At 40.7% G+C, this 57,671-nt stretch carries 62 protein-coding genes and 1 riboswitch (2 of these 63 running past the window's edge); of the genes, 11 read left to right on the plus strand and 51 right to left on the minus strand.

All coding sequences use genetic code 11. The annotated features are described in order from the left end of the window. The 3 genes in view from B1K71_RS10675 to B1K71_RS10685 are tightly spaced (at most 35 nt apart) and all read left to right on the plus strand, a layout consistent with a single transcriptional unit that may run on beyond the window. Nucleotides 1-219, plus strand: partial view of a spore coat associated protein CotJA gene (locus B1K71_RS10675; protein ID WP_077326731.1) — the 3' portion only. It extends 6 nt beyond the left edge of the window; the window shows 219 of its 225 coding nt (coding positions 7-225); the start codon falls outside the window, past its left edge; the stop codon is at nt 217-219. A 25-nt stretch (nt 220-244) separates the two neighbouring features. Next, a complete protein-coding gene (locus B1K71_RS10680; RefSeq protein ID WP_281250369.1) occupies nt 245-475 on the plus strand; it encodes a spore coat protein CotJB in 231 nt (76 codons plus the stop codon). 35 nt (nt 476-510) lie between these two features. Beyond that, nucleotides 511-1,080 carry a manganese catalase family protein gene (locus B1K71_RS10685; RefSeq protein WP_077326736.1) on the plus strand — a complete coding sequence of 190 codons (570 nt, stop codon included), beginning with the start codon at nt 511-513 and terminating at the stop codon, nt 1,078-1,080. A 17-nt stretch (nt 1,081-1,097) separates the two neighbouring features. On the opposite strand, the gene B1K71_RS10690 is transcribed toward B1K71_RS10685, so the two are convergent. Genes B1K71_RS10690 through B1K71_RS10705 form a run of 4 tightly spaced genes read right to left on the minus strand, consistent with a single transcriptional unit; the run spans nt 1,098 to nt 4,614 of the window. Then, entirely contained in the window at nt 1,098-1,445 is a 348-nt protein-coding gene (locus B1K71_RS10690) for a hypothetical protein (RefSeq protein ID WP_077326738.1), read from the minus strand. Continuing rightward, a complete protein-coding gene (locus B1K71_RS10695; protein ID WP_077326740.1) occupies nt 1,438-2,025 on the minus strand; it encodes a CPBP family intramembrane glutamic endopeptidase in 588 nt (195 codons plus the stop codon). Before B1K71_RS10695 ends, B1K71_RS10690 begins: the two co-directional genes overlap by 8 nt. Then, nucleotides 2,009-3,565, minus strand: a complete 1,557-nt coding sequence (locus B1K71_RS10700; RefSeq protein ID WP_077326742.1) for a RecQ family ATP-dependent DNA helicase — start codon at nt 3,563-3,565, stop codon at nt 2,009-2,011. Before B1K71_RS10700 ends, B1K71_RS10695 begins: the two co-directional genes overlap by 17 nt. Further along, entirely contained in the window at nt 3,565-4,614 is a 1,050-nt protein-coding gene (locus tag B1K71_RS10705) for a helix-turn-helix domain-containing protein (RefSeq protein WP_077326744.1), read from the minus strand. Before B1K71_RS10705 ends, B1K71_RS10700 begins: the two co-directional genes overlap by 1 nt. Nucleotides 4,615-4,757: 143 nt before the next feature. Here B1K71_RS10705 and B1K71_RS10710 point away from each other — a divergent pair, with 143 nt between their 5' ends. Continuing rightward, a complete protein-coding gene (locus tag B1K71_RS10710) occupies nt 4,758-5,012 on the plus strand; it encodes a ferredoxin (RefSeq protein WP_077326746.1) in 255 nt (84 codons plus the stop codon). Between the two features lie 67 nt (nt 5,013-5,079). On the opposite strand, the gene B1K71_RS10715 is transcribed toward B1K71_RS10710, so the two are convergent. The 15 genes from B1K71_RS10715 to B1K71_RS10785 form a co-directional block, all read right to left on the minus strand. Next, entirely contained in the window at nt 5,080-6,261 is a 1,182-nt protein-coding gene (locus B1K71_RS10715; protein ID WP_077326748.1) for a hypothetical protein, read from the minus strand. Next, nucleotides 6,258-6,794, minus strand: a complete 537-nt coding sequence (locus B1K71_RS10720; RefSeq protein ID WP_077326750.1) for an RNA polymerase sigma factor SigX — start codon at nt 6,792-6,794, stop codon at nt 6,258-6,260. Before B1K71_RS10720 ends, B1K71_RS10715 begins: the two co-directional genes overlap by 4 nt. A 159-nt stretch (nt 6,795-6,953) precedes the next feature. Further along, nucleotides 6,954-7,469 carry an ECF transporter S component gene (locus B1K71_RS10725; protein WP_077326752.1) on the minus strand — a complete coding sequence of 172 codons (516 nt, stop codon included), beginning with the start codon at nt 7,467-7,469 and terminating at the stop codon, nt 6,954-6,956. Next, on the minus strand, nt 7,466-7,897 hold the full coding sequence (locus B1K71_RS10730; RefSeq protein WP_077326754.1) for a DUF4430 domain-containing protein: 432 nt from the start codon (nt 7,895-7,897) through the stop codon (nt 7,466-7,468). The genes B1K71_RS10725 and B1K71_RS10730 overlap by 4 nt, the downstream gene beginning before the upstream one ends. 174 nt (nt 7,898-8,071) lie before the next feature. Then, nucleotides 8,072-8,253, minus strand: a riboswitch (cobalamin riboswitch). A gap of 41 nt (nt 8,254-8,294) precedes the next feature. Then, complete coding sequence (locus B1K71_RS10735) at nt 8,295-10,052, minus strand: ATP-binding protein (RefSeq protein ID WP_077326756.1); 1,758 nt, start codon at nt 10,050-10,052, stop codon at nt 8,295-8,297. Further along, nucleotides 10,052-10,765: a response regulator transcription factor gene (locus tag B1K71_RS10740; protein WP_077326758.1), complete on the minus strand. Its 714-nt coding sequence runs from the start codon at nt 10,763-10,765 to the stop codon at nt 10,052-10,054. The genes B1K71_RS10735 and B1K71_RS10740 overlap by 1 nt, the downstream gene beginning before the upstream one ends. Nucleotides 10,766-10,811: 46 nt before the next feature. After that, a complete protein-coding gene (ccsB, locus tag B1K71_RS10745) occupies nt 10,812-12,008 on the minus strand; it encodes a c-type cytochrome biogenesis protein CcsB (RefSeq protein WP_077326760.1) in 1,197 nt (398 codons plus the stop codon). A gap of 24 nt (nt 12,009-12,032) precedes the next feature. Further along, the gene (gene resB / locus B1K71_RS10750; protein ID WP_077326762.1) at nt 12,033-13,676 is read right to left on the minus strand and encodes a cytochrome c biogenesis protein ResB; all 1,644 of its coding nucleotides are present in this window, start codon (nt 13,674-13,676) and stop codon (nt 12,033-12,035) included. A gap of 23 nt (nt 13,677-13,699) precedes the next feature. Then, nucleotides 13,700-14,272, minus strand: a complete 573-nt coding sequence (gene resA, locus B1K71_RS10755) for a thiol-disulfide oxidoreductase ResA (RefSeq protein ID WP_077326764.1) — start codon at nt 14,270-14,272, stop codon at nt 13,700-13,702. Between the two features lie 66 nt (nt 14,273-14,338). Then, nucleotides 14,339-15,055: a pseudouridine synthase gene (locus B1K71_RS10760; protein ID WP_077330188.1), complete on the minus strand. Its 717-nt coding sequence runs from the start codon at nt 15,053-15,055 to the stop codon at nt 14,339-14,341. A 102-nt stretch (nt 15,056-15,157) separates the two neighbouring features. Continuing rightward, the gene (locus B1K71_RS10765; protein ID WP_077326766.1) at nt 15,158-15,688 is read right to left on the minus strand and encodes a spore maturation protein; all 531 of its coding nucleotides are present in this window, start codon (nt 15,686-15,688) and stop codon (nt 15,158-15,160) included. A 1-nt stretch (nt 15,689) separates the two neighbouring features. Continuing rightward, the gene (locus B1K71_RS10770; protein ID WP_077326768.1) at nt 15,690-16,274 is read right to left on the minus strand and encodes a nucleoside recognition domain-containing protein; all 585 of its coding nucleotides are present in this window, start codon (nt 16,272-16,274) and stop codon (nt 15,690-15,692) included. 1 nt (nt 16,275) lies between these two features. Further along, nucleotides 16,276-17,370 (minus strand): D-alanyl-D-alanine carboxypeptidase family protein, encoded by a 1,095-nt coding sequence (locus tag B1K71_RS10775; protein ID WP_077326770.1) that lies wholly within the window; start codon nt 17,368-17,370, stop codon nt 16,276-16,278. Between the two features lie 111 nt (nt 17,371-17,481). Continuing rightward, nucleotides 17,482-18,060, minus strand: coding sequence for an SMC-Scp complex subunit ScpB (gene scpB / locus B1K71_RS10780; protein WP_077326772.1), 579 nt, complete (start codon nt 18,058-18,060; stop codon nt 17,482-17,484). A 2-nt stretch (nt 18,061-18,062) separates the two neighbouring features. Next, a complete protein-coding gene (locus B1K71_RS10785; protein WP_077326774.1) occupies nt 18,063-18,797 on the minus strand; it encodes a segregation/condensation protein A in 735 nt (244 codons plus the stop codon). Between the two features lie 168 nt (nt 18,798-18,965). On the opposite strand from B1K71_RS10785, the gene B1K71_RS10790 reads away from it, so the two are divergent. After that, complete coding sequence (locus tag B1K71_RS10790; protein ID WP_077326775.1) at nt 18,966-19,049, plus strand: YjcZ family sporulation protein; 84 nt, start codon at nt 18,966-18,968, stop codon at nt 19,047-19,049. Between the two features lie 84 nt (nt 19,050-19,133). Here B1K71_RS10790 and B1K71_RS10795 read toward each other — a convergent pair whose 3' ends face one another. The 20 genes from B1K71_RS10795 to B1K71_RS10890 form a co-directional block, all read right to left on the minus strand. Beyond that, nucleotides 19,134-19,496, minus strand: a complete 363-nt coding sequence (locus B1K71_RS10795; protein WP_077326777.1) for a GNAT family N-acetyltransferase — start codon at nt 19,494-19,496, stop codon at nt 19,134-19,136. A 277-nt stretch (nt 19,497-19,773) separates the two neighbouring features. Then, complete coding sequence (locus tag B1K71_RS10800) at nt 19,774-20,223, minus strand: site-2 protease family protein (RefSeq protein WP_077326779.1); 450 nt, start codon at nt 20,221-20,223, stop codon at nt 19,774-19,776. 8 nt (nt 20,224-20,231) lie between these two features. Further along, nucleotides 20,232-20,669 carry a peptidylprolyl isomerase gene (locus tag B1K71_RS10805; protein WP_077326781.1) on the minus strand — a complete coding sequence of 146 codons (438 nt, stop codon included), beginning with the start codon at nt 20,667-20,669 and terminating at the stop codon, nt 20,232-20,234. Between the two features lie 70 nt (nt 20,670-20,739). Then, a complete protein-coding gene (lysA, locus tag B1K71_RS10810) occupies nt 20,740-22,050 on the minus strand; it encodes a diaminopimelate decarboxylase (RefSeq protein ID WP_077326783.1) in 1,311 nt (436 codons plus the stop codon). 80 nt (nt 22,051-22,130) lie between these two features. Beyond that, a complete protein-coding gene (locus B1K71_RS10815) occupies nt 22,131-23,609 on the minus strand; it encodes a spore germination protein (protein ID WP_077326785.1) in 1,479 nt (492 codons plus the stop codon). 31 nt (nt 23,610-23,640) lie between these two features. Then, complete coding sequence (locus B1K71_RS10820) at nt 23,641-24,069, minus strand: stage V sporulation protein AB (RefSeq protein ID WP_077326787.1); 429 nt, start codon at nt 24,067-24,069, stop codon at nt 23,641-23,643. Beyond that, complete coding sequence (locus tag B1K71_RS10825) at nt 24,047-24,664, minus strand: stage V sporulation protein AA (protein ID WP_077326788.1); 618 nt, start codon at nt 24,662-24,664, stop codon at nt 24,047-24,049. Before B1K71_RS10825 ends, B1K71_RS10820 begins: the two co-directional genes overlap by 23 nt. Nucleotides 24,665-24,843: 179 nt before the next feature. Further along, on the minus strand, nt 24,844-25,608 hold the full coding sequence (gene sigF, locus B1K71_RS10830; RefSeq protein ID WP_077326790.1) for an RNA polymerase sporulation sigma factor SigF: 765 nt from the start codon (nt 25,606-25,608) through the stop codon (nt 24,844-24,846). 8 nt (nt 25,609-25,616) lie between these two features. After that, entirely contained in the window at nt 25,617-26,057 is a 441-nt protein-coding gene (gene spoIIAB, locus B1K71_RS10835; protein WP_077326792.1) for an anti-sigma F factor, read from the minus strand. Further along, a complete protein-coding gene (gene spoIIAA / locus B1K71_RS10840; RefSeq protein WP_077326794.1) occupies nt 26,054-26,407 on the minus strand; it encodes an anti-sigma F factor antagonist in 354 nt (117 codons plus the stop codon). Before spoIIAA ends, spoIIAB begins: the two co-directional genes overlap by 4 nt. Nucleotides 26,408-26,512: 105 nt before the next feature. Further along, nucleotides 26,513-27,700 carry a D-alanyl-D-alanine carboxypeptidase family protein gene (locus B1K71_RS10845; RefSeq protein WP_077326796.1) on the minus strand — a complete coding sequence of 396 codons (1,188 nt, stop codon included), beginning with the start codon at nt 27,698-27,700 and terminating at the stop codon, nt 26,513-26,515. A 119-nt stretch (nt 27,701-27,819) separates the two neighbouring features. After that, nucleotides 27,820-29,124 carry a pyrimidine-nucleoside phosphorylase gene (locus tag B1K71_RS10850; protein WP_077326798.1) on the minus strand — a complete coding sequence of 435 codons (1,305 nt, stop codon included), beginning with the start codon at nt 29,122-29,124 and terminating at the stop codon, nt 27,820-27,822. 6 nt (nt 29,125-29,130) lie between these two features. Next, entirely contained in the window at nt 29,131-29,964 is an 834-nt protein-coding gene (locus tag B1K71_RS10855) for a purine-nucleoside phosphorylase (RefSeq protein WP_077326800.1), read from the minus strand. A 15-nt stretch (nt 29,965-29,979) separates the two neighbouring features. After that, nucleotides 29,980-31,158, minus strand: coding sequence for a phosphopentomutase (deoB, locus tag B1K71_RS10860; protein ID WP_077326802.1), 1,179 nt, complete (start codon nt 31,156-31,158; stop codon nt 29,980-29,982). Between the two features lie 88 nt (nt 31,159-31,246). Then, a complete protein-coding gene (gene xerD / locus B1K71_RS10865) occupies nt 31,247-32,140 on the minus strand; it encodes a site-specific tyrosine recombinase XerD (RefSeq protein ID WP_077326804.1) in 894 nt (297 codons plus the stop codon). Between the two features lie 5 nt (nt 32,141-32,145). Then, entirely contained in the window at nt 32,146-32,343 is a 198-nt protein-coding gene (locus tag B1K71_RS10870) for a DUF4227 family protein (protein WP_245799387.1), read from the minus strand. A gap of 221 nt (nt 32,344-32,564) precedes the next feature. Further along, nucleotides 32,565-33,026 (minus strand): ferric iron uptake transcriptional regulator, encoded by a 462-nt coding sequence (locus B1K71_RS10875; RefSeq protein WP_077326808.1) that lies wholly within the window; start codon nt 33,024-33,026, stop codon nt 32,565-32,567. Between the two features lie 113 nt (nt 33,027-33,139). Further along, nucleotides 33,140-33,778 carry a stage II sporulation protein M gene (gene spoIIM / locus B1K71_RS10880; RefSeq protein WP_077326810.1) on the minus strand — a complete coding sequence of 213 codons (639 nt, stop codon included), beginning with the start codon at nt 33,776-33,778 and terminating at the stop codon, nt 33,140-33,142. 86 nt (nt 33,779-33,864) lie between these two features. Continuing rightward, a complete protein-coding gene (locus tag B1K71_RS10885; protein WP_077326812.1) occupies nt 33,865-35,031 on the minus strand; it encodes an endonuclease Q family protein in 1,167 nt (388 codons plus the stop codon). A gap of 3 nt (nt 35,032-35,034) precedes the next feature. Further along, nucleotides 35,035-35,580, minus strand: coding sequence for an NUDIX hydrolase (locus B1K71_RS10890; RefSeq protein WP_077326814.1), 546 nt, complete (start codon nt 35,578-35,580; stop codon nt 35,035-35,037). Between the two features lie 117 nt (nt 35,581-35,697). On the opposite strand from B1K71_RS10890, the gene B1K71_RS10895 reads away from it, so the two are divergent. Both B1K71_RS10895 and B1K71_RS10905 read left to right on the plus strand, forming a co-directional pair. Further along, a complete protein-coding gene (locus B1K71_RS10895; protein WP_077326816.1) occupies nt 35,698-36,618 on the plus strand; it encodes an aldo/keto reductase in 921 nt (306 codons plus the stop codon). Between the two features lie 355 nt (nt 36,619-36,973). Continuing rightward, on the plus strand, nt 36,974-38,224 hold the full coding sequence (locus B1K71_RS10905; RefSeq protein ID WP_077326820.1) for a Y-family DNA polymerase: 1,251 nt from the start codon (nt 36,974-36,976) through the stop codon (nt 38,222-38,224). A 4-nt stretch (nt 38,225-38,228) separates the two neighbouring features. On the opposite strand, the gene B1K71_RS10910 is transcribed toward B1K71_RS10905, so the two are convergent. The 3 genes from B1K71_RS10910 to B1K71_RS10920 all read right to left on the minus strand — a co-directional run bounded on the left by B1K71_RS10910 (nt 38,229) and on the right by B1K71_RS10920 (nt 41,670). Next, nucleotides 38,229-39,023, minus strand: coding sequence for an SDR family NAD(P)-dependent oxidoreductase (locus B1K71_RS10910; protein WP_077330190.1), 795 nt, complete (start codon nt 39,021-39,023; stop codon nt 38,229-38,231). Further along, the gene (locus B1K71_RS10915; RefSeq protein ID WP_077326822.1) at nt 39,013-39,972 is read right to left on the minus strand and encodes an MBL fold metallo-hydrolase; all 960 of its coding nucleotides are present in this window, start codon (nt 39,970-39,972) and stop codon (nt 39,013-39,015) included. The genes B1K71_RS10910 and B1K71_RS10915 overlap by 11 nt, the downstream gene beginning before the upstream one ends. 78 nt (nt 39,973-40,050) lie before the next feature. Then, a complete protein-coding gene (locus B1K71_RS10920) occupies nt 40,051-41,670 on the minus strand; it encodes a M20/M25/M40 family metallo-hydrolase (RefSeq protein WP_077326824.1) in 1,620 nt (539 codons plus the stop codon). 65 nt (nt 41,671-41,735) lie between these two features. Between B1K71_RS10920 and B1K71_RS10925 the strand changes: the two genes are divergently transcribed. The 4 genes from B1K71_RS10925 to B1K71_RS10940 are packed head-to-tail and all read left to right on the plus strand — an operon-like array spanning nt 41,736 to nt 45,824. Further along, nucleotides 41,736-42,479, plus strand: a complete 744-nt coding sequence (locus B1K71_RS10925; protein ID WP_077326826.1) for a glycerophosphodiester phosphodiesterase — start codon at nt 41,736-41,738, stop codon at nt 42,477-42,479. An 18-nt stretch (nt 42,480-42,497) separates the two neighbouring features. After that, nucleotides 42,498-43,514: an NADPH dehydrogenase NamA gene (gene namA, locus B1K71_RS10930; protein ID WP_077326828.1), complete on the plus strand. Its 1,017-nt coding sequence runs from the start codon at nt 42,498-42,500 to the stop codon at nt 43,512-43,514. A gap of 2 nt (nt 43,515-43,516) precedes the next feature. Then, a complete protein-coding gene (rnz, locus tag B1K71_RS10935) occupies nt 43,517-44,440 on the plus strand; it encodes a ribonuclease Z (protein WP_077326830.1) in 924 nt (307 codons plus the stop codon). 13 nt (nt 44,441-44,453) lie between these two features. Then, the gene (locus B1K71_RS10940; RefSeq protein WP_077326832.1) at nt 44,454-45,824 is read left to right on the plus strand and encodes an aldehyde dehydrogenase; all 1,371 of its coding nucleotides are present in this window, start codon (nt 44,454-44,456) and stop codon (nt 45,822-45,824) included. An 80-nt stretch (nt 45,825-45,904) separates the two neighbouring features. Here B1K71_RS10940 and carB read toward each other — a convergent pair whose 3' ends face one another. The 9 genes from carB to B1K71_RS10985 all read right to left on the minus strand — a co-directional run. Continuing rightward, nucleotides 45,905-49,108 (minus strand): carbamoyl-phosphate synthase (glutamine-hydrolyzing) large subunit, encoded by a 3,204-nt coding sequence (carB, locus tag B1K71_RS10945; protein ID WP_077326835.1) that lies wholly within the window; start codon nt 49,106-49,108, stop codon nt 45,905-45,907. Nucleotides 49,109-49,132: 24 nt separating this feature from the next. Beyond that, the gene (locus B1K71_RS10950) at nt 49,133-50,290 is read right to left on the minus strand and encodes an aspartate aminotransferase family protein (RefSeq protein ID WP_077330192.1); all 1,158 of its coding nucleotides are present in this window, start codon (nt 50,288-50,290) and stop codon (nt 49,133-49,135) included. Nucleotides 50,291-50,329: 39 nt separating this feature from the next. Beyond that, the gene (gene argB, locus B1K71_RS10955) at nt 50,330-51,130 is read right to left on the minus strand and encodes an acetylglutamate kinase (RefSeq protein WP_175631897.1); all 801 of its coding nucleotides are present in this window, start codon (nt 51,128-51,130) and stop codon (nt 50,330-50,332) included. 13 nt (nt 51,131-51,143) lie between these two features. Further along, on the minus strand, nt 51,144-52,379 hold the full coding sequence (gene argJ / locus B1K71_RS10960) for a bifunctional glutamate N-acetyltransferase/amino-acid acetyltransferase ArgJ (protein ID WP_077326840.1): 1,236 nt from the start codon (nt 52,377-52,379) through the stop codon (nt 51,144-51,146). Nucleotides 52,380-52,394: 15 nt separating this feature from the next. Further along, nucleotides 52,395-53,435 (minus strand): N-acetyl-gamma-glutamyl-phosphate reductase, encoded by a 1,041-nt coding sequence (argC, locus tag B1K71_RS10965; RefSeq protein WP_077326842.1) that lies wholly within the window; start codon nt 53,433-53,435, stop codon nt 52,395-52,397. Between the two features lie 425 nt (nt 53,436-53,860). After that, entirely contained in the window at nt 53,861-54,370 is a 510-nt protein-coding gene (locus B1K71_RS10970; RefSeq protein WP_077326844.1) for a YfiT family bacillithiol transferase, read from the minus strand. Nucleotides 54,371-54,481: 111 nt separating this feature from the next. Then, nucleotides 54,482-55,732 carry a DNA polymerase IV gene (locus tag B1K71_RS10975; RefSeq protein ID WP_077326845.1) on the minus strand — a complete coding sequence of 417 codons (1,251 nt, stop codon included), beginning with the start codon at nt 55,730-55,732 and terminating at the stop codon, nt 54,482-54,484. 113 nt (nt 55,733-55,845) lie between these two features. Beyond that, nucleotides 55,846-56,970 carry a M20/M25/M40 family metallo-hydrolase gene (locus B1K71_RS10980; RefSeq protein WP_077326847.1) on the minus strand — a complete coding sequence of 375 codons (1,125 nt, stop codon included), beginning with the start codon at nt 56,968-56,970 and terminating at the stop codon, nt 55,846-55,848. Nucleotides 56,971-56,990: 20 nt separating this feature from the next. After that, nucleotides 56,991-57,671: the 3' end of an acyl-CoA carboxylase subunit beta gene (locus B1K71_RS10985; protein ID WP_077326849.1), read on the minus strand. The gene runs 867 nt beyond the window's last position; the window shows 681 of its 1,548 coding nt (coding positions 868-1,548); its start codon lies beyond the right edge, outside the window; it ends in the stop codon at nt 56,991-56,993.

Consider the following 57,671-nt stretch of genomic DNA (forward strand, 5'->3'; position numbering starts at 1 on the left):
ACCCAATATAAATACTGGGAGCCTTTTGTAAGCCCAACTGATCCATGTCCGCCTAAGCGCATTAAAACCTATGCCACTCCCCCTGAAGTATATATTCCTTTTCAGCCTCCCGGATTTCCACAATATGAACCAAAAGACGCGTTGTACCATGGAACTTTATGGAAGCCATTGTTCAGCCCTTATCCACCACCGACAAGAAGAGGTGAACAAATTGAGTAAAACACTTTCCCCTGAATATTATCAGATGCTCGAGGAACTTCAGGCTGTTGATTTCGTTCTGGTCGAATTAACGCTTTATTTGGATACGCACCCTTATGACTATGATGCAATTGAACAATTTAATTTATACGTCCGAAAAAGCAAAGAACTGACCAACAATTTTGAGGCGAAATTCGGTCCGCTCATGGAATTTGGGAAAAGCTATTCAGACTATCCATGGAACTGGAACGATACTCCATGGCCATGGCAGGTATGAAGTGAAAGAAGAACCGGTATTTAGGAGGAGATAGTTTGTGGTATTATGAGAAAAAACTTCAATACCCTGTTAAAGTCAGAGAATGTAACCCGCATCTGGCGAAGTTTCTTACTGAACAATACGGCGGAGCAGACGGTGAGTTGTCCGCAGCATTGCGATACCTCAATCAACGGTATACAATTCCGGACAAAGTAGTTGGTTTGTTGAATGATATAGGTACAGAAGAATTTGCCCATTTGGAAATGATTGCCGCCATGATTTACAAATTAACCAAAGACGCAACAGCAGAAGAAATGGATGCTGCAGGACTAGGCGGACACTATTCCAGTCACAGCCTTGCCTTATTCCCGGAAAACACAGACAGAACACCATGGACGGCTTCATATATCCAGGCAAAGGGAGACCCAATAGCGGATTTATATGAAGACATTGCCGCTGAGGAAAAAGCAAGAGCTACTTATCAGTGGATTATCAACCTTTCAGATGATCCTGAATTAAATGACAGCCTTAAGTTTCTCCGTGAAAGAGAAGTTGTCCATTCAATGCGATTCAGAGAGGCTGTTGAAATCTTAAAAGAAGAACGGGATAAGAAAATATTTTTTTAATATACGAAAAGGTGCCTTCATGGTTTGGCACCTTTTATAGTTGCCTCATAATGATTAAAAATTTCCAGTACATCATTACCCCACATATAATACATTCCGGCTATAACCAATATTAACAGTAGTATGACAATAATCAGCCGCAGCAATGCTCCGTTGATTTTAAAGGTTGTACGGTGTTTTGTGTTGCTATGTACTTCTTTACGAGGCGGCAAATTTAATATGTCAATTTCCCGTACCTCCCCCGTTTCACGAACAGGACGAACTTCATCGGTTTTTTCTGCCTTACTCTCTCCGTTTTGCACCTCGTTGAATAATCTTTTCAATTCTTTCGCCTGTTCATCTTCTTTTTCATGTTCGTCATTCACTTTCGGCACCCCACTTTTGAAAACGGATTACAATCCCCAATGTAAAATCAACTATAAAATGCGACGTTATCGTGACATACAAATTGTTGGTAAGCAAAAAAATGTTACCAATATAAAAACTGACAGCCAGTACTGATAGAAGCAGAACCGGTTTTTTTAAGTACCTGATATGGACTAAGGCGAATAAAATACTGGCAAACCAATAACCGAATGTTGTCTGAATTACCCCTCTAAACAGAATCTCTTCAGAAATTGCCACCAGCAATGTCAGCATAAAAATTCCCTTTATTGACCGGTTGCTGAAGATTCTTTCGTTAATACCGTCATCATCATAATAGCGTCTTGGGACAATTTTGATAAGAACCAAATCAAAGAGAACAATTAATAATCCTGAAAACACCCCATAGTAGATGATTTCATCGATATCAATAGTAAACAGGAAAAGCCAATTAACAAGTTGATCAAAAAGAAATACACTTAACAGAAACCCCGCAAACAGCATCAGTAATTGTGATAATACAAGCTGCTTATTCAGTTTTCTGTCTGTTAACTGCGTTATAATTTCACTTTGCTTTGTCATGATGTTCTCCATTTAAAAGTATTTCACTTAATTTCTTTTGCCAGGTTGGAGTACTTTCTGCAGGAGCGGTCTGCTTCGGTTCCCAACCGCGTAATGAAAATCCGCAATTACTGCAGCACATACTTTCGACCTTTTCATATGTATCCTGAAAGTTTTTGTATAAATGCCTGCGCAAACATTCTTGCTGATTAATCCAGCCCATGATTTCACGTAATTTCCGTTCCTTTACATGCTTTCTTTCTGTAATCAGCTTGTCAATCCGTTGTTTCGCTTCATTCCATTGTTCGCTGTCCACAATTAATTTATTTTTCTTTATCATATCATGATTTTCAAACTGATAGTGCAAAAAACGCCATTGAATTTCATTCAGTTCAAATTCCATTGTCAACTGTTCTTCAATTTTAGCCAGGTCTGTTGTGACACTGCACAATTCAGTTAATCTCCGAAAGATTGCAGACAGAGCATTAGATGAAGGGAGTTCACTTTCAATGATGGATTCCGGAATTTGTTCATCACCATTGGAATATAAAAGGAAAGCGATACTTTGTTCACCGTCCCGCCCTGCCCTGCCAACTTCCTGAATGTAGGATTCAAGCTGAACCGGTAAATGATAGTGAATAACCAGCCGGATGTTATGTTTGTTGATTCCCATTCCAAATGCACTGGTACAGCATATGATATCCAGTTGATCATTCATAAATTGCTGCTGAATCGTTACCCGGTCCGATTGATCCATCCCGCCATGGTAAAATGCAATCCGATGGGAAGGTAACACTTCGGTCAGATATTGTGCTGTTTCTTCTGTCATCCTTCTGCTCGTGAAATAGATTAAGGTTGGAACACGATACCGCTTAAACAGATCGGCCAAAAATTGTTTTTTTTCGATATTCCCGTTCACGTGTTCAATTGAAAATGTAATATTGTTTTTGTCAATGGGATGGATATGTTTTGTAATAGCCCCCCTATTTAATGCTGCAATTATATCACGCTGAATTTCCTCCGTTGCCGTTGCACTTAATGCAAGTACCGGGGGGTTCTTTAGTTGTTCCAGGATTCTGCCAAGTCTTAAATAATCCGGTCTGAAATCGTGACCCCACTGAGAAATGCAATGTGCCTCGTCAATCACGAATAAACTGATCTCCACTTGTCGTAACAGATCTATTACCTTTCGCTGCTGCAACAATTCAGGTGAAATATATATTAAATGAAATGCATCGATATTCCGAAACACATGTTTTCGTTCTTGAGGTTCCATGAAACTGTTTAATGCTGCTGTTCGCTTGAAACCTTTTGACCTAAGTTGTTTTACCTGATCCTGCATTAACGAAATCAGTGGTGATACAACAATTGTCAACCCGCCCATTACCGCCGCGGGAAGCTGATAGCATAATGATTTTCCGGATCCGGTTGGTAAGATTCCCAGTACATCTTTACCCTGAAGCACGTCTTCAATGATCTCTTTTTGCCCCGGGCGAAATGAATTGATTCGGAATTGCGTTTTCAGTTTATCATCCAAAGTTGCCTGACTGGTCAAATTCATCACCTTATTCCTTGTTTGTTTGCCGCTAATACAAGTCGTATTTGGAAATAGCTGATGCTATCCTCAACTTTACTTTTAATATCTTTCAGCTTAAAACTTTGAACACTTCTGATTGCTGTAATGATTTCACTCTGCTGAGCAGTTGAAACATATGGTTCAATTGGGAATTCTACACGATATAGACTTATTTCCACAATATGATCATAAATGGTGTTTATTTTTAAATTCCGCATACTGGCTATTTCGGCAGAATCGTATCCTTCTTGCAAAAGGATGAATGTTTTTGCAGCGGATTGCGAAAGCCTATGATCGTTTTTCAAATCTTTTAGAATAGAAAATAGGACAGGAAATTCACCTGAATTCCGATGCAATACCTCAAGCATACGGTGCGTGATTGCTGTCAGTAAAAGCGGAACATCATACGTATCCAGATCATGATGAATTGCCAACTGATGACTGCTCATCCCATAATATTCATAGCCTGTTATACAATCAACAAAAAGTTGGGCATCTTTTTCCGGAAACCCTTCCAGCAATTCACGCAGTTCATTGTGAAGAACCTGCAGTACGGCTTTCTGTTTTGGTTTCATGTGCTGATAGTAACGTTTAACCCAATTGGTTATTTCCGGTTTATCAAATATCGGTATAAATGTAAAATGCTGTTGGACACTGTTGGTAAGTGTCTGGATGAGCAACAATAAACGCTGCCGGAATATAATATCTGAATTGAAATAATTCATTCCATTAAGGTAATCCAAGTGGGGGAATTGATTAGCCTTGTCAATAATGACAGCACCTCTTTCACCGGGAATTACTGAATCACCAGTCTGTTGCAAATAGCCCTGTTTCTGCATTTTTTGAATGGTATCATCAAACGAATATTTAGGGAGATGTTTATAAACTCCATAGAATTTATCAAGTTCGTACAAAAAGGCATCCTGCTGAGTCTGAATCGATCTTCTTCCTTTCAACAGGTGATAAATTGCTGAAGTGGTTCGCTTATCCCGAAATTGGCTGCTGCATATGAGAATCATGTTTTCAAACAGCATTCTCCATTCCCCTTTCACGTTTTAGACAATTAATAGCAATTGAAGTATCATTCTGTTTCTTATATTATCATGACATCCTATAGTTGAAATGACTTACAAACCGCTCTAAAATAGACTTATAGTTTTATTAGGAGGAATATTGTATGCCGAAGTATACAATAGTGGATCAGGAGACATGTATTGCCTGTGGGGCTTGTGGTGCAGCAGCACCGGATGTTTTTGACTATGATGACGAAAGTATCGCTTATGTAATATTGGATCATAATAATGGAAGTAAAACAGTTCCTGAAGCACTGGAAGACGATATGCTCGATGCTCACGAAGGTTGTCCAACAGATTCCATCAAAGTTTCAAATAAACCATTTGACGGTGACCCATTAAAATATGAAGAAGATTAAACACCATTAATCTACCCTTACAATATCACACTATACAAGCTATATAAAGCCAAAATAAAGCACAGTGTCACCTAACACTGTGCTTTATTTTGACAGGATTTGCCCCCGTGGGAACGTTAATCGGTTCAGATAAGTTGTATACCCCAAGCAATTGAATTCCGGTATTCTGAAATTGTACTTGCTCAAATCCATAACTTCCGGCAGTCATTAGGATTGCTTCAATCATCGTCAAATTTTCCTGATTTTGCTTTAAATCCCCGGAAAATGTCACCTCTAGCACCCTGTTATTTCCTTGAACACTGACTTCCACAACATCTGGAATTGTACTATATATATTAAATTTTTTCCGGTTTTGTTTCATTTTGTTTATCGCGCTTTTAATTCCATTCCCTTTATCCAACGTAACCGGTACCAAAAAGCTTCGCCCGGAATGCCCGGGTTTATACAGTTTGTAGGCTGCTTTTCGTTCCTGGCTTACTTTCAATTCTTTTACAGTACCGATTGGACCGAGACTGATTTTTTGTGTAAATACTGCTTTCTCAATTCCATTCGTACCAAACATTGTCTGGATCGTTCTTGTGAACATGTTTGCCTCTGTACTTGATTGAATTGAAAAAGAATCCGGCATGTTTAACACAACAGTACTTTTGGATGGGTTGACCTGAAATGTTGCATCATGCAGCATATACGTACCTGCTTTAACCAGTTTTCCTGTCAAATAATCATCCATTAATTGATACCGTTGATCGGCACTAATAGTTTCAGGAAAAATAAACGTTACAGGTATAATGAACTGTGCCTGTTTATCTGCAATAGCCCCGCGTACAATCGTTTCAGAATCAGTAGTGCTGGTAATAACATGAGATTGAAAAGCTTTATCTTTTCTGAGAGTATTTGCCTGGTGTTGTGTTGTACTGGCGCTTTCCTGTTTGCCTGATTGATTATTTGCCGCACCCTGTTGTTTGTCAGAAACACTTATTTCCGGGTGAGACTGTTCATGAAGACTGTTGGTCGATAGATGATTTTTCTCCAGTAATATTGGTACGCTGATAAGGACAATTGCCAATACCATCAGGACACTGAACAAAGGAATTAATTTTCCATTTCGCGACGTCTGTCTGCCCGTATTCTCATTTAGCCGGGAGGAGATCTTCCTGTACAGTTCATCTTTGTCCCAATTGTTCTTAATTCCGGGCATCTTTTTTAGTGAATCAGTAATTTGTTTGTCATCGTTGTCACGGGATTTCATGATACATCCCCTCCCTTCTGATTCTCCTCGGACATCCATTTCTTAAGACGTTTGATGCCGCGATGCTGCACGGTTTTCACTTTACTGACACTGAAACTTAGAATTTCAGCGGTTTCTTCTATTGAGAATGATTGTATGTAGCGAAGAATCAAAACACTTTTCTGATCCTGACTGCACTTATCTAAATGGTAATAGACCCGTTTTATTTCTTCATTACGCTCTGCTATTTCGTCAGGAAGCATGTTTTTATCTTGTATGAACTCTCCATTTGATCCCCAATCAAAATACTCAGCGATTCGGCCGCGTTTTCGTTTTCGCTTTCGGAAAAAATCCATCGTGACATGACGCGCAATGGAAAATAGCCACGTTTTTTCGTTGCTGTTTCCTTTAAATGTACTGTAGGATTTTAAAACTTTTATATAGACTTCCTGCACGAGATCTTCACATACTTCCTTATCTTTCACCATGTAAAAAATGAATTGATACAAATCATGATGGTACTCATTGTACAATCGCTCAAAAACGGCCTTCATAATGATCCTCCGTTCAGTTAATCAGTCGTTTTTACCGATCAAAGGTTACAGCTTATTTTAACTATATTGGAAATAATGTAAAAGTGAAAGAGAATTTCAGGAAAATATTATGAATAAACGGATCTAAATTCTCACTATAAAAAGATAAAAACACCAGTTTCAGCTGGTGTTTTGTAAATAAAAATGTTTTTTCGCGTATGTTTTAAACAAGTGTGAAACAATTGGATAAAAAACAACCATAAAAATTGCATTTCCAACCGCATGATTAACGGAAAACGGTAGTCCAGCAAGGTAATACGGCCAAAATTCTCCCGCAATGGAATATGTCATCAATGAAATAATAAAACCATATAAAAAACCGCTGAATATAGAAAAGATAACGATAAACCAAAAGGGAAGTTTTCTTGGGTACTTTCCAAGAATTCCACTTAATAAACCGATGAGTCCCCATGAAACTATCTGCCAAATTGACCAGATCCCCATCCCTAACAGCATATTGGACAAAAAAGTGGTTAGTATTGCCATAATAATTGCTGCCAGTGGTCCAAGCAGCAATCCACATATAATAATGAGTGAAGTAACAGGCTGTACATTTGGAAGAAATGCAAAAATATATCTGCCCACAACTGCAAGTGCAGAAAGTACAGCCAACAGTGTTAGTTTATATGTGTTCAATATGCATGCAGATCAAATGTTATTTGATCACCCGGTGATAATTTGAGATCTTTCGCTCCTACTTTTGCATTTTCACCGTTAACTTTAAACATCCATGCGGTCTTTCCCTTATCCTGTGAAACACCTTCAATCGCTGTAATAAATCCACCATTGTGGGATGTTTCCAGTTCAAAGTTCTTTTCCATAACTGACATTAAAGTTGTTCCTTTTTCAATTGTAACTTCTTTTTTTGCAATCTGTTTCTCCCCGTTATTTTGGGAAAGAACTATTGTAACGCTATCTTCTTTTTGTTCAGCAGCATTCTGATTCTCCGTGGAATCCGCACCTTGACTACTCTGTTTCGCTGATTGTTCACTATCAGTCCCACAGCCGACGAGTACACCCAATACCAATAAGAGTGATGCCAAACCTAAAAACCACTTGCGCATTGTTCCTATTCCTCCAGTTCCTTATTATTGAGGGGGAATGAGACGATAGAACCTTATCCCAGCGTTCAAAAATTACACTAAAAAAGCTGATCCTGTTCCAGGAATCAGCTTTACAGACAATCGAACCATAGACATGTATCCGGTTGTCCCAATCGCTCAAATCCTCGAAGCATTGAAACGGCAGGTTGTTTGGCAGGTCTACTGACTTGTGATCATTTCCTACTCTAAGCCCTTCCCATATGAAAATCATACAGTGGATTATGCTTATTTCGTTTATCACTTACAGTTGCGAGGACAGTTTCAGCTTTTCACTGAATTCCCTATTAAGTAATAACACCAAAAACCTTCTAGTATTCAACTGCAGTTATTATATCATAAATACCAATCCTGTACAGATTCAATCTTTCAACGGAAGTTTAAAGACAAATGTTGTACCTTCTTTGTCAATACTGTTCACGGTGATTGTTCCATGATGGGCGTCCATAATATTTTTAGCTATTGCCAATCCAAGCCCTGTACCCTTCTTTTTAGAATTTCGGACACGGGATTTGTCCGCTTTGTAAAATCGTTCAAATACAAATGGAAGGTCTTCTTCAGGAATGCCGCTTCCATCATCCGAAATGGATACTGTCAATTCATCCGTATTGGTTTCAACCGTTACCGTAACGTTACCGCCTTCACCCGTATGCCGGATTGCGTTGTCAATCAGATTGGTAAAGACCTGTTCAATACGGTCCGGGTCAATTTCAATTTTATTTTTAGTTAATTTCTTATTCAATTCCAGGTTTACCTTATTATCGTTTGCAAGGCCGGCAAATTTTTTAACGATTCGCTCCACATACGAATCCAATTCGACCTTTTCCAAGTTAAGATGAATCTGGCCGGCTTCCATTCGGGCAAGATCAAGTAATTCGTTGACCAGCCTACCCATTCTCAAGGATTCTTCGTAAATAATTTGCGCAAGCTCATTCTTTTCTTCTCCGCTTTCGGCAACATTATCAACAATTGCCTCACTATACCCTTGCAGCATGGAGATTGGTGTACGTAATTCATGCGAAACATTGGCGATAAAATCTTCACGCAGTTTATCCAACCGGCGCTCTTCTGTCATATCCCGGATTACAGCGACTGCCCCGCGTACATAAGACTGATCATACAAAGGTGTCATAATCATGACCCAGGTACGTCCTTGAATATTTATTTCATGGATTGCTTCTTTTTCCTCCTGAATAACCTCTTCTAAGATTCCGAACAACGGATCTGGCAATTTGTTATTTTCATCACTTAAGGATAAATTATTTTTGTAATAGAGATTTTCAATGAATCTGTCTGCAGGAGGATTAGATACAAGCATATCGCCATTCCGGTTTAATGTGATGACACCATCTGCCATTGAACTCACGATTCCCGACAATTGCTCTTTCTCCTGCCTTAAGGCATTAATATGGAACTTCAGTTGACGTCCCATCCGATTAAACGCAACCGCAAGTTCACCTATTTCGTCATGTGTCAGGATTGGCACTTTTGTATTAAATTCACCTCTGGTCAGATCAAAGGCAGCTTCCCGCATTTTGATCAGTGGTGAAGTAATTCTCGTGGACAGAAAGAAAGCAAATATCGTTGTCAAAATAATCGCAATCCCTGCCGCCAGCAAAATGATTTTTGTTGTCTCTGCTTTGGTTTTATTGACAACATCTAGTGACTGATAGACAAATACAGCCCCATTATTATGAATTGGTGTTCCGACAAGCATGACTTGTTCCTGCGTTTTCGGGAGTCGCATCTGCTTCTTTACATTTTGTCCTTTATTAAAAACAGCTTTTAAAGATTCCTTATTTCGATACCAGGCTTCATCAAGCTCATGAAGATTATCGATACTCTGTGATGCCCAAAAATCACCGTCTCCGTAGACAACTGCAATATGTGTGGCCGGATCTTTTATCCGTTCAGTCGTCGTATAAGCTAATTTCCGATCATCATATTGCTCAATCATCTGTCTTACTTTTGTTGCCGTTTGCATCATTTCATTTTCTGCCTCTTCCACATGAAAATTCTCAAAAAACTCCAAAAGTAAGATTGTTAAAATAAATAATACAAAAGAAACCAGCAATAAAATAGTTATTGCCAGTTTCCCAACTACACTCCGCCAAAACATCAGACATCATCTACCTCAAATTTATATCCGACACCCCATACAGTGACAATCATTTTTGCGGCGTCTGCGGATACATTATTCAGCTTTTCTCTTAAGCGTTTCACGTGTGTATCTACTGTTCGCAAGTCCCCAAAGAATTCATACTCCCATACTTCTTTCAACAAGAGTTCACGGTTAAATACTTTATCAGGAGACTTGGCCAGGAAACAAAGCAGTTCATATTCCTTCGGTGTCAGAGCAACTTCCTTTCCATCAGCTGTTACCCGATGGGCATCATGATCAATCGTCAGATGTGGAAATACCAATAAATTTTTGGTTGGTGCACCATCACGGAAATCGCCCGATGAAACCCGTCTTAACAATGCTTTCACACGCAGCACAACTTCCCGTGGACTGAATGGTTTTACAATATAATCATCCGTACCTACCTCAAATCCCTGAACGCGATTGGCTTCCTCGCCTTTCGCTGTCAACATAATAATTGGTGTGGATTTTTCCTTTCGCAATTCCTCTGTCACTTTGATTCCATCCATTTCAGGCATCATTATATCGAGTAAAATAACATCGTAATCATTTTCAAGTGCCTGCTGCAATGCTTCAGAACCGTTTTCAGCCTCTTCAACCATGAAATCTTCTTTTTCCAGATACATCTTAATTAAACGACGAATCCTTTCTTCATCATCAACAACCAATACCCTGGCATTTGTTTCCATGAACTTCCCCTCCAATAAATTACTGATTGTAAGCTACAATGCAAACCTATGCATAGGAATGCAAACCGGCAAGGACAAGATTTACTGCTACCAGATTAAACATGATAATGGCGAACCCGCCAACTGCGAGCCAGGCAGATTTTTCACCATGCCATCCTCTTGACAGCCGCAAATGCAGAAAAGCTGCATAGAAAAACCAGGTTACTAATGCCCACACTTCTTTCGGATCCCATCCCCAGAATCGATCCCAGGCAATTTGGGCCCAGATGGATGCAAATATTAATCCGCCCAGTGTGAAAACCGGAAACCCAATGGCAACAGCGCGGTAAGAAACTTCATCCAGTAAATCCGGTTTTACCTTTTTCAAGAGTGGTTGAATCGCTGCTCCGATACGTTTACGGGTAATTAAACGAGCAAGTATATAGATAACAAATCCGGTAAAAATTGACCAGATAACTGTATTAAATTTCCGTGCAGCATCTGCTCCGCGCATCCATTCGGGCGTTTCAAACCATGGTTCCATAGTGCCTTCCGTGACGAGTTTTCCCTCATGCGGACCTGCGATTGCCGGAAGCGGATAATCTGCCGTTAATGTAGCACCATCTTTTGTATATTCGAACTGAGCTTCATAGCCGATTGAACTGAATGTAACAGAGATAACACTAAATCCAATCAATACAAATATGGAAAACAGAATCACTTCAAGCCATGCTGTCCGTTTAGTCGCTTTTGTCTGATCGATTTGCCGGATCAAATAAATCAGCCCGGCAACGAAACTGATGGAGAGAATCGCTTCACCCAAAGCCACCGTTGTTACGTGAACATAAAGCATCCAATGCCGTAATGATGCCACAAGAGGTGAAATTTCGCTTGGGAACATACTGGCAAAACCGAGTACTGTGAGTGCAATTGGAAGCGCAAATACTCCCAGCACCGGCAATCGGTAAATAAAATATATAATGATAAAAGCCAGTACAAGCCCCATCCCGAAAAACGTCATAAACTCAAACAGATTGCTCACTGGAACATGTCCACTGACAACCCATCTTGTAATAAAGTAGACTAATTGTGAAGCAAAACCTATGATTGTAAAGGTAATCCCTATAGTTCCAGCTTTACCCTTTTTTGAATCATCAGCCGCTTTTTTTCCTTTGATTGTTGCCCCAAAGAAAAGTGTGGCAATCAGATAAAGGACAAATGCCGTGTATAGCGATATATTACTTATATTAAGCAATGTTTCCATCTGTATCCTCCTCTTACTGGCATATTAGGATAGTTCTTCCAGTTCCTGCTGGTCTTCTGTCATTTTGACATTGGTTCCATCGATGATGCCTTCAATATCCTTTTTGATACCGTACCAGTTTTTATTCGTATGGGCCGCCATCAATATCCCTTCATCTTTCGGACGAATCCAAATTCGTCGATGCTGCCAATACATACCTTGTATGACACCAATCATAAAAATAACAGCTCCAATAATAAATAGCGGCAGCGTATAATCACGCCGTACGGTCAGTCCGCTGACATCACGCATCTGAAAGTCTTGTATTCCAAGTTTATAATCATTATTTTTACTTGGATCCACATTTTTGCCGATGCCGACAAAACTTACTTCTGCCTTTTCACTTCCTGGAGGGTAAATGAAAAATACGAATGCCGGATTTCGCGGATATTTTGTTTTGGATTTTGGTTCACCATTATCCAAATAGTAGTCAGGATAATATTGGTCCATAACTACCCGGAAACCATTATCCAGTTTATACTCCTTCTTTGGTGAAGTTAAATCAATCGTAATATTGCCAAGTGATTTTTCTTTTGGATCATTTTTTTTGTGAATTTTAAAGGTCATTTCCGTGAATTCATTTCGTTGATAGCCGGCCTGGTATAAAGTGTATCCGTCAAATTTCAGCGGGTGATTCATTCGGATTTTACCTTCCGCCACTTTATTCAATTTCTGTTCAGAACCGGGAATGGAATTTTCCGCCTCTTTGTAAACAACTGCATTGGTTTGGTAATTCTTCACGACCTGTCCTTCTTTTTTCAATGCTGCCTTAAATTTCTCATTGTCCTCGGAATATGTCTCAAGGATGAAATCTTTATTCTTTATGTAATATTCCCCGTCCGTTCCCGGGATAACAGTCTGTTCACCTTCCCTGACCCAGACATATTCATCCAAATACATCGGCGTGGTCATCCGCAGTAAAGCTGCAATTAGAATAATAATGAGACCAATATGGTTGACATATGGACCCCAGCGGGAAAATCTCCCCTTTTCGGCCAAAATATGTCCATCTTCATTTCGTACTTTGTAACGTTTATCTTTCATTGCGTTAACAAGCTGATCCTTTTCTTCCGCACTCACGTGATCTGTCTTGCTGAACAGGCGCTGTCTGCTTAAAAATGTTTCGTGCCGTTTTGCTTTTTGAATTTTTAATGCCTTATATAAAGGAACAAACCTGTCAATGCTGCAAATCACCAATGAGATTCCAATTAAAGCAATTAGAATCAGATACCATGCGGAACTGTACAAATTATGAAATCCCAGCTGATAATATATTTGACCCAGTATACCATATGTCTGTTCGTAATATATGGAAGGATCTCTTGACTCCGCGCTTGCCGGAATATACATCTCCTGCGGAAAAATGGTGCCGAGTGCCGAAGCTACCAGTGCAAGAACAATTAACCAGACTCCCACTTTTACAGAAGAAAAGAAATTCCAGGTTTTATCGACAATTGATTTATTATAAGTCTGTGATCTGCGGGCACTGCCGTCATATCGCATATTCAGCAATTTTTTTTGATCATTTCCGTCAATATGCTGATTACCTTCAATCGGTTTACCGCAGGCTTCACAAAGCACGGTACCTTCCGGATTCACATGTCCGCATTCACACTTTATGTTGTTCATAATTATCCCTCACATTAATGATGTTACTCCGGTTGAATCTCTTTCAAATGATCTTCCAGTTTATCAAGCGTTAATGCACCTTCAACAACCTCAATAATCTCCCCTTCCGGACTAATGAAAAATGAACTTGGAATCGGTCCAACATTATAAAGGTTCATCACCTGGTCCTTGGAGTCGTATAATACCGGGAAGGTTAAATCATATTTATCAATAAACCGATGAACGACAAATTTATTGGCATCCAAGTTTATTGTTACAATTTCAACACCCTTCTTCTTATATTCAGGGTATAACTTTTGCATAAACGGCATTTCCGCTTCACAGGGTTTACACCATGTCCCCCAAAAATTCAGCATCACACCTTTGCCTTCCAAGTCACTAAGCTGAATGGAATCTTTTTGATTATCTTTATTTATCTGATTAAGCACAAAGTCCGGCGCATCATCACCTATATCAACCTTGGTGTCTTCCTTTGTCAGATTGGATACCAACGCGTATATCAATGCAATCAGGAGTACGGCCAATACAATTGATCGAAAAATCAGCCGGTTGCGCTTTTTTGCTTTTTTGCCTTCTATTCGCTGCTCCATCTTCATCTTCTTCACTCCCTATGCAAGTATACCATGCTTGCATATTGGCAAATTTGACTATTCTTTAACAATTCATCGTGATACTTGACGCATTTTTTTTACTTCTTTCGGATTCAGTGGACGGAAATCACCGGGCTGCATACCTTCCAATGTAAGCAATCCATACTTCTCACGTTTTAATTTGGAAACCGGAAAGCCTATCTCCTCCATCATGCGCCTGATATGTCTGTTTTTTCCTTCATTCAGTGTTATTTCCAATAACATTGTATTCTTTTTTCTTTCGACACGCATAATTTTATAACCAACTGCCCTTAACAACTCGCCATCAGATTTAACACCTTTTTTTAACTTGGCTAAATCCTGTTTATCAGGTATTCCCTTTACTTTACATACGTATACCTTTTCAACGCCATGACTGGGATGCATCAGCAAGTTGGCAAACTCGCCATCATTCGTAAGCAGTAATATTCCGGATGTATCGTAATCCAGCCTGCCAACCGGATAAATTCGTTCCGGCACTTCCTTTAGAAAATCCATCACGACTTTTCTGCCTTTATCATCTCTTAAACTGGAAATAACGCCTCTTGGTTTGTAGAACATATAGTAAACCGGAGCTTCCTTCTCCAGCTTTACACCATTTACCTCAACCTCATCATTTCCGGAAACTTTTGTCCCGAGCTCTGTTACAACTTTATTATTGACCTTAACTTTTCCTTCCATAATAAGTTTTTCGGCTTTTCTTCGGGAAGTGACCCCGCTCTGCGCAATCACCTTTTGTAATCGTTCCATCTTCATCACCAAACTCCTGTAGTATTTGCATTTCGCAGCAACTGTATTTTACCATCAAACATAATAATAGCGTTAACCACATGTTAACGCTAATCATAGTACTTATCCAAATATTATTGTAACAATGATAATCGAGGCAATTATACCAACTAAGTCAGCTAGTAGTCCAACCTTTAGGGCATATCCCATTTTTCGGATTCCGACAGCGCCGAAATAAACGGTTAGAATATAGAGGGTTGTATCTGTACTTCCTTGCATCGTGGAAGCCAGGCGACCGATAAATGAATCAGGTCCATGTGTGCTGATTAATTCTGTTGTCATTCCAAGTGCAGCAGTCCCGGATATCGGTCTGACAATTGCTAACGGTACAATATCGGGAGGGACACCTATTTGGATAAGCAGGGGGGATATGATTCCTATTAAGGCTTCCAAAGCACCGGAACTCCGCAAGATTGAAATGGATACAATCATCCCTACTAAAAAAGGAAGTAAAGAAAATGCCATTTTGACACCTTCTTTTCCTCCTTCAACGAACATTTCATAGGTTGGGACCTTTTTCCAGGTTGCAACAACCAACACAACCAATATAAAACAAGGAATCAGCCATGTACTGATTGAAGTTATCACTCCCATTTTATTTCCTCCTGATACTTCTATAGTAAAAAAACCGGTCTATTAATAATGCACTTAGGGAAGAAATGATTGTCGCTATGATCGTTGTACCAACAATTTCAGTCGGGGCAACCGATTTATATTGCATTCGGATGGCAATCACTGTGGTTGGTATTAAGGTGAGACTTGATGTATTCAATGCAAGAAAAGTTATCATGGAGCGTGATGCTGTATTTGTGCCGCTCAATTCCTTCATTTGTTCCATTGCTTTGATGCCCATCGGTGTTGCAGCATTTCCCAGACCAAAAATATTGGCGGTGAAATTTGACAGAATGTATCCCATTGCAGGGTGGTCTTTGGGTATGTCTGGAAAGATGCGTGCAACAAATGGTCTGAACGCCTTAATTAATACTTTCAGGATTCCTGCTTTTTCAGCGACCTTCATTATCCCAAGCCAAAATACAAGGACACTAATTAGCCCAATCGATAAGGTTACTGCCTCATTTGCACTTTCAAACAAAGCTTTATTGACCTCTTCCATCGTTCCATTAAACATTGCATAAATTATCCCAATTCCGGCCATCGCAGCCCATATCAGATTTACCATATTAATACAGCCCCATTAGCTGTTTATACACTTTATTCAAAGATGACAGGAAACTTGTCTCACGTTTTTTTTCTGCATAAATGGGTGTTTCAAGTACAGGCACTGAATCGATAAAATAAATGGTTTTTCCGATTATATCTGTAGAAACATCAGTTGCGTCTTTTAGAATAAATGATTTACTTTCTAAAGATTGCAATTCGTTGTAGTTTAATGGATACGTAATATCATGGTGCAAATAACCGATCGTACTCTCCGAAGCGTCATCGAGATTATATTCGACCTTCCCTTTATTTCCAATCGTTTTCATGTCAAACTTGTCAAATCCCCATTCAAACAACGAAATATGATCCTGCCAGTCATCCGGTCCATTCAGCGTCACTGCAATAAGATCCATTTTGTTCTTTTTAGCTGTTGATACGAGCGTCCTTCCTGCAACTTGCGTATATCCCGTTTTTCCCCCTGTACAATATTTATATAATTTGGTTAATAATTTATTTTTGTTCATCCACGAGTATGACCTGTTTTCTGATTGAAAGGATGTTGTCCCGGTAATTTTCCGAAACTGCTTGTTTTTCATGGCGTAACGCATTAGCAGAGCCATATCATATGCAGTCGAATAATGATTGTCCGCATCCAGCCCGTGTGGATTTGCAAACGAAGTGTTCGTCATACCAATCCATTTTGCTTTTTTATTCATCATGTGAACGAATCCTTCAACACTTCCGCCGACATGCTCACTGATTGCCACAGCAGCATCATTCCCGGAGCGAAGCATAAGGCCGTAAACCAGATCCTTTAGTTTTATTTTTTCTCCCTGTTCCAAATAAATGGAGGATCCTTCTGTATATACCGATTTTTTGCTCACAGTAACTGTTTCGTTCATCATACCTGATTCAATTGCGATGATTGCGGTCATAATTTTGGTTATACTCGCGATAGGCTGCTTTTCGTGTGCAGCTTTAGCAAATAATACCCTGCCTGAAGACTGCTCCATCAGCACCGCATTGTTGGCAGAAACGCTTGGTTTTGCTTGTCCGATTGCCGGAAAAACTATTAAACTGATAATCAGGCTTATTGCAATAAAGATATGCCGCATACTTGGAACCTCCGTATTGAATACTATTCTGTACAGTTTATGCGCCATGGAACAAGATATGCCATTAAGCAAAAAAAGACCCATGCATGTAATTTACTGCATGAGTCCGGATCATGTATTAAGGTCATCCTGCATTTTTCCAAAAAACAAATCAGCATCTTGTTCAGCTTCATCTTCATTTTCCGGAAGCGGCGGAAGTTCCTCCAGCGATGTCAGTCCAAAGTAGGTCAGAAAATCTTTTGTTGTAGCAAAAAGAATGGGACGACCAATGCCTTCTCTTCTTCCCACTTCCTCAATCAAGGACCTGGCAACAAGTGTCTGTACCGGCCGATCACTTTTAACACCGCGGATTTCTTCGATTTCAGTTCTTGTAATCGGCTGGCGATACGCTATGATGGCAAGTGTCTCCAATGCTGCCTGAGACATTTTTGATATCTGGGGGGACTCCAGATATTTTCTGAAATAATTGCTGTGTTCCGGTTTTGTAGTCAGATGGAAGGCATTCCGTGAATGAATAAGCATGATCCCCCGGTCTGTACAATCATAATCAGATTTCAATTCATCAAGGGTATGGCTTACAGTTGTTTCCGTTATTTCAAGGATTGTTGATAATTGCTTTTTGGAAATCCCTTCATCCCCACTCGCAAATAACAATCCTTCAATAATAGCCTTCAATTCATTTAATTCCAATGTCATGCCCCCATGTATACAACATATAATGCATCAAAATGTTTTTTTTGAACACAATGAACCTCATGTTCTTTCATTAGTTCCAGTACTGCCATGAATGTAGCAACAATATGCGCTTTGGATGGTATTTCAAATAAGTGATCAAACGAAACTCCTTTTTCCGATGCCTTCACAATTTCCAGCACTTCAGTCATCCGCTGTTCAATAGGTATTTCTCCGCTCTGTACCTTCGTTTCCAAAGGTTTATTCCACTCTTTCCGTTCAAATACCTTTTCCAGTGCATGGAGCATATCATAAATTGAGGTGTCACTTTTTTCGATCGGCCGGTTTCGTTCGACGTACTCAAAGGCAACCGGCGGGCGGGTAAAGATCTGATGTTCATCATGTTCTTTTTCTTTCAGCTTTTCCGCGGCTGCTTTATATTTTCTATACTCAATTAGGCGCTGCATTAGTTCATCACGGGGGTCTTCCATATATTCATCATCTTCTTCATCCATTTCTTGAGCAGGCAGGAGCATCTGGCTTTTAATTGCAAGTAAAGTAGCAGCCATGACAAGATATTCACTGGCAACATTGAGCTCCAGCTGCTGCATCGCATGGATGTAATGCATATACTGTTCGGTGATTTTGGCCACAGGTATATCATATATATCAATTTCATACTGGTTAACCAAATGAAGAAGCAGGTCAAGAGGTCCCTCGAATGCATCCAGTTTTACTTCATAAGGTTTATTCATACCCCTCATCCCTTCAAAAATAGGCAGATACACCAGGATATATCAAAAAAAATGTGTACTTTGTCATATGCGCCTATACACTATGCCTGCTGCCAACATAAATTATAACGTAAGATAAATGTTACCAAAAAAACATTTATTCGTTAAGTGGAAAAGGAGGAATTTAGTATGAGTGGCAACTATGGTGGAGGATTTGCGCTAATCGTAGTACTGTTCATTCTGCTCATTATCGTTGGTGCTGCCTGGATGTAATTCATTCGCATCCGGTTAATCCAGCTAATACGCTTAACAATAGCCAGCTCTATGAAGAGCTGGCTACTGTTATTTCACATGATTTCATTGTTTCTTTTGGCAATCACAGTATTTATTGTAAAATTCCTGAGTAAACTCATCCGCACAAACAGCGTATTTTTCACTGTAAATTTTCTCCACTTCTTCTATCATTTTTTTGCCGATGCCCATATTCCGATGGGATGGGTTAACCGAGATATGCTGTACGACAGCATTAATCTCATCTTCTATTTTTACTCCTATTGCACCGATTATATCTTCTTCCTTCCATAAGAAGAGTTGCCAGTCGGGATTCGTTTCATATTCCTTTATGGTTTGCTGCAATTTTTTCACATCTTTACCTTCGGGCATAAATGATAATAACCCCATTGCGATTTTTTCCATATTCTTTTTGTAACGAATTAACATAGATACCCCTCATTATGAAAAATAACATTTCAATTTGTCAGCATAAAATAGTATAGTTTGTATATATATTTATGCCTCATCTTGCTGATTTTGTCAAATTATACTTTTAAAGAACAAATCCAAACCAATAGATGAACCCTGCAATAAAACCAATTGCCAGTAAAATGATCATTAACAGCCAATTCTTTTTCTTCTCGTTCAAAAAAACTCATCCTTTTATCAAGTATTGCCTGAAAAAACCATAATCATACCGCTTTTGACGTCTCTTCAAAAATCATTATTTCTGAATAAGCGCCATCAAGATTCGGCAGCCGTCTGATTGTCTTCCGCGTATTTGAAAGGGAATTATATTTATTCCAGCTACCCAAAAGTTAAATAGTGCAAGCAGTACAATTGAATAGTGTGGATAAATGCTGTTTACATACCACAACATAATGGCAAGCAAACTATTGCATATGGGGCCCGCAGCGGCAATCCAGATTTTTTCAAAACGGTCAAACGGCACTTCCCGCTCGCTGGATACACTTCCTCCAATAAAAAAATACAAATGAATGATCACTTGAATGTTTCGTAATGTAAATTCATAAACCCTTCTGCCTGTTCCGATGGTCAGAAAAATGCTGTTTGCCTTGACTAGTGAAGCGCCTAATGCATGACCGCTCTCATGAACAAATGTACCGATTGGCGCAACTACGAATACCAGATAAAGAAGTGTATAAACGTCCATTTAAAATCTTACTCAGAGACTACCCTTATTTCCTTCATTGCATCCCCGTTTTTCATAGCTTTTGCATGTTCAATTCCTGATGTTACCTGACCAAAAACTGTATGAACACCGTTTAAATGTGGTTGTGGTTCATGTACAACAAAAAATTGACAGCTTCCAGTATCTTTACCGGCGTGTGCCATCGATAACGATCCTTCAACATGTGTATGCGGATTTCCTTCTGTTTCACAATTGATTGTGTACCCGGCTGAACCCGTTCCATTTCCATTTGGACAGCCGCCTTGACTGACAAACCCTGGTATTACCCGGTGAAAAGTCAGCCCATCATAAAATTGCTCATTAGCCAGTTTTTCGAAGTTGGCTACTGTATTCGGTGCTTCGTTTGGATAAAGTTCAAATTCAATTTTATTACCATTTTCCATTAATATATACCCGGTTTTATTCATCTCGATATCCCCTTTTAAATTCTTTAAACACTGTATATCTTACCATTTTCCAAAAAATAATTAAAGCTTCCTATTCTTCATAAGGCAAATCATTTTTCACTAAATCTTTGTAGGTTTCCCGTTTTACAACGAGCTTGTCCCGGCCGTTTTCCACAAAAACAACAGCAGCATTCGGAAATCTGTTGTAATGATTTGCCATAGAATAACCGTAAGCACCTGTTGAAAAAACAGCTAATACATCTCCGCTTTCAACCTCAGGCAATGGTAAATCCCAAATCAGCATATCACCCGATTCGCAACATTTACCTGCTACAGAAACATCTCCGGAAAGTTCAGCATCAGCTTTATTCGCTAGTAATCCCTCATATCTAGCCTGATAAAGTGCTGGTCTTAAATTATCCGTTAATCCACCGTCTACGGAAATATACGTGCGAACATCCGGAATTTCTTTAATTGAACCAATCGTATACAAAGTCAATCCTGCGTTTCCGGCAATTGAACGACCTGGCTCAATCCAAATTTCCGGTATTGGTATTTCAAGAGAGGCGGCATGTTTTTTTACTGTTTTCACGAGTTCTTCGACATAAGCGGAATATGGAAGCGGGTTATCCTCATCTGTGTATCGAATACCGAATCCTCCTCCAAGATTCAGAACATCCGGTGTATAATCATATTGGTCTTTCCATAACTTCAATTTTTTGAATAACATTTCCGCAGCAAGTTTAAATCCATCTGTTTCAAATATTTGTGAACCAATATGGCAATGAAGACCCTTGAATCGGATTTTGCGGTGTTCTGTTAATTGCAAAAACGCTTGATCAGCTTGACCATTATGAAGATTAAACCCAAATTTCGAATCTTCATTTCCAGTCATAATATACCTATGTGTTTTTGATTCAATCCCTGGCGTAACACGCATAAGGACATCCATTTCTTTTCCGTACTGCTCCAACAAACTCGTGATTAAATTAATCTCGTAAAAATTATCAACTACAATACAACCAACATTATTCTCGATCGCCATGGCAAGTTCATCCCGGCTTTTATTATTTCCATGCATGTGAATTTTTTCGACTGGAAAATCAGCCTGTAATGCTGTGTACAGCTCTCCTTGTGACACAACATCCAAACTTAAGTTTTCCTGTTTCATCACCTGGAGCATTGCAATCGAAGAAAAAGCTTTACTTGCGTATGCAACCTGTGCTTTAACGTTTAGTTTTTTAAAAGTATCCATGAATTCCCTGCAGTTGTTCCGAATTACAGATACATCATATACGTACAACGGACTTCCATATTCGGAAACCAATTTCATTGAATCCATTCCACCGATTTCCAAATGGCCCTTCCCGTTAATAGTGAATGGGTAATTTTCCAGTGTCATAATACATGTCCCCTATTCAAAAGAATAAAAATACTGTATCATAAGCCGAAAAAAAACAAAAGGATAATGCCGGCATAACTTTACCGTTTAACAGGCTGGCGGTAATTATTTCGCGGGTGTACAATGCTTGGACGCTTATTGGATTTTGGAACCGGCACTCGAATAAGAATTTGAACAATCGCACCTGCATTGAACGGCAAAAACGGCCATAAGTAAGGGGTTCGGATTGATTTAAGTCGTACGAGGTATAAAATAAACGCGGTAAATCCAACAGCAAATCCAATCACTCCAAATAATCCTGTCACAACAATCAGCACAAATCGCGTTAGTTTATTTGCAACACTTAGTTCATAACTTGGGGTAACATACGATCCGATAGCACTTACAGAAACGTATAAAATAACTTCGGGGCCAAACATTCCTACATCAATGGCTATTTGACCAATCAGTACAGCAGCAATCAAGCCCATTGCTGTTGACAGGGGTGTCGGTGTATGGATTGCGGCCATTCGTAAAAATTCCACACCAAGATCCGCTAATATAATTTGCAGTACGATTGGTACATTGCCTTCCTCTTGCGGTCCAATAAACGCCAGTTGCTGCGGAAGTAAAGACGGCTCAATTACAAACAATAGCCATAGCGGCAGTAAAAAGATGGACGCAAGGATTGCCAAAAACCTTACCCATCTTATAAATGTACCGACCATTGGCGCCTGCCGGTATTCTTCTGCATGTTGGACATGATGAAAATAGGTGGTCGGCAAAATAATAATGCTCGGTGATGTATCAACCATCAACAACACATGGCCTTCCAGTAAATGGCTGGAAGCTACATCAGGACGTTCTGTATAACGTACCAATGGATAAGGATTCCATCCCCGCTGCACAATAAATTCTTCAATTGTTTTGTCTGCCATTGATATGCCATCGATTTCAATATCCTCAATTTTCTTTTTAATAACTTCAATTAAACCTTCATCCGCAACATCGCTTAAATAACAAACGCATAAATCTGTCTTCGATCGCTCTCCCACTTTCAACATTTCCATGCGAAGTCTGGCATCACGTATTCGCCTTCTTGTTAAAGCAGTATTTTCGATGATGTTTTCCGTATATCCATCCCGAGATCCACGTACAACATGTTCTGTATCCGGTTCCTGGGGAGTACGCCCCGGGTAATGCCGTACATCAACAATGAAGGAATGTTTTTCTCCATTCACGAAAATAACAATCAAACCGGACAATAACTGATCCACCACTTCATCCATATTTTCTGTTTCTATTACTTGTTGATGTATAATCCGGTTGTGTATGATTTCGGGTATCTTTCTTCGTTCCCGCTCACTATCATTAATATCGACTAATTTTTTTATTACTTCTGCAATAACAGATGTATCACAAAGTCCTGTTAAATAATAAATCTGAACTTTTGTTTTCAACAGGGTTAATTCCCGAAACCCCAGATCAAACGATGTACCCAGACCGATTTTGTCTTTCATGTATGCTTCATTTTCTTTAACTTTTCCGGAGACCAATGTCACATCATCACGCATTTTCATAACTTAACACCTCGCTTCGAACTTTGCCTGTTCACTTCATAAAAAACGTCCATTGAAAAATGGAGCCGGCAATCTTCCCAAATACGATTGCCATCAGAAACCATAACAGTTTATCTTCCATTCTTATACGTTTGGAAATAATCGGAAACACATTTAATACTTCCGTAAGTGCCGCTGCAAGCATTCCATTAAAAATACCGTGGAATGTTCCCCACAAAATCAAAACTGCCGTCGGTTGATCCCAATTTACTTCCGCAAAAGACATATACGTGCCGAATAATGTTCCTGTTATGACACTGATAACATATACGTGTATATATTTTGCGGTACGGCTTAATTGAATTAATCTCGGAATAATACCCAATACAGTCAGAAAAGCAACAAATCCTCCCCCAACCGCCAATCCACCAGCAAGACCAATTATGACCTCCAATATGCTAATGAAAAGGTTTGGTATCATTTAACCGGTTTTCATAGTAACTGACGTATTGATCCAAATCCTGCTGGTAATTATAAATTTCAACTTCAAGCGGACTGGGTTCTTCATTGAACCGTTTGGTGAACCAATGATTGAAGAATAGCAGCATACCAATGCCCAATCCGAATGAATAAGGAATTTGTATCCACAATGGGTATTCATTTTCTTCACCGGTCAATAATAAATGCAGCTTTTGCTGAACTTCCTGCATACTAACATCATAATGAAAATTCATAATCGTCATGGCCGTTCCGATAAACAAAAGAATCCAAACAATGGATGCAAGCAGTATACTTGGTGTTTTTTTTACTTTTTTGATTCGGATAATTGACTGTGCCGGCCCAATAAGCTGAAACTCCAGTCCTGAATATTGCTCGTTTAAATGGTCAATAACGATAAAGCTATCAATGATGATTATGTTTTGATCTTTTTCTGTTATGTTGTAGATAAAGGTATTCTCCAACTTGGATTTAAGCGCTGAAGGCGCTGATATATACGCGATATCCTTTAAATACAAACGCTGCATTTTGTTCAGTTCCACATTTTTCTTCATCCGGAGATAAATGATGTTATCCATATAAAATCATCCTCCGTTTTGTGATGTACTATAGTGTTTGTTAAAAAAAATTTGTTATAGCTAGCAAAAGTTGACAAGTAGAAGCTAAAGTGCAGTGACTCATTCGGTAATCGAATTATACACAAGCATAAAATTTTATTATTAAAACAAAAAAATCACCACTTTAAAAGTGATGATTATCATTGATTCATATTAACTTTCATTTCGTACAGTATTTTCTTCTCGAGTCTTGAAACCTGCACTTGTGAAATACCGAGCCTTTCCGCTACTTCCGATTGCGTTCTATCTTTATAATAACGCAAATATACAATCAACCGCTCACGCTCATTGAGCCCCCTTATTGCCTCCTGTAACGTCAGTTTGTCAAACCAGTTTGTATCTTCCTCTGCTATTTGATCCAGCAATGTAATCGGATCGCCATCATTTTCAAACACCGTTTCATGAATGGAGTGCGGAGCTTTCGCTGCATCTTCTGCATGCACAACATCCTCTGGCGAAATATCCAAAGCATCAGCTATTTCATGGATGGCAGGCGATCTTCCAAGTTGTTTCGTCAGCTCGTCCCGTTTTTTTCTGATTTTATTTCCAGTCTCTTTCAGGGATCTGCTGACTTTAACACTTCCGTCATCACGGATGAATCGTTGGATTTCCCCGATAATCATCGGAACCGCATACGTGGAAAATCGTACATCATATGACAAATCAAATTTATCAATCGCTTTGATAAGCCCGATACTTCCGATTTGAAATAAATCATCCGGATCATAGCCTCTGCTGATAAATCGCTGGACAACGGACCAGACAAGCCTGACGTTTCTTTCGACCAAAATATCCCTGGATTCTTTATCGCCATGTTGGCTTTTATAAATATATTCTTTTACCTGTTCATCTGTTAAAGCCTCTCTCTGATCATTGTAATCATCTTTTTTAACATTTACATCCATAGGCATCCCTATTTGCAAACCGTCTTGCTTTTTGTTAATTGTTTTGTCATATGCACGGTAGTTCCGTCACCAGGGCTGGAAATAACTTCAACAGAATCCATGAAATTTTCAATGATCGTAAAACCCATTCCGGAACGTTCCAGCTCGGGTTTCGATGTATACAGCGGCTGTCTGGCTTCATCCAAGTCTCCAATACCAATACCATTATCCTTAATTGTCAGTTCCACTTCGTCATCGTTCAAGGCGCATCGAATAGAAACCTGATTGCCGGGCCTATTATTATAACCATGGATTATTGCGTTTGTTACCGCTTCTGATACGACTGTTTTTATCTCAGTCAATTCATCCATTGTGGGATCAAGCTGTGCAATAAATGAACCGACTGTCACCCTGGCAAAGGACTCGTTCTCACTTACACTGGAAAATTCTACACACATTTCATTATTCATGAAGCCACCCCTAACGTAAATAACGCGTTTTCTTCGTTCTCCTCTAAACGAATAATTTTAAAAATACCCGACATTTCGAATAAACGTTTTACTGGCGGCGAAACTGAACATACGACCATTTCCCCGCCAAGCTGCAGAACCTCCTTATACCTTCCCAGAACAACCCCCAGTCCGGAGCTGTCCATAAATGATACAGCTTCAAGATTTAAAATCACATGCTTTATAGCATTCTGGTAAATCATTTCCTTCCATTCATTCCGCAATGCTTCTGCTTCATGATGGTCCAGTTCCCCTGAGATTCGAACGATTAATACGTCTTCTTTCACTTCAAACGCAGTAGACAGAACCATTTTGTTCTCCTCCTTACAAATTGTTGTATTATATTTTTCTTTATATGTCTTCCTAATTCCTGCATGATGACAAAAGAAGTGCCTATTCGTTCAAAATAGTAAAAATCAACCGCTTTTCGCCAAGTTTTGCAGTGTCCTTTTCAGTAAGGTGAAATAACTTGCTGACTCAACATCCTGATTAATGACGAGCGGTGATTTGGAAACTGTTTTTCCGGATTTTTTGATCACAATTTCCCCCACTTTGTCGCCTTTTTTAAGCGGTAATTGGATATCTTCCGACAACATAGATTTTGCAGTAATATCTTCGGTTGATTCACCTTTTCGATGAATGGTGCTGATTGACTCTGAAGCGACAACATCGATATGCTGCTTTTCTGACTTCAATAAATCCAATGTTGTTACTTTGTCACCTTTTTTAAATAAGTTTTTTGTTTCAAAATGGTTAAATGCATAATCAAGCATCTGGGATACTGTTCCATTGCGCTTTTTCGTCGAATCGGCCCCCATTACAACCGCTATTACACGCATGTCATTTTTCTCTGCTGTAGCAGTAAGACAATATTTAGCCTCATTGGTATACCCGGTTTTTAATCCATCCACCCCCGGATATGACTTAACTAATTTATTTGTATTGACCAGCCAGAACTCGTTCTCCTGACCCTTTCGTAAATAGTCTTCATATACAGAAGTATAATCGGTTATAGATTCGTATTTTAATAACTCTTTTGCCATGACTGACATATCATGAACGGTGCTGTAATGGTTCTCAGCAGGCAAGCCGGTTGAATTTCCGAAATGAGTGTTCTCCAGCCCAAGTGCCTTTACTTTTTCGTTCATTTTCTTAACAAAAGCTTCTTCGCTTCCGGCAAGCCGTTCGGCAAGTGCTACCGTAGCATCATTACCAGAGGCAATGGCGATTCCTTTCAATAAATCATTAACACTCATTTCTTCGCCTTCCTCCAGAAATATTTGTGAACCTCCCATCGATGCAGCCCGCTCACTGACACGTATCATATCATCTTTCTCGATTTTTCCTTTGTCGAGTGCATCCATAATCAGAAGCAGAGACATAATTTTTGTCATACTTGCGGGTGGCAATTTCTTGTTGGGATTTTTCTTGTAAAGTACTTTACCGGTATCCCGCTCAATTAGAATAGCTGATTTAACATCCGGCGCAAGATTAATATTCTCACCGGACTTTTCGCCGGAATCCCCCTCCTTGCCGTAAACAATACCGGATGCAACCGCCATATAAAAACAAACGATACTGGTCATTATTACAAATTTTTTCATGGTTTAACCTCCAACAATCAATATAGTAAAAGGATTAACGTAATGACATCAATTTATACTTGTTGAAGGCGCAAAAAAACACACATGGGAGATGTGTGTTTTTTCATCTAATATCTCTGTTATTCTGTTACAGTTCCATAAATAAGGGTAGGCGATTCGACTGGTGTATCAGAAATTGTGATACTTTTATAAAGCTTCTCTTTAACGTCCTCAATGTCAGTGCTATTTGTATGAATCGTTAAAAGCGGTTCGCCCTCTGTAACATTGTCTCCGATTTTCTTATGAAGCACTATGCCTGCAGCCAAATCAATGACCGATTCTTTGGTTGCTCTTCCCGCTCCAAGCATCATTGCTGCGGTTCCAACATCATTTGCAGTAATTTCAGCTATCGTACCGGTTTTCTTTGCAGGCAATGCAATCTTATAATCTGCCTGGGGAAGCATTTCCGGTTGATCCGCCACAGTGGTATCCCCACCCTGGGATTCAATAAATGTTTTAAATTGACTGAATGCCTTTCCGTTGCGTATATTTTCCTGGAGAAGTTTGCGTGCTTCCTCCGTCGTCTCCGCTTTCCCGGCAAGCACTGTCATCTGACTGCCTAATACGAGGCATAATTCGGTTAAATCATCTGGACCGTTACCTTTTAATGTATCAATTGCCTCTTTTATTTCCAATGCATTGCCAACTGCATTGCCAAGAGGCTGGCTCATATCCGAAATGACCGCCATCGTATTTCTTCCTACCTGGTTTCCAATGGATACCATAGCTTCAGCGAGTTCTTTGGCATCATCCAGTTTTTGCATAAAAGCCCCGGATCCAGTTTTAACATCAAGTACAATACTATCGGCACCAGATGCTATTTTTTTGCTCATAATGGAGCTTGCAATTAATGGGATTGAATTAACAGTTGCAGTTACATCCCTTAAGCTGTACAGTTTTTTATCTGCCGGTGTAAGGTTCCCGGATTGTCCAACCACTGCTACCTTGTTTTTATTGACAAGCTGGATAAATTCTTCACTGGTAATTTCAACATGAAATCCCGGTATGGATTCCAGCTTATCGATGGTTCCGCCAGTGTGTCCCAGACCTCTGCCGCTCATTTTTGCAACCGGAACCCCAAGTGAAGCCACCAACGGAGCAAGTACAAGTGTTGTAGTGTCACCGACCCCGCCGGTTGAATGTTTATCGACTTTGATACCGGTAATTCCTGATAAATCTATTTTGTCGCCTGAGTCAACCATTGCACTTGTCAATTCCGCACGTTCTCTCTCATTCATATCCTGAAAATAAATAGTCATCAGAAGTGAACTCACCTGATAATCCGGTATCTCGCCGTTTGTATATCCATCAATAAAATAACGGATTTCCTCATTGGTAAGTTCTTTGCCATTACGTTTTTTTTCAATTATGTCATACATTCTCATCATCCATCACCCTCGCTCTTTAATTGGCAATGTCCGGATTATTTCTTTGACAAACCGCAAAAAGTTTTCTTTAACCTTATCCGTTGTTTCAATCACTTCATTATGGGTCAGAGGCTGATCAAGAATACCTGCCGCCATATTTGAAATGCACGAAATACCCAGTACACGCAAACCGGAATGTGCAGCAGCAATTACTTCCGGCACTGTTGACATACCAACTGCATCACCGCCAAATGTGCGCAGCATTCGAATTTCTGCTGGTGTTTCGTAAGCGGGTCCGGTATTCGCGACATATACACCATGCCTTACTGTCAGACCAATTTTCTCAGCACATTGATCTGCGTGGGCAAGATAAACGGAATCATAGGCTGCGGACATGTCCGGAAATCTGTCGCCCATTTCCTCCTGATTCGGTCCAATCAATGGATTATTCCCCATGTTATTGATATGATCGTCAATCAGCATTAAGTCACCCGCATGAAACGATTTATTTATTCCTCCTGCTGCATTCGTTACAACAAGGGAGTCAATTCCCAATTCCTTCATAACCCGCACCGGAAAAGTCACCTGCTGCATTGTATATCCTTCATAGTAGTGAAACCTTCCCTGCATGGCGATTACTTGTCGCCCTTCCAGTATGCCGGCAACCAACTGGCCCTTATGCCCGGAAACAGTTGACTCCGGAAAATGCGGAATCTGTTTATACAGGAAAGATACGGGGTTGTCTATTTCATCAGCAAGTACTCCCAGTCCAGAGCCCAATATTAATCCTATCTCCGGTTTTTCAGTCAAATTTTTATTCAGAAACGCTGCTGCTTCTTTAATACTTTTTTGATCCATGAACTACCACTCTTTCTATTTAATTTCGTTTAAAAAACTTTTCCCGTGCTCAGGCATGGATATATTGAAATTGTCGGAGATGGTTGCTCCGATATCCGCAAATGTTTTGCGGATTGGTAATTCTTTTCCTTCACGGATTCCATTATGAAAAACAAGCAATGGAACATATTCACGGGTATGGTCTGTACCGTGATGGATTGGATCGTTTCCGTGATCAGCGGTAATGATGAGTAAATCATCGTCATGCAATCTGTTTAACACTTCCGGCAAGCGCGCATCAAATGCTTCCAATGCTTTCCCATAACCTTCCGGATCCCTGCGGTGACCATATTTGGCATCAAAATCAACCAGGTTTAAAAAACTGAGTCCGAAGAAATCCTTTTCCATCGATTCAACCAGCTTTGTCATGCCATCCTCGTTATCGGCGGTCCGAATTGCAGACGTAACACCTTCACCGTCATAAATATCCGATATCTTTCCTAAAGCAATCACATCATGATCAGTGTCCTTCAATTCATTCATAACTGTATGTCCAAATGGTTTTAAAGCGTAATCATGTCTGTTTGCAGTCCGCTGAAATGCCCCTGGTTTACCTGTGAAAGGTCTGGCAATCACCCGGCCGACCATATACTTTTCATCCAGTGTCAGTTCACGGGCAATTTCGCATATTTTATACTGCTCTTCCAGCGGAATAATGTCTTCATGGGCTGCAATCTGCAGTACCGAATCTGCTGAAGTATAAACAATTAAAGCTCCCGTTTCCATATGTTCTTTACCGAGCTCATCCAATATAACCGTACCGGAAGCCGGTTTATTCCCAATAACACCACGGCCTGTTTTTTCTTCCAGTTCAGTAATCAATTCATCCGGGAATCCATTTGGGAAAGTGCGGAAAGGCTGTTGGATGTTCAGACCCATAATCTCCCAGTGGCCAGTCATCGTATCTTTCCCATTGGATGCCTCTTGCATTTTTGTAAAATGTGCCTGCGGATTGTCCTGTTTTGCAATTCCCTCTATTTCCCGGATATTGCTCAGACCCAGCCTTGCCATATGTGGCATATCCAATCCATTCATCCGATCGGCAATATGGCCAAGCGTGTCTGCTCCCTTATCATCAAATTTTTCCGCATCCGGGGCTTCACCGATTCCCACTGAATCCATTACAATTAAAAATACTCGTTTGAAATCCTGCATAATATCCCTCCAGTAATAATATGATCTTTTCCGGCATAATTTATCGTATCTAATTTTGTTGTAGGATGTCTGACATCTTAGTCTATAATTATGCCCTTGGATGGTATGATTGGTAAATATCCTTCAGACGTGTCCTGTTAACATGCGTATAAATTTGCGTTGTGGAAATGTCCGAATGTCCAAGCATTTCCTGAACGGACCGCAAATCCGCCCCATTCTCCAGCAAGTGTGTTGCGAAAGAGTGGCGCAATGTGTGCGGCGTTATTTCTTTTTTGATTCCTGATTCCCTGGCTGCCGCTTTCAGTATCTTCCAAAACCCCTGCCTTGACAATGGTCTTCCGTGCTGATTAACAAACAATGCGTTCCGGTCCTGTTTTCGTCTGGTAAGCTGTCCTCGAGCATCCTGCAGGTATTTTTCCACTGCTTCTTTAGCGACATCCCCCAATGGAACAATTCTTTCTTTTGAACCTTTACCGTAACACCTGACAAAACCCATAGTCAGGTGAAGATCACTAACCTTTAAACTGATTAATTCCGACACACGCAATCCTGTTGCATACATTACCTCCAGCATTGCCTTATTGCGGATACGTAACGGAGAATCCGCCTGTAATGTCAATAAGGTTTCAACATCCTGTGCAGATAAAATGTCGGGCAATTTTCTTTCTCTTTTGGGGGTCTCAATATGAATACTGGGATCCTGGTTCACCATCTGTTCCCTCATCAGAAATTGATGAAAGGAGCGGATCGATGAAATGATTCTTGCAATTGTTGCGGATGATTTCCCATGGTCCTTAAGGTCATATAAAAATCTGACAATATCCTGACGTTCCACATCAGCCCAATTTTTTTTATGTATTTTTTGATCAACAAACGACATGTATTGTCCCAAATCCCGCCGGTAGGATTTTAATGTATTGTCCGATAAGCCCCGTTCTACCTGTATATAATGTATAAAATCCTCAATACCGGATTTTAGCATAACGGCTACTCCCCTAATTGGAAAAATATGTTTAATCGGTCGATAATGTCATCCCCCTGCTCAAACACCTTAACAGAAGGACCTTCAGGTGGATCATAACGGTGATTCTTTTCATATTCAGCATGCATTACCTGCAATCCTATATAAAATAAGCACGTACAGGCAGCGAAAATCACAAACACCTTCAATGTATCCCATATCATCTCTTTCACACTGCATGTCCCCTCTTTTGATATCTATTAATAAAAGATATGCAAAAAAAGGATCCCAATATACATGGGAAACAATAATTATGTTTCGTTTATTCAAACGTAACCCATTTATGCTAAAAAGTAAATTAATATGGCAGTTTTCTGAAGGACTTCCAACCGCCGCAAATCAAAACAAAAGCCTCTTTCCGTTAAGAAAAAGGCATCCAAAAACGTTATGATGTTGCAGACTGCACAGATGCTTTCTGACATTGCTTGCAAAGTCCATGAAATGTTAAACGGTGATCCTTAACTTGAAATCCCCAGTCATTTTCAACGATTTTTTCAACGTCTTCAAGCAAATCCTCCACAATTTCTTCAACAGATCCGCATTCAATACAGACCAGATGGTGATGAAAATGTTCCGCACCCTCTTTGCGAAGATCGTAACGGGAAACACCATCACCAAAGTTTATCTTATCGACAATTTTTAATTCGGATAATAATTCTAATGTTCGATACACCGTCGCCAATCCGATTTCAGGTGCCAGTTCTTTAACAAGTAAGTATATTTCCTCTGCACTTAAGTGATCTTCTTCACGTTCAAGCAATACCCTGACAGTAGCTTCCCGTTGTGGAGTAAGCTTATAGCTTTGTGCATGGAGCTGTTTTTTAATCTGTTCAATTCGATGTTCCATGGCAAGTCTCCTCCCTGATATCCCCATCTATATTATATGCACACAGATAACCAGTGTCAAAGTATAATAATTATAAACTGTTACCGATAATTATTATTATATAATATAAATTATCATTTATAAAATGATTGGATCAGAACTTCCATTGCTTCATTTGCAACAAATGCTTCCATGGAAGCTGCGACGAATGAAGCAGCGAAAAGCAGGAAAAAGATCATCATATAACGGCCAAACGGTTGAAAAATCGGCTGCGGAATCTTTTTTGAAAACAGTTTTCCAAGCAGCGTCAATGAGAATATCATGGACATGCTCCCGGCAATTAAATAGACCGGTATAATTAAAAAGTTCTGCGGCGCGATTGATAATGATGCCAGCAGCAATCCCTTTGCCCCGAGCTGATTGACAATAAATCCAACGGAAAATCCCACGACAAGCCCCTTTAGGAATATGAGAACCCATACCAATGGAAGACCAATAACAGATAACCCCAATATAAACAGTAAAATTAAATATTTGGCATGATATAGGAAGCTGGTCTTTAAGATTTCACCATTATCGATTTGCCCGCTCCCGCTAATTTGTCCAAAAAAACGTTCCAGGTAGAAAAACAACCCTTCCTTTTGTCCAAAACTCATACTGTTTACAATGATTGCTCCGAAAATGACACCCGTTAAGAACAGAATAATCATAAACAAATAAATGGTCGCATGTTCTTTTACATGATTTACTGCTAAAGTTCGTTTGGTATACATTGAAATCCTCCATTGTTCTTTTTTGCTTCTCTACTTAAAAACTATGAAGAATACCATGTAAAAATACCAAATTGCGGATGATTAATTCAGGAAGTTACACTTCCGTATCTGCCGCCCCCGCCAGCTCTTATTTCCAGCTTTCCTTCACGCATCCGGATAATAGAGGCAGCTAGTTTTTCAGGAACAACCTTTTTCAGATCCTCAAATGAAACATGGTGAATGACATTCATTTCCGTATCAAAATGGGATAACAGCTTTTCAAATGTTTTAGGACCAAGCTTTGGCAGATACTCCAATGGAACCTGATACAAATATGGCGGCCGCTCCACATTGCTTCCGTCGGCATTGGACAATTCCTGTATCCGGTCATACACACCTTTTATGATTTTAGTGGAATGACACTTATGGCATTGATCTGCATCAAGTGATAATGGCTCCAGACATTGACTGCAAACTGTTGTATGATATTTTCCCAAATGCGGATTCATACCGAAATTTTGTTTGATGGACCGCCCATTTACATTGCTTAATGCCCATTCAAATTCTTTAAAAGAAGGCTCTTCCATGATAATTTCCTGATATTCCCTGGCGATTTTAGCAAGCGAATGCGCATCAGAATTCGACACAAATGTATAGTCATGTAATTCCTTTATTTGATCAGCCATTGTCGTATCCGAACTCAATCCGAGTTCAATGGCATCAATCAAATCAGGATCAAATACCTCTTTTAATGATTGATGAACACCTTTTCCGTATAAACTTTTAAACGGGGTAAACGCATGGGCGATGATAAACAGCCCGGAAAGTTCTTTCACTTTGTACTGCAGTTCTTTAGCAGAACCATAATAACGCTGGGAACTCAGTGTGACGTTTTTCATTCTTCCTGTCAACCACTCTGTAAACGCTTCAATCGTCTGAAGTGTCGGGAAAAAGCAAAGCACGTGAATAGGTCCATGGCAATTTTCATCATATACCTCAATTTCCGAACCGGGCAGCAATGTTACCTTTTCAAATTGAATTCCCCCATCTGCCAGCTCATAGGCTTTCCCCGCTTCAATTAATTGTTTTATCTCTTCCTGTACCGCCGGAGCATGACTGTCAATCACTCCTGTCATATGAATCCCCTTGTTTCGGCTTGCTTCTATCAAAATATTGGTAAGGGTCAATGTTTTGGCTCCGGTTATCTTTACCGGTTTATTGTACATATCTCTCCCAATATGGATGTGCATATCAGCAAAATATGAGTTCAGCATTTTCTACATCCTTTCCAGTGATTCAAGATACAAAATTGCATAATTTGTTTTGGCGTCATGAATGCGCTGTTCCCGTACATACTGCTTTGCCTCGTCCAGCGTCAGTTCAAGCAATTCAACAAATTCATCATCATCACCTGACACTGCATTTTTCAGCGGTTCCAGTTCTTCTGTCATATAGAGATACATAAGTTCATCCGCGAAACCAGGCGACGTGTAAAATGATGCTATAAATTGAAGACTGCCCGTTGTATAGCCGGTCTCCTCTTCCAGCTCACGGACTGCAGTTATTTCGGGTTTCTCACCGGGTTCGAGTTTCCCAGCCGGCAGTTCCACCAGTGATTTTTCCAATGGTTTACGATATTGTTCAACAAAGACAATTTTTCTATCCTTGGTAATCGGAATAATCGCTACAGCACCCGGATGCTTAATCAGTTCACGTTTTGCTGTTTTGCCATCTGGAAGCGTCACATCATCCACCTGCAATTTAACAACCTTCCCATCATATATTTGTTCTGTATGGATTGTTTTTTCTTCAAATTTTTTCATATGTTGGTTCATCCTTTTTTTCAGCACTAATATTTATTCTAACACACCTGTTTAGTTGAATTTAGCGGAAACAGTTTCTTACAATAGATTAAAGAACAATTACTGGAGGGAAACCGCATGAAAAAAAATCAACTTGGCCAATCAGATTTATATGTTTCTGAACTGACACTTGGATGCATGTCGCTTGGAACAAAGCAGCAAAAGGCCAGTAATATTATTGACGCTGCATTAGATGCTGGCGTTAACCATCTGGATACCGCTGATTTATATGATTTTGGTGTGAATGAGGAACTTGTTGGCGAGGCAATTAAAAACCGGCGGGAACAGGTTATTTTAACGACAAAGGTAGGCAATCATTTTAATAAGGACAAAAAAGATTGGTTTTGGGATCCGTCACCCGACCATATAAAGAACGGTGTAAAAGACAGTCTCCGTCGTCTTAAAACAGATTATATCGATTTTTATATGCTTCATGGCGGAACAATTGACGATCCCATCGATGAATCAATTGAGGCGTTTGAATCCCTTAAACAGGAAGGTGTTATTCGTGCATATGGCATTTCTTCCATTCGCCCCAATGTTATTCGTGAATACGTGAAACGATCCAATATCGATGGGGTTATGATGCAGTACAATATGCTGGACCGGCGTCCGGAGGAAGAAATACTGAATCTGCTGCATGAAAACCGTATCAGTGTGCTGGCTAGAGGACCACTTGCCAAAGGTATGCTCAGCAATAAAGCCGCTGAGCAGATTAACAAAAAAGGACAGAATGGATTTTTGGGTTATTCCTATGAAGAGCTTAAAACAGTTAACGATAAGCTGACCGAACACTTCGGGAATGACTTTTTGTTAAATGAACTGGCGTTGAAATACGTGCTCAAATCCCCTGCCGTTGCCACTGCTGTGTTTGGTGCAAGTTCAACCGGCCAGGTGGCGGAAAACACCGCCTTCAATTATTCCAAAACAATGACCGATGAAACGTATGAAGCCCTGCAGCAAATTACAAAAGCAATTCAATATGCAAACCATCGATAAAATGAAAGAGGCTGGGACAAAAGTGCATTATTCAAAGAAAAACCCGAACAATTTATGGAGCGTATAACCGCTCCGGAAATATACTTCGCTATCCCCCTTATTGTTCGTTTTTTGTATCACACGTTTTTGTCCCAGCCTCCTTTTCTTCATTGCCAACATATCCACGATTTTGCCCGGTATATTCACGGTTTTCAACTCAATATTCACGATTTCGGGCCCAGTATCCACGGTTTTGCACTCAATATCCACGCAATTGAATTCCCATCTCTCAAAGCCAATACAATAAATTTCCATTGCTAAAATTTCAACAGCTGGCATATAATAGAACAAATGTTCCTTTTAGGTGGTGAATTCATTGGATTATTCCGGCTATCCAAGAAATGACGTGCTGTGCATCGATATGCGCTCTTTTTACGCGAGTGTCGAAGCTGTCAAACTGGGACTGGACCCCATGACCGTACAACTGGCTGTGGTCGGTGACACAAGCCGGCCGGGAAGCATTGTACTGGCGGCTTCTCCGGAACTAAAGAAGAAACATGGCATCAGCAATGTCAGCCGCTTTTTTGAACTTCCCGATGATCCGGAAATTGTGATTGCCCCCGCACACATGGCTGACTATCTGGAAGTATCCGTGGAAATCACAAAACTGATTAATCAATATGTGCCAAAAGAAGCTATTCATCAGTATTCTGTTGACGAAGTATGGGTTACTGTAAATGGACTTCAAAAACAGTTCGGCACTCGTCAGGGAGTTGCCATGTCCATTAAGCAAGACATCCTGGAAAACTTCGGTATCACTTGTTCGATTGGTATCGGTGACAATAAATTTCTGGCAAAAGTTGTGATGGACCTGCATGCAAAAAAAGCAGGCATAGCCGAGTGCAGATATGAGGATGTGGAAGCGAAATTATGGCCGTTTCCTGTTCAGGATATTTGGGGAATCGGCCGAAGAATGCAACGTAATTTAAACCGAATGGGGATTGTAAAACTCAAGCATCTCGCCAATTTCCCGCTGGAAAACCTAAAAAGACGCTTTGGAATTATGGGGGAACAGCTTTATTGGCATGCTTGGGGAATTGACCTTAGTCCCGTCTTCGGTAATTTTACCAAAACGGAGCAAAAAGGATTCGGTCACGGTATTTCTTTATTGCGTGATTACACCGGAGAGGAAATTGCCGCCTGTATTCTTGATCTTTGTGAGGAAGCCTGCCGCCGGGCAAGAACGGCAAACAAAGCGGGACGGACAATACACCTCGGAATTGCATATTCCAAAGAAACAGGCGGTGGATTCGGACGGTCGAGATCTGTACAGTTCCCGACCAACATTACAATGGATGTTTATACTATTGCTATGCAGCTTTTCCATGAATTCTACGATGAGACCAGTAAAATCAGACATGTCTATATAACACTGGATAATCTTTATGAAAACAGGGAAACCCAGCTTAACTTATTTGACGACAGGCCCAAGAAAAAAGATATCGGTTTTGTGATGGACTCAATCCGTGATAAATTCGGGGCCACTGCTATCTTGCGGGCCACAAGTTATACAGATGCCGGAATCACCATTGGCCGCAGCCATAAAATCGGCGGTCACCAGGCATAAACCATTATTTCCTGTTAAACTGTTTTTTCAAAAGCCTTTCCATCGTTCCCGGAAACAAGTGATACAATTTGCTGCCCAGTTCCATCCAGCCCGGTAAATTGATTTCCCGCTTGTCCGTAAACAAAGCTTTTACAATTTTCGCAGCCACTTTATCGGGAGGAAGCATATAACGCTCCATGTTTTTCTGATAGTCACCGGTCGAATCAGCCCCGGCAAAAAAATTAGTTTTTACAGGCCCCAGATTAACTGATGTAACACGGATATTATAGTCAGATGTTTCCAAGCGGAGTGAATTGGTAAATCCGAGAACAGCATGCTTGGTCGCGGCATAACCAGCAGCTTTCGGAGTGGCAATTTTACCCGCCTGTGAGGCAACATTTATTACATGCCCTTCCTGGTGCTCTATAAAATGCGGCAAAAGAAGTTTTGTCCCCTGTATGAGCGCAAATACATTTAATTGAAACATACGCTCCACATCTGTCCATCGTAAGTCCTTGACATAATCAAACACACCTGCACCGGCATTGTTGATTAAACCATGAATTTGTGAATGCTCAGACAGGATTTGAACTATTACCTTATCAAGTTCCTTTTGATTTAATAAGTCCGCCTGATAAGCATAACTGTTAACCTGATGTACCTTTTTAATCTGCATCTGCTGATTTTGCAGTTTATTGATGGAACGGGCGACCATGATTGGAACCCCGCCGTTTTCGGCAATTTGCCAGGCAATCTGTTCGCCGATGCCGCTGGAGGCACCGGTGACAATAATTTTTTTACCGGCAATTCTATTTTGCATAATAATAACAAACCCCATCTTCAAGTGATTTACCGACAAGACCTTCATCTTCCAGGTAATCAAGCTGTCCGGTCGTTTCGGAAATAGTTAAATCAAGCTGACTTTTATATTGTTTCGCAAAGATTTGCCGGCAAATTTCAAATATCGACTGTGGATGATCCTTTAAAAGCGTTAGCACATGATCAGCCCGCTGCTCCTGCTTTTTCAAACGGGAAGGAATCAGTGAAGCGACATCTGAAAAAACCTCCCCATGCCCGGGAAAAACTGTACGGATTCCAAGATGCAAGCATTTTATAAGGTTTGCCCGGTATTGCAGCATTGGTTTCGGACGATCTCCCCCATCCACCGGTGCCTCCAGCAGCGGATTGGATGAAATATGCTGAAGCAGGTGGTCTCCGCCAATAAATGCACCGTCACATTCTCGGAGAAACGACAAATGACTTTGCGCGTGGCCCCTTGTATCAATAACCTGCCAATCATTATGTCCCGGCAATGGATCGCCCGCTTTCATAATTGTATCGACATGTCCTGAACCGGCAAAATTCAGCGGTCCCCGAAGCTTTTTCAGTACATCGCGGTATTCCGATGGCACACCGCATTTTATAAAAAAGTCGGCAAAGAATGCTTCATAGCGCTGGAAGAATGTTTCATTTCGGCTTAGCCATAAATCAACGTTTTCATGTGCTGCAATTTGCTTAACCCGTGGAAACTGATCGACAAGCCCAATATGATCCGGATGATGGTGTGTCAAAATAATTTGTTCAATATCAGCCGGCGTATAACCAAGTTCGTTCAATTGATCTTTCAGCGCTTCCCATGCCTCTTTCGTTTTAACCCCTGCATCCACAAGGGAAAGGATGTCTCCCTTAAGAAGATATACATGGGTATCCCCAACAGCAAAAGGTGTCGGTACTGTAATCTGACTGATTGTTTTGTCCATTACTTTCATCTATATTCCTCCAAATGAATGACTGTTCATTTTAGTCATATTGTATATCCTTTGCCACAAAAAGTCATCTGATGGATATTATTTGTCAAACAGCTGATGAATGGCTTCGGTTAAAATAGCAGGTAAATAGTCAAAGCTGTATGTCAATTCAAGCCGTTCAGTCCATTGGTGCGGATCTTTTCCCAACGGCCCTATATTCAATATAGGCATCGTCAACTGCTTCATGACATCTTCCGGAAAAAGAAAACCATTATGCTGCAGCGGCATATTAACAGTCAATTGCTGCAACTGGCTTTCGGCTGTTGCGGGTCCAACAAAACTCAAATCGGACAACCCGGTAAAAAACTCCGACACGGTCAATTTTTTGCTGTAGTGTTCCTTAGTATAGGTTTTTACATGGTCCATCACCTGCCGAATACGCGGATCATCATAGGATGATACGGCAGGATAAAATGGCGGGCTGTAGAATAAAATAATCATTGGTGCTAGATCTTTGCACATGGATGCCAGTTCCTGAACAAGCAATGTGGAAAAATCCCGGTCTCCTGTGTCGCGCTGACTGACAAGCAGATTTTCCCGACGTTTCACCTCATTTGCACCATGGCGCTTTACAGCTTCTTTATACAATTCATCATACATCATAACACGCACATGAAGATCAGGCATTGTAAAATCATCGGCTACGTCAGCAAAATGACTGGCCTTTGCATAAACATATTTTTCAACCTTACGGGCAGCTGCCTCAGCACCTTCCAATAATTTGCCATTGATCTGGTCGAATGACTGTTTTAAAAAAAGCACGTTAAACATCGAAATGGCGGTGTGCGGCGTCTGGACGGAATATTCCTCTTTCAAATCCCGCTGCATCAAACTGATTGGCGGGGGTGTGACTTCATCGCCAATTTTTTCGATAAAGGCTTCGTTTAGTTCCAGTTGCTGGGATAAAAAACTTGTCATTAAATTAGGATTAATTCCGGCAAATGGTTCACCGACATGTGATGCTTTTCCATAGCAATAAAAACCGGGCAGCATTTTACCGATCGAACCGGCATAAACATAGTAATTCGTATCTCCCGGGTATTTGCTGAACATCGGCTCACCGTTCAGGCATGCGGTATATGTAAGTTGTTCTTCTTGCTGAAGCTGTTCCAGCACCGGAAGTGCCGTTACCATTCCCAACGAATTTACTTCTTCATCGGGAACTGAAACAAGTAAAATATTTCCGTTAAATTCACCGGCGATGGCCCGTTCAATCATGGAAAAATGCAGTGTAAGTCCAGCCTTCATATCCATGGATCCACGGCCGAACAACCACTCACCGGACGATAAGTCTGATTGGACAGCTTGGGGAAGCCGGTCCTTTATTGCCTCCATTTCCTTTGTCAGTTCCCGTGGGTAAAAAGCAAGATTTCCCAGAGAGCCATAGTCATCAATACCAACAACATCAAAATGGCTTAGCAAAATAATCGTATCTGATGAAACACCGTTTTTCACCAAAGCTGTTAAGAGATGTCTTCCATCTGCAAGTGGATGAAGATTCAGATGGTCCGGATTATTTTGAAAATAATTTTTCTGCATCAGTAAATGATGCATATATTCCGCTAAAGCAATTTCGGCATTGCTGCCTGTTATGCTCTGGTGTTCCACCAACGAACACAATAAATCAGTCAATTGCTCCTTTGTTTGCCAGTTTTTCATATAAACCTCCAAAAAAATTGACTTATTTCAAAAAATCAAACACAATCAACGTGAGGTGAACGAACTTGTCAACTGCAATCATAGCCCATCGCGGCGCCAGTAAAGTTGCCCCTGAAAATACGATGTCAGCCTTTAAAATCGCATACCAATCGGGGGCGGATGGAATTGAAACAGATGTGCAGCTGACGAAAGACCGCGTGCCTGTTCTGATGCACGACGAACGTCTGAAGCGCACAACAAATGGTTCCGGTTACATAAAGAACTATACGTTTCACGAATTGCAAAGTCTCGATGCTGGTTCATGGTTTTCCAAAAATTTTTCGGGTGAAAAAATCATAACACTTCATGAACTGCTGAAATGGCTGCTCAACAAGCCTTTATATTTAAACATTGAACTGAAAAATAATAAAATAGACTATGAGAATCTGGAAAACATCGTTGTTGATATGATATCACAATTTCATCTGCAAAACCGAACCATCATTTCAACATTTAATCCAACAAGCGTCCGGCGTTTGAGAACAGTAACACAACAAATCGAAATTGCTTATTTAACGTCAAAACGCAAACACAATATTATTAGGAACGCCAAACAATTGGGAGCAAACGCTGTTCATGTAAAATACCGTCTCCTCAGTAAAAAACTGATGCAGCAGTCCAAGGAGGAAAACATGCCGGTTCGCGTGTACACGGTTAATAGACCCGGCCGCATGAGGCGCTGTTTTGATTATCAATGTGATGGCATTTTTACGGATCAGCCTGAACAAGCATTGCATTACCGTAGACAGTTTGGCAGCAATTTTTTGTAATATACAGGAGGAAATGATATGACGAAACTATTTTCACCAATCGATTTAGACGGAATTACACTTAAGAACCGCATTGCTATGTCTTCCATGTGCATGTATTCATGTTCTGAACAGGATGGAAAAATAACACCATTTCATCAGACACACTACATATCCCGTGCGGTCGGACAAGTAGGACTTGTAATGACCGAGGCAACTGCTGTTCAACCGGAAGGACGTATTTCACATGAGGATCTTGGCATCTGGAATGATGACCATGTGGAGGGGCTGAAACAATTAACGGATCAAATCCACCATTATGGATCTGCAGCCGGCATTCAGCTTGCACACGCTGGCCGTAAAGCAGAATTGGACTCCTCCATTTTTGCACCGTCTCCCTTGCCATTCAGTGAAAATTATAAAACACCGGTTGAGATGAATCAGAAGGACATTAAGGAGTCGATCAGTGCGTTCAAAGCTGCTGCTGAGCGCGCAAAAGCGGCAAATTTTGATCTTATCGAAATCCATGCAGCCCACGGCTATTTGATCAATCAGTTTCTTTCACCACTTACAAATCATCGGACGGATGAATATGGAGGGACTGCGGAAAACCGTTATCGTTTTCTATCTGAAATTATAACAGCGGTCAAAGGTGTATGGAATGGTCCGTTAATTGTGCGTATATCCGCAGATGAATACGATGAGCATGGGAACAGCCAAGAGGAAATCCTATACTTCGCTGAACGCATGAAACGTGACGGAGCAGCATTGATTGATTGCAGTTCCGGAGGGGTTGTACCGATTTCGGTCAAATCTTATCCCGGCTATCAAATTAAACGGTGTGAAACAATCAGAAAAATAGCCAACATTAAAACAGGTGCCGTCGGATTAATTACCAGTGGACTGCAGGCGGAAGAGATTGTCCAGAATGACCGGGCAGATCTTGTTTTTATTGGGCGTGCCTTATTGCGGAATCCGTATTGGGTTAAACAAGCTGCAGATGAACTTGGCTATCAGCTTGAAGCGCCAAAACAATACAAACGGGGTTGGAGATAGCTATGGAACTCATTTTTCTCGGTACCGGTTCAGGGATTCCATCCAAAACCCGGAATGTATCAGCACTGGCACTAACTCTGCTGCAGGAAGAAAACAGTATCTGGCTGTTCGATTGCGGTGAAGCAACACAACATCAAATCTTGCATACGTCCATTAAGCCAAGAAAAATTAATAAAATATTCATCACCCATTTGCATGGTGATCACATTTTTGGCCTCCCTGGGCTGCTCAGCAGCAGATCTTTCCAGGGAGGGGACGATCTGTTAACCATTTACGGCCCGCCAGGTATAAAAGAATATGTGGAGACAAGTCTGAAAGTAAGTGGAACACATCTGACCTACCCGCTTTCAATCAGCGAATTCCAGGAAGGTGAAATAGTTGCGGATGAAAATTTTTCTGTCTCCGTAAAAAAATTGGAGCATGGGATTGCAAGCTATGGTTTTCGTATTATTGAAAAGGATAAAACAGGTCCTCTTTTAGTTGAAAAACTGCAGCGGGAAGGTATCAAACCTGGTCCCATATATCAGCAAATAAAAGAAAATGATACGGTTACGACGAATAACGGGAAAACAATTTATCGTAAGGATTTTCTTGGACCGCCGAAGAAAGGACGCATCCTGACAATACTTGGTGATACAAGAAATCCTGTTCAGTTCCAGGAATTTGCGGCAAATTCAGATGTACTTGTTCACGAGGCGACATTCGATCATTCAAGGAAGGATCTTGCCCGCCAGTATTTTCATTCAACATCGGTACAAGCGGCAACACTGGCGAAAGAAAGTCAATCCGGGACTTTGCTGCTGACACACATATCATCCCGATACCAAAGGGAAGAATCAGAAAGGTTGCTGCAAGAGGCAAGAGCTGTTTTTGCAAATACGGAACTTGCAGACGATTTTTACAAGGTAACGATAGATTCCAATTAAAGGGGCGATAATGATGGAACAAATCAGTCAGCTTGTAAACAGTCAACGGGAGTTTTTTAAAAGTGGAAAAACACTGGATTATGCATTCCGCAGGACACAATTAAAAGCGCTAAAAAGCATGTTAAAGAACTATGAAACTGACATTTACCGTGCGTTAAAAAAAGATTTAAACAAATCAGCCCACGAAGCGCTTACAACCGAACTTGGCATCCTTTATGCAGAAATTGATTTTGCTCTGAAACAGTTAAAAAACTGGATGGAACCGCAAAAAGTGGATACCCCCATTACACATAAGGGGACAAAAAACTATATTTATAAAGAACCTTATGGTGTTTCTTTAATTATAGCACCATGGAATTACCCGCTGCAGCTTTTAATCGCTCCCGCCATTGGTGCAATTGCAGCCGGGAATACCGTTGTTCTGAAACCTTCCGAATTTACTGGAGCAACATCAAAACTTCTCGCCTCCATGATCAAACAAACCTTTGAATCGCAATTTGTGTCAGTCATTGAAGGGGCAAAGGAAGTAAGCGAACAACTGCTTGAACAGCGATTTGATTATATTTTTTTCACCGGCAGCCCTCAAGTTGGCAAAAGTGTCATGCAGCAGGCAAGTAAACATCTAACCCCGGTTACATTGGAGCTGGGTGGTAAAAGCCCTGCAATTGTGGATAAGGACGCAACAATTGATCTGACAGCAAAACGCATTGTCTGGGGTAAATTTACCAATGCCGGACAAACATGTGTCGCACCCGATTATATCTATGTTCATGAGAAAGTCAAAGCTAAGTTGATCAAGGCAATGAAGAAACACATAAAAGCATTGTATGGCAACCACCCAATTGACAATGATGATTATGTCCATATTGTACACAAAAATCATTTCAACCGGCTCATGAAGTTCCTGAATAATGGCTGCATTGTACATGGCGGCACAGCAGATGCAGAACGGTTATCAATTGAGCCTACCCTGCTTGATGGAATTACATGGGAAAATTCTGTTATGCAGGAGGAAATCTTCGGGCCCATAATGCCAATCCTAACTTTCCGCAAACTGGATGATGTGATTACGGAAATGAAGGAAATGGAGAAACCCCTCGCTTTGTATTATTTCGGTGAGAAGGAGAAATCGCAGAATAAAATGATGGAAAACGTATCCTTTGGCGGCGGATGCATTAATGATACCCTTTATCATCTCGCAAATCCACACCTTCCTTTTGGCGGTGTCGGAACAAGCGGTATAGGCGGTTATCACGGCAAATACAGTTTTGACACATTTTCACATCAAAAAAGCATGATGAAACAAACAACTAAATTCGACCTTCCATTGCGATATCCTGGTGGAAAACTTACAAAAACACTCGTCAAACGAATTATGAAATGATAGATACCCTTTCCATGATGAAAGTGGCTGGGACAAAAGTGAATTTGTTATGTCCCAGCCTCTTCCCAAATCAGATTTATTTATAAGGATTTTTGCATCAGCATGTCTGGCTGATGATATTCCTTAAGCGTAGAAACCGAATCTGTTGCTGTTTCGGCACTTTCCACAGCTGCATTTAATGTGTCCAGACATGTGAACAGTGGTACCTGATGTAAAACGGATAAATCACGTGCCATTCTTCCCAGTCCTTCTTCCTGAAATCCGGACGAAATAATAATAGATCCGGCCAAGGTTTGTTCTTCAAAAACCCCGATTAACGCTTCCGTACCACTTATAGAATGACTGAAGATTCCATGTTCAGCTAAAAATGCGCTTGTCTTCTGTGAGGCAAACAGCTGATATTTACTGTTCATGTTATGCATCAATGGCAAACTTGCTGCTTTTTCTTCATCGGCTATCGAGCAAAACAAGTAAGGTTTTTCAGTATTTCCGGCAAGTACAGCTCCGGTCGATTGCATTGCCTTCGCAAGAGCCTTATTGTACGTTTTGGCAATGCCAATGATTTCGCCAGTTGACTTCATTTCCGGTCCTAACACAGGATCAACACCCGCCAGCTGAAATGATGAAAATGCCGGTGCCTTCACTGTAAAACTCTCAAACTCACCAGGAAAAATATCATTTTTTAACGGATTACCCAATTGTGTCTGAACAGCATGATGAACCAATGATACCCCGGTAACCTTGCTAATTAACGGAACAGTCCTTGAGGCACGCGGATTCACTTCCAGCACATGTACGATTCCATTTACAATAATAAACTGAATATTAATCAAACCGACTACTTTTGCATGTTTACAGATTGATTTTGTATAATCGAGCATAACATGTTGCTGGTCTTTCGATATACTTACAGGGGGAACAGTTGCCATACTGTCACCGGAATGAACACCCGCTTTTTCAATGTGTTCCATTATCCCCGGGATCATAACATTTTCTCCGTCACTGACACAATCCAGTTCAGCCTCTACTCCATCTGCATATTTGTCAACAAGAATTGGCCAGGCACTTCCATTAAAATTAACCAGTTCGTCAAGATAGCCAGCCAAATCTTTCTCGTTATGGATAACATGCATAGACTGGCCGCCTATGACATATGACGGACGGACGAGCACAGGATACCCAATCTGATGGACGCATGTTTCAATTTCTTTTGGGGTGTCAGCTGTTTTTCCTTCGATATGCGGGATTTTTAACTCATTCAACAATTGGTAGAAGTGCTGACGGTCTTCAAGCACATCAACCATTTCAACGGGAGTTCCATAAATGGTGATTCCGGCATCTGCCAGTTCTTTCGCCAAATTGATGGCAGTCTGACCACCAAATTGAATCATGACCCCGGATACGTTTTCTTCCTGAATTACCGATAAAATATCCTCCGGCGTAAGCGGCTCAAAATATAAACGATCAGCAATCGAACTGTCCGTACTGACAGTTTCCGGATTGTTATTAATAATGATTGTTGTATAACCCGCATCTTTCAATGCATATATGCCATGCACCGTGCAGTAATCAAATTCCATCCCCTGACCGATCCTGATTGGACCGGAACCGATTATAAGAACGTTATTAGAGTCATGTTCTTTTTCCTGATTGGATACATGTTCCCATGTTGAAAAATAGTAAGGGACCTGGTTCACTGACTTTGCTTTTTCATAGCTTGGTGCCAGCTTTTGATCGGCTAATATTGCCTGTATGTTACGCTTCGTTGTATCAAGAAAAGCGGCAATTGCTTCATTACTGATTTGCATCTGTTTTGCCTCAAGCAACTTTTCAGCGGTAATCGACTGCAATGATTCATTTTTGAGATTCTCTTCCGCGCTGACAATGCGTTGTATTGCCGTGAGAAATGGTTGGCTGATTTTCGTTTTATGATAAATTTCATTGACAGACTTCCCTCTTCTAAGCAATTCGGCAATTGCAAACAAGCGTAAATCAGTCGGCATTGTCATATGTTCCAGAAGAATCGATTCATCGCTGCCCTTAATCATTGGATGTGATAAATCCGCAAGACCGGAATCCAAGGATCTTACCGCCTTATTCAAAGCCCCCTCAAAAGTAAAATCAATTGCCATCGTTTCCCCGGTGGCTTTCATTTGTGTTCCAAGTTTCCTGCTGGCTGAAGGAAACTTTTCAAATGAAAAGCGGGGCATTTTAAGTACTGTATAATCAATGAATACATCATAGACCTCGGAATTTTTTTCCGGAAAATAGCTGTCGAGTGAATGACCTAATGCACATTTTGCGGATAGTTTTGCAATTGGACAGGCTGTTGCCTTCGAGGCAAGCGCCGAAGAACGGCTTACTCTCGGATTTACTTCAATTACATTATATTTTTCGGTTGCCGGATCCAATGCAAACTGAATATTACATGCACCAACAACACCCAAATTCTGAATGATTCTGACTGCAGCTGTTCGAAGTTTAGCATATGCAGTCTCCTGTAAGGTTTGAACAGGCGCAACTACTATGGAATCACCTGTATGAACCCCTACAGGATCCACATTCTCCATACCGCAAACAATTACACAGTCATTATTCATATCACGAATTACTTCAAATTCAATCTCTTGCCAGCCCTTAATGCTTTTTTCCAGAAGGACTTGATTGATGGGACTTGCCTGTAGCCCGCTTGCAACAATGGAGCGTAATTCTTCGGCGTCAGCCGCAAAACCCCCGCCGGATCCACCCAGCGTATATGCTGGTCGAACCATAACCGGATAGCCAATATCAGCTGCCTTATCCAATGCAAATTCGATACTGCTGATAATGTGTGATTCTGGAACAGGTTCTCCCAGTTCATGCATAAGCTGACGGAATTTATCACGGTCTTCACCATTTTGAATGGTTGTCATGGAAGATCCCATTAATTGAACTCCATATTTTTCAAGCAATCCGGAATCACAAACATTCATGGTCAAATTCAGTCCAATCTGACCGCCAAAAGTTCCAATCAAACAGTCAGGCTGTTCTTTCTGAAATATATTTTCGATTGTTTGTACAGTCATTGGCTCCATATAAATGGAATCTGCAACTGTTTCATCAGTCATAATTGTTGCCGGATTATTATTAAGAAGCACCACTTCCATGCCTTCTTCCTTCAATGCCAGGCATGCCTGTGTACCCGAATAATCAAATTCGGCTGCCTGCCCGATTATAATTGGACCTGACCCAATAACAAGCACTTTTTTCCCTTTATTCAGATTTTCTTTGCCAATAGCCTTCATGCGTTTTCACCTCTCTGAAAATAGTTATTCGTTGATGTAAAATTTTTCGGATACTGTTTGGAGCACGTTCCTGAACTGTTCACAAAACAGCGATACATCTTCAGCTGTTACATTAAGTGGTGGAAGTATACGCACTACATTCTGACCTGCCATTGTAACAAGCAGATTTTCTTTTATTGCTGCTTTCACGATTTGAATTGCCTGCCCATCCACAATAATCCCAATCAGCAGTCCTTTCCCCCGAATCAATTTGATAAATGAATATTCAGCCTGTAAATTCTTCAACTCAGCGAAAAGCATTTCGCTCATTTGACCGCAATTTTCCAGAATATTGGACTGAGTCATTTCTGTGACGGTTGCAATTCCTGCTGCAGTTGCCAGCGGATTTCCACCGAATGTACTTCCATGACTGCCGGGCTGAAAAGCATTGGCCGTCCCATCTTTTGCAAGCATGGCGCCTATCGGAAAACCAGATCCAAGCCCCTTTGCAAGGGTTACAATATCTGGTTCAAATCCATACTGTTCATAAGCAAAAAATGTACCGGTCCGCCCCATCCCAGTCTGAATTTCATCAATCATGATAAGTATTCCTGCATTGGTACATACTTGAACAAGTTCCTCCACCCAACTTTGTTCAGCGGGTATTACACCGCCTTCCCCTTGTACTAATTCGAGCATGACTGCTGCCGGGGGATTCTCTTTCAGAACATTTAAACTATCAAAATCATTGTAGGTTAAAAAAGTAAACCCCTGCATCAATGGCTCAAATCCGGAATGCAATTTTTTCTGACCGGTTGCACTCAATGCAGCCAGTGTTCTTCCGTGAAAAGATTGACGGAAAGCAACAATATGCCGGTTGTTTGGGTTATTTGCACGCACCAGCTTGATTGCCGCTTCATTCGCCTCTGCACCACTGTTGCAAAAAAACACCTGATCCAGGCAGCTATTCGCAGTAAGCAAATCAGCGAGCTGCTGTTGTGGTGCTATTTGATATAAATTCGAACAATGCCAAACCTTTTCCAGCTGTGAGGTGATGGAATCCTTAACCACATCGGGAACGTGGCCAAGGTTGCATGTTGCAATACCTGCTGTAAAATCCAAATATTTAGTTCCATCTATATCCCATACATAACCGCCTTTAGCCTTATCAACTGTGATTGGAAAACGATTATACGTATTCATCAAACTGTTCGTAGGTATATCTGCAAGTGCCAATTAGATTCATCCTCCCTTCTGAATTTCCATCATCTCGTTTTCGCCAATTACTGTACCGACCCTTTTTCCGGCTATAACATCCGGAATACTGTCTTTTGCAAGTCCATTCAAAATAACAACCTTTTTTACGCCTTGCTGCACACAGTCAAATGCAGCCTGCACTTTTGGAATCATACCGCCAAAAATAGATCCATCCGATACCATTTCTTCTGCCTTTCCCTTATCCAATTGATTAACCAGTTTTCCGGAGTCCATCACACCGGAGATATTGGACACCATATACAACGGTGCATCCAACCGTATTGCGATAGCCGCCGCTGCCAGGTCTGCATTAATATTCCAGCGCTGTCCATATCTATCTGCTGATAACGGTGAAAGCACAGGGATAATTTGTTGGGCAGTTATAGCCTTCAATCTGTCGGTATTCACAGCAATAATTTTGCCGACATATCCGAGATGCTGACCCGGTTTCATTTCCTCTGCCTCCAGCAGCATGCCATCCACACCACTTAATCCGTAAGCAGTACCGCCAGCTTTATTAAGGTTGCGAACAATTTTTTTATTGACCAGACCTGACAATACCAATTCGGTTATATCCAGCGTTTCCTCTGTTGTTACGCGCATACCTCCAACAAATTCAACGTCCACATTCAACCTTTGCAAATAATCGGAAATATGCGGACCGCCACCGTGTACGATAATCGGATTAATGTCATATGATTGAGCCATCTGCACAATATTTTCGTAAAATGATTCCGGAAGTTGATCCAGAACACTGCCGCCGCATTTAATTATCGTGTATGACATGTCAAAACCCCCTTTAGGTTCGATAGGAAGCGTTGATTCGTACATACTCGTACGAAAGGTCACATCCCCATGAATAAGCTTCCTCTTGCCCTTCATTCAAATCAACCGTTATGTGAATTTCTTTTTCATGTTTCAGATAGTTCTGAACAACTGGTTCATCAAAAGCCAAAGGTAATCCATAACGGACGATTTCGATATCCCCCAATGACACGGATACTTTTTTTGTATTAAACGGGATACCACTGTAGCCTGCCGCGCAAATAATTCTGCCCCAGTTAACATCCGCTCCAAAAATTGCCGTTTTCACAAGACTGGAACCGACAATCGATTTTCCGATTGCTTGTGCGTTTTTACGCAATTGGCATCCCTTCACATAAACTTCCACCAGTTTTGTTGCACCTTCACCGTCACGTGCGATTTGTTTTGCCAGTTCCTTGCACACAATTGACAATCCATGCTGAAACAATTCCAAATCTTCCTTGTTTCTCATGGTTATTGTTTGGTTACCGGCCATCCCATTGGCCATCACCATCACGGTATCATTCGTACTGGTGTCACCATCGACTGTAATAGCATTAAACGTCTTATTAACAGTGGTACGGAGTGTATGGTCAAGCGCTTCTGTTTCAATCGCAGCATCTGTTGTTACAAAAGCAAGCATAGTTGCCATATTCGGATTGATCATTCCGGAACCTTTCGCAGACCCTCCGATGGTAACGGTCTTTTCATTTATTACCAGCTGTACATAGGCGGTTTTTGTAAACGTATCTGTCGTCAATATAGCCTGATTAAAATCATTGCATGAAGCCATATCAAGCGTAATTTGATCAATCCCATTCCGGATTTTATGCATCGGAAGCTGCTCCCCGATTACACCGGTTGAATTAACAGCAACATGGTAATCCTGCAGCCCCATTTTTTCGGCAAACCAATGCCTCATCTGGTAAGCATTCTGAAGTCCCTCTTCACCAGTACAGGCATTAGCCACTGCCGAGTTGACAATCAACCCCTGAAGCGATTTTCCTGCTGCAATAGTTTCCTTGGTCACCTGCAAAGGTGCAGCCTGAAATAGATTGGTTGTATATACTGCCGAAGCAGTAGCTGGAACTTCCGAAAACAACCAGCCAAGATCTTTCCGTTTCCTGCGCATACCACAATGCAGCCCACCGGCATGAAATCCTCTTGCTGCTGTTACCCCTTCTTCCATCACTGTCAATTTGCCAGCAGGCTGTTTTATTTTTACCGCCATGAATTATTCCCTCCCTTATGGATAGACAGGTACTGTATCAAGACCTGTTTGTTCATCCCAGCCATTGATCAGATTCATATTTTGTATAGCCTGTGTAGCAGCGCCTTTTCCAAGGTTGTCAATGACAGAGATTATTGACAATACATTTGTACGCTTGTCGACTGAAATGCCGATATCACAATAATTTGTTCCATAAACATCTTTTGTTGCCGGCAGATTACTCTCTGGTCTGATCCTGATAAATGAATCATCCTTATAAAATTCCTCATATAATTGAATGACTCCCGTGCTTGATATCGTTTTATCAAGCTGTATATAAACTGTACATAAGATTCCTCTTGTCATTGGAACAATATGCGGATTAAAACTAATTCTCGAATCCGTTCCTGTTATCTCCGCGGCAGCCTGTTCCATTTCGGGTGTATGACGGTGACTTCCCAGGTTATAGGCTTTCGTATTTTCGTTTATCTCTGCATAGATAATTCCCGTTGATGGTTTCCTGCCTGCTCCGGATACACCTGTTTTCCCATCAACAATAATTGGAACGGAAAGGTTCGCCAAATTTGATTTCAGTGCGGGTGCCATCCCTAACATTGCCGCTGTTGGATAACAACCGGGATTGGATATAAACGAACTCTTTTTTATTTTGTTCCGGTATAATTCAGGCAGTCCATATGTTGCTTTTTCCAGATATTCCTGTGGCGCAGGTGTATTTTTATACCATTCCATGTATATACTGCCGTTTTTCAAACGAAAATCCCCTGACAAATCAATACATTGAATCCCTTTATCCGCAAAATCGGGGGCATGATTTTTGGCTATACCGGCTGGAGTTGCAAAAAATAAAATATCGACCTGTTCACTAATTTCACTTGCATTAAACCCATTCAATGGCAAGTCAAGAATAGTGTGGAACTGCGGAAATTGTTCCGTTAATTGTTCGCCCTGAGTTGAGTTGGAAACAAGTAATTCAAGCGAAACATTTGGATGGTTATGTAAATTTCGAAGGAGTTCTCCCCCTCCATAACCACTTGCCCCGATAATACCTACCCTCATGAATATCTCTCCTCGAAAAATGATTTGAGAATAATTATACATAAATATGTATAATTATTCAACGGTAAATTTATAATTTTCTATTTTAAAAAATTACGTCCTTAGACTGGTGATCGGATGGTATGTATCGCACCAATAAAATAGTCTTAAACTGCCAATAGTGATGTACATGAAACGTTTCTAATTGGAATCTTAAAATTCCGGGAGTGTTAGTCGACCGCTGCGGAAATACACTTCGCTTTATTTCTACCCTGAGACGGAAGTTTTTCAAAACCTCTGTACTCGTTTAACACTGCGAATGTCGAGAAACAAAAAAATCCATTTTGAATAAAAATTTAATCAAAATGGATTCATTCTCCTGAGGGTTATGCATTTTTTTATAAAAGGTCTGATTAATTACTGTTGATCAGCCTTTATTCATATTACTAATTATTCAACGCAATTTTTATATGTTCCAGGTGGTGCTCTTCGTGCCAAGCTAATTTTGCAACCTTTGTCGCAACTGTTATTTTACCGTTTTGCCGGTGCGTAAAAGCCCGATCCAATTGCTCTTCCGTTAAGGTGTGCCCTAAAGATACGATACGCGCATTTATACCTTCCAGCATTTTAATGGAACTTTCAACAGGAAGCTTTGTATCCGGTTGAATAGCCCACTTTTCTTGATCAAAAGCTGGTACTGTTGGATTCTCATCTGTTAAAGCGAGCTTTAAACGTTGATACATATTCAACTGAGAATCGGCAATATGATGAACAAGCTGACGAACTGTCCAACTGCCATCACGATATGTTTTGCTTAATTCCTCGTCACTTAATGCGTCAACCGTTTCTCTCAATCGCATCGTGTACGTTTCAATTTCTTTTAGCCATTCCTGAACATTCTCCAATGATACTTCGTTCGGAACTTGTAATTCCCCAATTGGAAATCTTACATTCATTTTTAATCCCCTCTTCTCTATTATTATTTTCACTATGCATTAAAACCTTTTATATATAGTAACATAAATGTATTACTGAATAGCACGGTACAACTCAATGATTTATCGACTTCAATCTTTATAGTCATCCAAAAAGTCCTTTTGAAAACTCGTTCTGGGCTGTTGATCATCTTTTTGCTCATTTTTTAATTGCTTAAACGTACTATTTCCGTATTTTTCGTTGAGCTTTTCAATAGCTTCATACAGATTTTCCTTCTTTGCTTCCTTTTCATACGTAAACAAACTTAATTGTTGAGCTATATACCTTTTCTCCTCTACATCCTGGACGGTTATTCCAAGTAAACGAATTGGGTCTAAATTCCAGTGCTTTTGCAGCAATTCATTGGCGAAATACAAAATATCTTGTTTATTTTCAATATAGCTGTGCAGCTTTTTGCTGCGGGTGATTGTTCTCCGGTCATAATAACGGATTGTAATCTGGATACTTTTTCCTGCTGCTTGTTTGCGTTTCATGCGGCGTTCCACATTTTCGGCAAGCAGATTCATCAGTTTGCGAATTTCAGCATCATCTGTAGTATCAGCCGGCAATGTTTGTGAACTTCCGATACTTTTGAATTCATGAACAGCGTCAGGATCAACTGGTCTTGTATCAATTCCATTAGCACGGTTTTGCAGACGTTCACCGTTAATACCAAGCACCTGTTTTAATTGATATAAATCACCGTTTGCCAAGTCCCCAATTGTGTTTATATTGATTCCCTGCAGTTTTGCAGCAGTTTTTTCACCAACACCGTACATTTCCGCTATCGGCAACGGCCAAAGTTTACGAGACAAATCCCTTTTGCGCAATACGGTTATCCCCATCGGCTTTTTCATATCGGAGGCCATTTTAGCCAAAAATTTATTTGGCGCAATTCCAATACTGCTCGGCAAATCCAACTCCCGTTTTATTCTGCCTTGAAGATTCTTGGCAATTTCCAGTGGGTTCCCAAGTTCTTGACAGTCTGTGACGTCCATGTACCCCTCATCAATGGAGACTGGCTGCACAAGCGCGGTAATTCCGGCCATCATTTTAAAAATCTCACGGGAAGCGGTACGATATCGATCGAAATTCGGGCGGAGCACCAGCAATTCCGGACATAATCGTCTTGCTTGCCATAACGGCATTGTTGTTTTAACCCCTTTTGCTCTCGCTTCATAACTGCTTGTTACAACAATCCCCTTTCGTTCTTCGGGATTTCCAGCGATTGCCAAAGGGATGCCCTTTAATTTCGGGTTATACGCCATCTCGACAGATGCATAAAATGAATTCATGTCCACATGAAAAATAACCCTGCCTTTTTTTGGATACCATTGCTGCATGCATAACATCCTTTGCGAACATCCGTTTGTTAATTAAATTATAACATAAAATAACCCCTATGATGGATACATAGGAGTTATTTTCACTGTGAATGCCTCGGCTGAATATAAAATTATTTGGCTGCCTCTTCCACAATAGCAGTGACCATTTCCGTGATTTTGACCAATTCATCGACCGGAATCCGCTCATTCGTTGTATGAATTTCTTCATAACCAACTGCCAGATTTACTGTTGGTATTCCTAATCCTGCAATAACATTTGCATCGCTTCCGCCGCCACTTTTCAGCAATTTGCTTTCACGGCCGATTTTTTTAGCAGCACGTTTTGCCACTTCAACTACTTCATCACCGTCCTGCTGCTTAAATCCCGGGTACATAACAGTAACTTCAACATCTGCAGATCCACCAAGTTCCTGAGCAGTTGTTTCAAAAGCATCCTTCATTTTGGCAACCTGTTCTTCCATTTTGTCCGGAATCAGTGATCTTGCTTCAGCAAGTACCTCGACATGATCACACACAATATTCGTTTGCTTGCCGCCTTCAAACCGGCCGATATTTGCGGTAGTATCCTCGTCAATTCGGCCGAGCGGCATTTTGGCTATAGCTTTAGCAGTCAAGGTAATTGCGGAAACTCCCTTTTCCGGCGCTACCCCTGCATGTGCTGTCCTTCCCTTTACCGTTGCAAACAGTTTCGCTTGAGTTGGTGCTGCAACGATGATGTCACCAACTGTTCCATTACTGTCAATTGCATAACCATATTTAGCATTCAGAAGAGAGCCATCCAATGCCTTTGCCCCAACAAGACCAGACTCTTCCCCAACAGTAATTACAAATTGTATATCGCCGTGCTCTATATTATTTTCCTTTAACGTACGTATTGTTTCGAATATTGCCGCAAGCCCGGCTTTATCGTCAGCTCCTAAAATCGTAGTCCCGTCAGATACAATGTATCCATCGTCTATGGAAGGTTTGATGCCGTTTCCGGGAACAACCGTATCCATATGGGATGTGAAATAAATTGGATCTGCATCCTGTTTAGTTCCTTTTAACGTGCAGATCAGATTACCGGCGCCATGCCCCGTTGTATCCTTACTGTTATCTTCTGTAACTTCCAAACCTAAGTCTATGAACTTTTTGGTCAGTACCTCGGCAATTTTTGTTTCGTGTTTTGTTTCCGAGTCAATTTGAACGAGTTCAAAAAATTCATCAATCAGTCTGTCTTTATTAATAACTGTCATCGTTGTACCTCCTGGTCTGATTAAAGTGGAATATTTCCATGTTTTTTTGTCGGACGTTCTTCGGTTTTATGATAAAGCATCTCCAAAGACTGAATCAGTTTTACCCGTGTTTCCCGTGGGTCAATCACGTCATCAATCATTCCCAGTCCGGCTGCTACATATGGATTTGCAAATTTTTCACGATAAGTGTCAATCTTCTCCTGACGTGTTGCCTCCGGATTTTCACTGTCCGTGATTTCTTTGGCAAAAATGATATTCGCTGCACCCTCAGGACCCATAACTGCAATTTCCGCATTCGGCCAGGCAAATACCAGATCTGCCCCAATCGATTTACTGTTCAGTGCGACATATGCGCCGCCAAATGCTTTTCTTGTAATAACAGTTATTTTTGGTACAGTTGCTTCTGAATACGCATATAAAATTTTGGCACCATGCCGAATAATTCCACCATGTTCCTGCTTCACACCAGGGAAAAATCCGGTTACATCTTCAAATGTGATTAATGCAATGTTAAAGGAATCACAGAAACGGATAAAACGGGCAGCTTTATCACTGGAATCAATGTCCAGGCCACCAGCCATATATTTAGGCTGGTTGCAGACCAGTCCGACTGTCTGACCATTAATCCGAGCAAAGCCAACAACAATATTTTTGGCAAAATCTTTATGGATTTCATAAAAACTATCCGGATCCACCACTTG

This window comes from Virgibacillus siamensis (genome assembly GCF_900162695.1).
Taxonomy (GTDB): domain Bacteria; phylum Bacillota; class Bacilli; order Bacillales; family Amphibacillaceae; genus Lentibacillus; species Lentibacillus siamensis_A.

Bases quoted from the DNA above. Each gene is read 5' to 3' on its own strand.
- carB (WP_077326835.1), bottom strand. From the start codon at position 49,108: ATGAAGGCTATTGGCAAAGAAAATCTGAATAAAGGGAAAAAAGTGCTT.
- resA (WP_077326764.1), bottom strand. From the start codon at position 14,272: ATGAAGATGGAGCAGCGAATAGAAGGCAAAAAAGCAAAAAAGCGCAAC.
- argJ (WP_077326840.1), bottom strand. From the start codon at position 52,379: ATGGCGGTAAAAATAAAACAGCCTGCTGGCAAATTGACAGTGATGGAA.
- B1K71_RS10920 (WP_077326824.1), bottom strand. From the start codon at position 41,670: ATGAAAAACTGGCAAACAAAGGAGCAATTGACTGATTTATTGTGTTCG.
- B1K71_RS10885 (WP_077326812.1), bottom strand. From the start codon at position 35,031: ATGCTGAACTCATATTTTGCTGATATGCACATCCATATTGGGAGAGAT.
- namA (WP_077326828.1), top strand. From the start codon at position 42,498: ATGACGAAACTATTTTCACCAATCGATTTAGACGGAATTACACTTAAG.
- B1K71_RS10720 (WP_077326750.1), bottom strand. From the start codon at position 6,794: ATGAAGGCCGTTTTTGAGCGATTGTACAATGAGTACCATCATGATTTG.
- spoIIM (WP_077326810.1), bottom strand. From the start codon at position 33,778: ATGTATACCAAACGAACTTTAGCAGTAAATCATGTAAAAGAACATGCG.
- argC (WP_077326842.1), bottom strand. From the start codon at position 53,435: ATGAGGGTAGGTATTATCGGGGCAAGTGGTTATGGAGGGGGAGAACTC.
- B1K71_RS10800 (WP_077326779.1), bottom strand. From the start codon at position 20,223: ATGGACGTTTATACACTTCTTTATCTGGTATTCGTAGTTGCGCCAATC.
- B1K71_RS10735 (WP_077326756.1), bottom strand. From the start codon at position 10,052: ATGTTTTGGCGGAGTGTAGTTGGGAAACTGGCAATAACTATTTTATTG.
- rnz (WP_077326830.1), top strand. From the start codon at position 43,517: ATGGAACTCATTTTTCTCGGTACCGGTTCAGGGATTCCATCCAAAACC.
- B1K71_RS10795 (WP_077326777.1), bottom strand. From the start codon at position 19,496: ATGTTAATTCGTTACAAAAAGAATATGGAAAAAATCGCAATGGGGTTA.
- ccsB (WP_077326760.1), bottom strand. From the start codon at position 12,008: ATGGAAACATTGCTTAATATAAGTAATATATCGCTATACACGGCATTT.
- B1K71_RS10950 (WP_077330192.1), bottom strand. From the start codon at position 50,290: ATGAATACGTATAATCGTTTTCCAATCACAGTTGATAAGGCTAAAGGC.
- B1K71_RS10805 (WP_077326781.1), bottom strand. From the start codon at position 20,669: ATGAATAAAACCGGGTATATATTAATGGAAAATGGTAATAAAATTGAA.
- B1K71_RS10870 (WP_245799387.1), bottom strand. From the start codon at position 32,343: ATGATATGGGATACATTGAAGGTGTTTGTGATTTTCGCTGCCTGTACG.
- B1K71_RS10875 (WP_077326808.1), bottom strand. From the start codon at position 33,026: ATGGAACATCGAATTGAACAGATTAAAAAACAGCTCCATGCACAAAGC.
- xerD (WP_077326804.1), bottom strand. From the start codon at position 32,140: ATGCTAAAATCCGGTATTGAGGATTTTATACATTATATACAGGTAGAA.
- B1K71_RS10915 (WP_077326822.1), bottom strand. From the start codon at position 39,972: ATGAAAGTAATGGACAAAACAATCAGTCAGATTACAGTACCGACACCT.
- B1K71_RS10740 (WP_077326758.1), bottom strand. From the start codon at position 10,765: ATGGAAACAAATGCCAGGGTATTGGTTGTTGATGATGAAGAAAGGATT.
- B1K71_RS10820 (WP_077326787.1), bottom strand. From the start codon at position 24,069: ATGATACCAAACCTTTTCATTAGCATATTGGAGGTCATAATTGGTCTT.
- spoIIAA (WP_077326794.1), bottom strand. From the start codon at position 26,407: ATGGTTCTGTCTACTGCGTTTGAAGTGAAAGAAGACGTATTAATCGTT.
- B1K71_RS10705 (WP_077326744.1), bottom strand. From the start codon at position 4,614: ATGCTGTTTGAAAACATGATTCTCATATGCAGCAGCCAATTTCGGGAT.
- resB (WP_077326762.1), bottom strand. From the start codon at position 13,676: ATGAACAACATAAAGTGTGAATGCGGACATGTGAATCCGGAAGGTACC.
- B1K71_RS10760 (WP_077330188.1), bottom strand. From the start codon at position 15,055: ATGGAACGATTACAAAAGGTGATTGCGCAGAGCGGGGTCACTTCCCGA.
- B1K71_RS10710 (WP_077326746.1), top strand. From the start codon at position 4,758: ATGCCGAAGTATACAATAGTGGATCAGGAGACATGTATTGCCTGTGGG.
- B1K71_RS10715 (WP_077326748.1), bottom strand. From the start codon at position 6,261: ATGAAATCCCGTGACAACGATGACAAACAAATTACTGATTCACTAAAA.
- B1K71_RS10785 (WP_077326774.1), bottom strand. From the start codon at position 18,797: ATGAATAAACCTTATGAAGTAAAACTGGATGCATTCGAGGGACCTCTT.
- B1K71_RS10770 (WP_077326768.1), bottom strand. From the start codon at position 16,274: ATGGTAAATCTGATATGGGCTGCGATGGCCGGAATTGGGATAATTTAT.
- spoIIAB (WP_077326792.1), bottom strand. From the start codon at position 26,057: ATGAATAATGAAATGTGTGTAGAATTTTCCAGTGTAAGTGAGAACGAG.
- argB (WP_175631897.1), bottom strand. From the start codon at position 51,130: ATGTCATACACGATAATTAAATGCGGCGGCAGTGTTCTGGATCAACTT.
- lysA (WP_077326783.1), bottom strand. From the start codon at position 22,050: ATGACACTGGAAAATTACCCATTCACTATTAACGGGAAGGGCCATTTG.
- B1K71_RS10970 (WP_077326844.1), bottom strand. From the start codon at position 54,370: ATGAATGTAAGATTTCCAATTGGGGAATTACAAGTTCCGAACGAAGTA.
- B1K71_RS10825 (WP_077326788.1), bottom strand. From the start codon at position 24,664: ATGGATAACATCATTTATCTCCGGATGAAGAAAAATGTGGAACTGAAC.
- B1K71_RS10980 (WP_077326847.1), bottom strand. From the start codon at position 56,970: ATGACAGTTATTAATAAAGACAGACTGATTGATGAATTTTTTGAACTC.
- sigF (WP_077326790.1), bottom strand. From the start codon at position 25,608: ATGGATGTAAATGTTAAAAAAGATGATTACAATGATCAGAGAGAGGCT.
- B1K71_RS10855 (WP_077326800.1), bottom strand. From the start codon at position 29,964: ATGGATCAAAAAAGTATTAAAGAAGCAGCAGCGTTTCTGAATAAAAAT.
- B1K71_RS10895 (WP_077326816.1), top strand. From the start codon at position 35,698: ATGAAAAAAAATCAACTTGGCCAATCAGATTTATATGTTTCTGAACTG.
- B1K71_RS10765 (WP_077326766.1), bottom strand. From the start codon at position 15,688: ATGGGAGTGATAACTTCAATCAGTACATGGCTGATTCCTTGTTTTATA.
- B1K71_RS10730 (WP_077326754.1), bottom strand. From the start codon at position 7,897: ATGCGCAAGTGGTTTTTAGGTTTGGCATCACTCTTATTGGTATTGGGT.
- B1K71_RS10700 (WP_077326742.1), bottom strand. From the start codon at position 3,565: ATGAATTTGACCAGTCAGGCAACTTTGGATGATAAACTGAAAACGCAA.
- deoB (WP_077326802.1), bottom strand. From the start codon at position 31,158: ATGCAGGATTTCAAACGAGTATTTTTAATTGTAATGGATTCAGTGGGA.
- B1K71_RS10775 (WP_077326770.1), bottom strand. From the start codon at position 17,370: ATGCGGCATATCTTTATTGCAATAAGCCTGATTATCAGTTTAATAGTT.
- B1K71_RS10680 (WP_281250369.1), top strand. From the start codon at position 245: ATGCTCGAGGAACTTCAGGCTGTTGATTTCGTTCTGGTCGAATTAACG.
- B1K71_RS10890 (WP_077326814.1), bottom strand. From the start codon at position 35,580: ATGAAAAAATTTGAAGAAAAAACAATCCATACAGAACAAATATATGAT.
- B1K71_RS10815 (WP_077326785.1), bottom strand. From the start codon at position 23,609: ATGAAAATGCGTGATGATGTGACATTGGTCTCCGGAAAAGTTAAAGAA.
- B1K71_RS10850 (WP_077326798.1), bottom strand. From the start codon at position 29,124: ATGAGAATGTATGACATAATTGAAAAAAAACGTAATGGCAAAGAACTT.
- B1K71_RS10845 (WP_077326796.1), bottom strand. From the start codon at position 27,700: ATGAAAAAATTTGTAATAATGACCAGTATCGTTTGTTTTTATATGGCG.
- B1K71_RS10910 (WP_077330190.1), bottom strand. From the start codon at position 39,023: ATGCAAAATAGAATTGCCGGTAAAAAAATTATTGTCACCGGTGCCTCC.
- B1K71_RS10975 (WP_077326845.1), bottom strand. From the start codon at position 55,732: ATGCAGCAATGGTATCCAAAAAAAGGCAGGGTTATTTTTCATGTGGAC.
- B1K71_RS10790 (WP_077326775.1), top strand. From the start codon at position 18,966: ATGAGTGGCAACTATGGTGGAGGATTTGCGCTAATCGTAGTACTGTTC.
- B1K71_RS10940 (WP_077326832.1), top strand. From the start codon at position 44,454: ATGGAACAAATCAGTCAGCTTGTAAACAGTCAACGGGAGTTTTTTAAA.
- B1K71_RS10695 (WP_077326740.1), bottom strand. From the start codon at position 2,025: ATGACAAAGCAAAGTGAAATTATAACGCAGTTAACAGACAGAAAACTG.